Origin of the sequence: Nonomuraea turkmeniaca (genome assembly GCF_005889735.1) — a bacterium.
Classification (GTDB): Bacteria; Actinomycetota; Actinomycetes; order Streptosporangiales; family Streptosporangiaceae; genus Nonomuraea; species Nonomuraea turkmeniaca.
Genome location: NZ_VCKY01000067.1, coordinates 1 through 44,327 on the forward strand (window position 1 = coordinate 1; position 44,327 = coordinate 44,327).

The 44,327-nt window shown below is 71.4% G+C and carries 51 protein-coding genes and 1 pseudogene; 24 read left to right on the plus strand and 28 right to left on the minus strand.

Translation table 11 applies throughout. The features are described from left to right. The 5 genes from ETD86_RS20745 to ETD86_RS20765 all read left to right on the plus strand — a co-directional run. Window positions 1-524: helix-turn-helix transcriptional regulator (locus ETD86_RS20745; protein WP_138667810.1), on the plus strand; the 524-nt coding region annotated here is incomplete at its 5' end. Further along, window positions 478-1,224: a hypothetical protein gene (locus ETD86_RS20750; RefSeq protein ID WP_138667811.1), complete on the plus strand. Its 747-nt coding sequence runs from the start codon at window positions 478-480 to the stop codon at window positions 1,222-1,224. The genes ETD86_RS20745 and ETD86_RS20750, both read left to right, overlap by 47 nt. Further along, the gene (locus ETD86_RS20755; RefSeq protein ID WP_138667812.1) at window positions 1,221-1,445 is read left to right on the plus strand and encodes a hypothetical protein; all 225 of its coding nucleotides are present in this window, start codon (window positions 1,221-1,223) and stop codon (window positions 1,443-1,445) included. The genes ETD86_RS20750 and ETD86_RS20755 overlap by 4 nt, the downstream gene beginning before the upstream one ends. A gap of 237 nt (window positions 1,446-1,682) precedes the next feature. Next, a complete protein-coding gene (locus ETD86_RS20760) occupies window positions 1,683-2,276 on the plus strand; it encodes a GTP-binding protein (RefSeq protein WP_138667813.1) in 594 nt (197 codons plus the stop codon). Between the two features lie 23 nt (window positions 2,277-2,299). Then, complete coding sequence (locus tag ETD86_RS20765; protein ID WP_138667814.1) at window positions 2,300-2,776, plus strand: Lrp/AsnC family transcriptional regulator; 477 nt, start codon at window positions 2,300-2,302, stop codon at window positions 2,774-2,776. Window positions 2,777-2,805: 29 nt separating this feature from the next. Here the strand turns inward: ETD86_RS20765 and ETD86_RS20770 are convergent, their stop codons facing one another. Further along, the gene (locus tag ETD86_RS20770) at window positions 2,806-3,432 is read right to left on the minus strand and encodes a dihydrofolate reductase family protein (RefSeq protein WP_138667815.1); all 627 of its coding nucleotides are present in this window, start codon (window positions 3,430-3,432) and stop codon (window positions 2,806-2,808) included. 105 nt (window positions 3,433-3,537) lie between these two features. Between ETD86_RS20770 and ETD86_RS20775 the strand changes: the two genes are divergently transcribed. Beyond that, window positions 3,538-4,665: an L-talarate/galactarate dehydratase gene (locus ETD86_RS20775; protein WP_138667816.1), complete on the plus strand. Its 1,128-nt coding sequence runs from the start codon at window positions 3,538-3,540 to the stop codon at window positions 4,663-4,665. After that, window positions 4,662-5,342, plus strand: a complete 681-nt coding sequence (locus tag ETD86_RS20780; RefSeq protein ID WP_138667817.1) for a FadR/GntR family transcriptional regulator — start codon at window positions 4,662-4,664, stop codon at window positions 5,340-5,342. The genes ETD86_RS20775 and ETD86_RS20780 overlap by 4 nt, the downstream gene beginning before the upstream one ends. A gap of 121 nt (window positions 5,343-5,463) precedes the next feature. On the opposite strand, the gene ETD86_RS20785 is transcribed toward ETD86_RS20780, so the two are convergent. The 6 genes from ETD86_RS20785 to ETD86_RS20810 are packed head-to-tail and all read right to left on the minus strand — an operon-like array spanning window position 5,464 to window position 12,089. Then, window positions 5,464-6,438, minus strand: coding sequence for an N-acetylglucosamine kinase (locus ETD86_RS20785; RefSeq protein WP_246148042.1), 975 nt, complete (start codon window positions 6,436-6,438; stop codon window positions 5,464-5,466). Beyond that, window positions 6,438-7,697 carry a 6-phospho-beta-glucosidase gene (locus ETD86_RS20790; protein WP_138667819.1) on the minus strand — a complete coding sequence of 420 codons (1,260 nt, stop codon included), beginning with the start codon at window positions 7,695-7,697 and terminating at the stop codon, window positions 6,438-6,440. Before ETD86_RS20790 ends, ETD86_RS20785 begins: the two co-directional genes overlap by 1 nt. Next, window positions 7,694-8,590 (minus strand): carbohydrate ABC transporter permease, encoded by an 897-nt coding sequence (locus ETD86_RS20795; protein WP_138667820.1) that lies wholly within the window; start codon window positions 8,588-8,590, stop codon window positions 7,694-7,696. The genes ETD86_RS20790 and ETD86_RS20795 overlap by 4 nt, the downstream gene beginning before the upstream one ends. Then, the gene (locus ETD86_RS20800) at window positions 8,587-9,525 is read right to left on the minus strand and encodes a carbohydrate ABC transporter permease (RefSeq protein ID WP_138667821.1); all 939 of its coding nucleotides are present in this window, start codon (window positions 9,523-9,525) and stop codon (window positions 8,587-8,589) included. Before ETD86_RS20800 ends, ETD86_RS20795 begins: the two co-directional genes overlap by 4 nt. 1 nt (window position 9,526) lies before the next feature. Further along, a complete protein-coding gene (locus tag ETD86_RS20805; RefSeq protein WP_138667822.1) occupies window positions 9,527-10,870 on the minus strand; it encodes an ABC transporter substrate-binding protein in 1,344 nt (447 codons plus the stop codon). 22 nt (window positions 10,871-10,892) lie between these two features. Then, the gene (locus tag ETD86_RS20810; RefSeq protein WP_138667823.1) at window positions 10,893-12,089 is read right to left on the minus strand and encodes an ROK family transcriptional regulator; all 1,197 of its coding nucleotides are present in this window, start codon (window positions 12,087-12,089) and stop codon (window positions 10,893-10,895) included. A gap of 323 nt (window positions 12,090-12,412) precedes the next feature. On the opposite strand from ETD86_RS20810, the gene ETD86_RS20815 reads away from it, so the two are divergent. The 4 genes from ETD86_RS20815 (at window position 12,413) to ETD86_RS20830 (ending at window position 18,432) form a co-directional block, all read left to right on the plus strand. Continuing rightward, on the plus strand, window positions 12,413-14,605 hold the full coding sequence (locus tag ETD86_RS20815) for a HelD family protein (RefSeq protein WP_211370198.1): 2,193 nt from the start codon (window positions 12,413-12,415) through the stop codon (window positions 14,603-14,605). A 575-nt stretch (window positions 14,606-15,180) separates the two neighbouring features. Then, on the plus strand, window positions 15,181-17,127 hold the full coding sequence (lnt, locus tag ETD86_RS20820) for an apolipoprotein N-acyltransferase (RefSeq protein ID WP_246148043.1): 1,947 nt from the start codon (window positions 15,181-15,183) through the stop codon (window positions 17,125-17,127). A 2-nt stretch (window positions 17,128-17,129) separates the two neighbouring features. Then, a complete protein-coding gene (locus ETD86_RS20825; RefSeq protein ID WP_138667825.1) occupies window positions 17,130-17,879 on the plus strand; it encodes a polyprenol monophosphomannose synthase in 750 nt (249 codons plus the stop codon). A gap of 64 nt (window positions 17,880-17,943) precedes the next feature. Then, on the plus strand, window positions 17,944-18,432 hold the full coding sequence (locus tag ETD86_RS20830; protein ID WP_138667826.1) for an FxsA family protein: 489 nt from the start codon (window positions 17,944-17,946) through the stop codon (window positions 18,430-18,432). 80 nt (window positions 18,433-18,512) lie between these two features. Here ETD86_RS20830 and ETD86_RS20835 read toward each other — a convergent pair whose 3' ends face one another. From ETD86_RS20835 to ETD86_RS20845, 3 genes are all read right to left on the minus strand, one after another. Then, window positions 18,513-18,857 carry an RNA polymerase-binding protein RbpA gene (locus tag ETD86_RS20835; protein WP_125637410.1) on the minus strand — a complete coding sequence of 115 codons (345 nt, stop codon included), beginning with the start codon at window positions 18,855-18,857 and terminating at the stop codon, window positions 18,513-18,515. Between the two features lie 125 nt (window positions 18,858-18,982). Further along, window positions 18,983-19,600, minus strand: coding sequence for a hypothetical protein (locus ETD86_RS20840; RefSeq protein WP_138667827.1), 618 nt, complete (start codon window positions 19,598-19,600; stop codon window positions 18,983-18,985). A 169-nt stretch (window positions 19,601-19,769) separates the two neighbouring features. After that, window positions 19,770-20,279, minus strand: a complete 510-nt coding sequence (locus ETD86_RS20845; RefSeq protein ID WP_138667828.1) for a nuclear transport factor 2 family protein — start codon at window positions 20,277-20,279, stop codon at window positions 19,770-19,772. A 33-nt stretch (window positions 20,280-20,312) separates the two neighbouring features. Between ETD86_RS20845 and ETD86_RS20850 the strand changes: the two genes are divergently transcribed. Continuing rightward, window positions 20,313-20,792: a winged helix-turn-helix transcriptional regulator gene (locus ETD86_RS20850; protein ID WP_211370199.1), complete on the plus strand. Its 480-nt coding sequence runs from the start codon at window positions 20,313-20,315 to the stop codon at window positions 20,790-20,792. Between the two features lie 9 nt (window positions 20,793-20,801). Here the strand turns inward: ETD86_RS20850 and ETD86_RS59180 are convergent, their stop codons facing one another. From ETD86_RS59180 to ETD86_RS20865, 4 genes are all read right to left on the minus strand, one after another. Continuing rightward, window positions 20,802-20,930: a hypothetical protein gene (locus tag ETD86_RS59180; RefSeq protein ID WP_281286936.1), complete on the minus strand. Its 129-nt coding sequence runs from the start codon at window positions 20,928-20,930 to the stop codon at window positions 20,802-20,804. A gap of 17 nt (window positions 20,931-20,947) precedes the next feature. Further along, window positions 20,948-22,375, minus strand: a complete 1,428-nt coding sequence (locus ETD86_RS20855) for an MFS transporter (protein ID WP_138667829.1) — start codon at window positions 22,373-22,375, stop codon at window positions 20,948-20,950. Between the two features lie 343 nt (window positions 22,376-22,718). Next, window positions 22,719-24,041 carry an RNA polymerase sigma factor gene (locus ETD86_RS20860; protein WP_425465648.1) on the minus strand — a complete coding sequence of 441 codons (1,323 nt, stop codon included), beginning with the start codon at window positions 24,039-24,041 and terminating at the stop codon, window positions 22,719-22,721. Beyond that, window positions 24,019-24,390, minus strand: a complete 372-nt coding sequence (locus ETD86_RS20865) for a YciI family protein (protein ID WP_138667830.1) — start codon at window positions 24,388-24,390, stop codon at window positions 24,019-24,021. Before ETD86_RS20865 ends, ETD86_RS20860 begins: the two co-directional genes overlap by 23 nt. Window positions 24,391-24,504: 114 nt before the next feature. Here ETD86_RS20865 and ETD86_RS20870 point away from each other — a divergent pair, with 114 nt between their 5' ends. After that, window positions 24,505-25,533, plus strand: coding sequence for an MFS transporter (locus tag ETD86_RS20870; RefSeq protein WP_281286939.1), 1,029 nt, complete (start codon window positions 24,505-24,507; stop codon window positions 25,531-25,533). Window positions 25,534-25,577: 44 nt separating this feature from the next. On the opposite strand, the gene ETD86_RS20875 is transcribed toward ETD86_RS20870, so the two are convergent. The 6 genes from ETD86_RS20875 to ETD86_RS20900 form a co-directional block, all read right to left on the minus strand. After that, entirely contained in the window at window positions 25,578-26,378 is an 801-nt protein-coding gene (locus ETD86_RS20875) for a glycerophosphodiester phosphodiesterase family protein (RefSeq protein ID WP_138667831.1), read from the minus strand. Window positions 26,379-26,417: 39 nt separating this feature from the next. Continuing rightward, window positions 26,418-26,954, minus strand: a complete 537-nt coding sequence (locus ETD86_RS20880) for a TrmH family RNA methyltransferase (RefSeq protein ID WP_138667832.1) — start codon at window positions 26,952-26,954, stop codon at window positions 26,418-26,420. After that, entirely contained in the window at window positions 26,951-27,556 is a 606-nt protein-coding gene (locus tag ETD86_RS20885) for a class I SAM-dependent methyltransferase (RefSeq protein ID WP_138667833.1), read from the minus strand. Before ETD86_RS20885 ends, ETD86_RS20880 begins: the two co-directional genes overlap by 4 nt. An 11-nt stretch (window positions 27,557-27,567) precedes the next feature. Then, a complete protein-coding gene (locus ETD86_RS20890; RefSeq protein ID WP_138667834.1) occupies window positions 27,568-28,515 on the minus strand; it encodes a VWA domain-containing protein in 948 nt (315 codons plus the stop codon). Between the two features lies 1 nt (window position 28,516). Continuing rightward, the gene (locus ETD86_RS20895) at window positions 28,517-29,464 is read right to left on the minus strand and encodes a DUF58 domain-containing protein (protein WP_138667835.1); all 948 of its coding nucleotides are present in this window, start codon (window positions 29,462-29,464) and stop codon (window positions 28,517-28,519) included. 115 nt (window positions 29,465-29,579) lie between these two features. Beyond that, window positions 29,580-30,581 (minus strand): AAA family ATPase, encoded by a 1,002-nt coding sequence (locus tag ETD86_RS20900; protein WP_138667836.1) that lies wholly within the window; start codon window positions 30,579-30,581, stop codon window positions 29,580-29,582. 55 nt (window positions 30,582-30,636) lie between these two features. On the opposite strand from ETD86_RS20900, the gene ETD86_RS20905 reads away from it, so the two are divergent. Then, the gene (locus ETD86_RS20905) at window positions 30,637-31,407 is read left to right on the plus strand and encodes a hypothetical protein (RefSeq protein WP_246148046.1); all 771 of its coding nucleotides are present in this window, start codon (window positions 30,637-30,639) and stop codon (window positions 31,405-31,407) included. A gap of 44 nt (window positions 31,408-31,451) precedes the next feature. After that, window positions 31,452-32,312, plus strand: a complete 861-nt coding sequence (locus ETD86_RS20910) for a DUF2268 domain-containing putative Zn-dependent protease (RefSeq protein WP_138667837.1) — start codon at window positions 31,452-31,454, stop codon at window positions 32,310-32,312. A gap of 132 nt (window positions 32,313-32,444) precedes the next feature. Here the strand turns inward: ETD86_RS20910 and ETD86_RS58270 are convergent, their stop codons facing one another. Continuing rightward, window positions 32,445-33,044, minus strand: coding sequence for a histidine kinase dimerization/phosphoacceptor domain-containing protein (locus ETD86_RS58270; protein WP_246148047.1), 600 nt, complete (start codon window positions 33,042-33,044; stop codon window positions 32,445-32,447). 8 nt (window positions 33,045-33,052) lie between these two features. Between ETD86_RS58270 and ETD86_RS20920 the strand changes: the two are divergent. From ETD86_RS20920 to ETD86_RS20930, 3 genes and pseudogenes are all read left to right on the plus strand, one after another. Next, window positions 33,053-33,448 (plus strand): annotated as a pseudogene (locus ETD86_RS20920) (ATP-dependent Clp protease proteolytic subunit); the annotation flags it as partial. 518 nt (window positions 33,449-33,966) lie between these two features. Continuing rightward, complete coding sequence (locus tag ETD86_RS20925; RefSeq protein WP_138667838.1) at window positions 33,967-35,172, plus strand: M20 family metallopeptidase; 1,206 nt, start codon at window positions 33,967-33,969, stop codon at window positions 35,170-35,172. A gap of 301 nt (window positions 35,173-35,473) precedes the next feature. Beyond that, on the plus strand, window positions 35,474-36,235 hold the full coding sequence (locus ETD86_RS20930) for a TSUP family transporter (RefSeq protein ID WP_138667839.1): 762 nt from the start codon (window positions 35,474-35,476) through the stop codon (window positions 36,233-36,235). 96 nt (window positions 36,236-36,331) lie between these two features. On the opposite strand, the gene ETD86_RS20935 is transcribed toward ETD86_RS20930, so the two are convergent. Both ETD86_RS20935 and ETD86_RS20940 read right to left on the minus strand, forming a co-directional pair. Continuing rightward, window positions 36,332-37,498, minus strand: a complete 1,167-nt coding sequence (locus ETD86_RS20935; protein WP_246148048.1) for an MFS transporter — start codon at window positions 37,496-37,498, stop codon at window positions 36,332-36,334. Then, entirely contained in the window at window positions 37,495-38,265 is a 771-nt protein-coding gene (locus tag ETD86_RS20940; protein WP_342779291.1) for a DeoR/GlpR family DNA-binding transcription regulator, read from the minus strand. The genes ETD86_RS20935 and ETD86_RS20940 overlap by 4 nt, the downstream gene beginning before the upstream one ends. A 43-nt stretch (window positions 38,266-38,308) precedes the next feature. Here ETD86_RS20940 and ETD86_RS20945 point away from each other — a divergent pair, with 43 nt between their 5' ends. Genes ETD86_RS20945 through ETD86_RS20955 form a run of 3 tightly spaced genes read left to right on the plus strand, consistent with a single transcriptional unit; the run spans window position 38,309 to window position 40,170 of the window. Then, window positions 38,309-39,280, plus strand: a complete 972-nt coding sequence (locus ETD86_RS20945; protein WP_138667841.1) for a helix-turn-helix transcriptional regulator — start codon at window positions 38,309-38,311, stop codon at window positions 39,278-39,280. A gap of 43 nt (window positions 39,281-39,323) precedes the next feature. Then, window positions 39,324-39,935: a LysE family translocator gene (locus ETD86_RS20950; protein WP_138667842.1), complete on the plus strand. Its 612-nt coding sequence runs from the start codon at window positions 39,324-39,326 to the stop codon at window positions 39,933-39,935. 22 nt (window positions 39,936-39,957) lie between these two features. Further along, complete coding sequence (locus ETD86_RS20955) at window positions 39,958-40,170, plus strand: hypothetical protein (protein WP_138667843.1); 213 nt, start codon at window positions 39,958-39,960, stop codon at window positions 40,168-40,170. Here the strand turns inward: ETD86_RS20955 and ETD86_RS20960 are convergent. Next, window positions 40,167-40,589: an SRPBCC domain-containing protein gene (locus ETD86_RS20960; RefSeq protein WP_170223181.1), complete on the minus strand. Its 423-nt coding sequence runs from the start codon at window positions 40,587-40,589 to the stop codon at window positions 40,167-40,169. The two genes, ETD86_RS20955 and ETD86_RS20960, sit on opposite strands and share 4 nt — an antisense overlap. Then, window positions 40,586-40,921: an ArsR/SmtB family transcription factor gene (locus ETD86_RS20965; protein ID WP_138667845.1), complete on the minus strand. Its 336-nt coding sequence runs from the start codon at window positions 40,919-40,921 to the stop codon at window positions 40,586-40,588. Before ETD86_RS20965 ends, ETD86_RS20960 begins: the two co-directional genes overlap by 4 nt. 86 nt (window positions 40,922-41,007) lie before the next feature. Between ETD86_RS20965 and ETD86_RS20970 the strand changes: the two genes are divergently transcribed. Beyond that, the gene (locus ETD86_RS20970) at window positions 41,008-41,349 is read left to right on the plus strand and encodes a VOC family protein (protein WP_170223182.1); all 342 of its coding nucleotides are present in this window, start codon (window positions 41,008-41,010) and stop codon (window positions 41,347-41,349) included. 107 nt (window positions 41,350-41,456) lie between these two features. On the opposite strand, the gene ETD86_RS20975 is transcribed toward ETD86_RS20970, so the two are convergent. Beyond that, entirely contained in the window at window positions 41,457-41,822 is a 366-nt protein-coding gene (locus ETD86_RS20975; protein WP_138667847.1) for a cupin domain-containing protein, read from the minus strand. A 73-nt stretch (window positions 41,823-41,895) separates the two neighbouring features. After that, window positions 41,896-42,444 carry a dihydrofolate reductase family protein gene (locus tag ETD86_RS20980; protein ID WP_138667848.1) on the minus strand — a complete coding sequence of 183 codons (549 nt, stop codon included), beginning with the start codon at window positions 42,442-42,444 and terminating at the stop codon, window positions 41,896-41,898. A gap of 120 nt (window positions 42,445-42,564) precedes the next feature. On the opposite strand from ETD86_RS20980, the gene ETD86_RS20985 reads away from it, so the two are divergent. Then, complete coding sequence (locus ETD86_RS20985) at window positions 42,565-43,035, plus strand: pyridoxamine 5'-phosphate oxidase family protein (protein ID WP_138667849.1); 471 nt, start codon at window positions 42,565-42,567, stop codon at window positions 43,033-43,035. Between the two features lie 18 nt (window positions 43,036-43,053). Here the strand turns inward: ETD86_RS20985 and ETD86_RS20990 are convergent, their stop codons facing one another. After that, window positions 43,054-43,815, minus strand: a complete 762-nt coding sequence (locus ETD86_RS20990) for an SDR family NAD(P)-dependent oxidoreductase (RefSeq protein ID WP_211370200.1) — start codon at window positions 43,813-43,815, stop codon at window positions 43,054-43,056. Between the two features lie 108 nt (window positions 43,816-43,923). Between ETD86_RS20990 and ETD86_RS20995 the strand changes: the two genes are divergently transcribed. Next, window positions 43,924-44,327 (plus strand): LacI family DNA-binding transcriptional regulator (locus tag ETD86_RS20995; RefSeq protein WP_138667850.1); only part of this gene is annotated, 404 nt, incomplete at its 3' end.

Sequence of the window (44,327 nt, forward strand, 5' to 3'; positions counted from 1 at the left end):
GTGCGGGGCGGAAGGCGGGGCTGCGCCGGTGGGCCGAGCGGATCAGGCTGGAGGCGCTGCTGCTGGCTGCCAGGAACGTTCCAGCACAGGCCGAGGCGAGCTTCGTCCGTGCGCTGGCGCTGGTCGAGCGCGGCGTCTGCCCGCTGGAGGAGGCGCGGGTGCTGCTGGACCTCGGACGGCTGCTGCGCCGCACGGGCAGGCGCAGGGCGGCCGCGGAACGGCTCGCCGCCGCCCGCGCGATCTTCGAACGCCTGGGCGCCCGCCCGCTCGCGGACCGCTGCGTCCAGGAGGTGGAGGCGTGCGGGCTCGAACCACAGGCCACGGTACGGCTCGGGCTGACACCCCAGGAGCTCAGCACCGCCACGCTGGTGGCCCACGGCCTGACCAACCGCCAGATCGCCACGGAGCTGCTGATCAGCGTCAAGACCGTCGAGTACCACATCGGCAAGATCTACACCAAGCTCGGCATCAGCTCCCGTGTCGCGCTCGCCGCCAAGGTGGCGACGGACGCCCGGCCGGCGTGAACCCGCTCGCACCGGATCCGGCTCGCCGGCCGCGACGTCGGACGGCGAGCCGGGCGAGGCGTACGCGCTCGGCAGGACGTGCGCGCTGGCCGCCGAGTGCGGCAGGGACCTGCGACGCTGCGCCCAGATGTACGGCGTGCTGTTCCCGCCCGCGGCCTTCGACGCCGCGCTGTACAACACCCTGACCCTCGGCACCGCCTTCAGCGCCCCCTGGGCAACCGCCGACCGCCTGAAGGTCGTCAACCGGGCCTCCCTATGGGTCCTGGCCGTCGACCGGCTCGTGGACCACACCGCGACCACCCGCGAGCAGGTGAACCGCCTGACCCGCGAGTGCCTGTCCGTCGCCGAGGGCGCCGTGCCCCGCTCGGCGGTCACCCGGTTCCTGGCCGACCTGCGCGACGAGCGGGCCACCGTCAAGGAGTTCGACGGCCTGCGGTGGCTCTGGCGCGACCAGCTCACCAGGATGCTGGCGGGCATGGCCCAGGCGTGGGTGTGGCGCGACACGCACGCCGGGCCCACACTGGACCGCTATCTCGACAATGCCGACAGCCGCGGCTCGTGCTTCGTGGACCTGTCACACTGGATTTACACGGGCGACGACTGGACAAAGGCCCACCTCAACAATTACGCGCCGTCAGCCGGCATGCACAGCGCTATCTGCATCTGCTCGGTGACGTGGCGTCGTATCGGAGAGACATGAGCTGCGGCGATCTCAATATCCTGGGCCTCGGCGTCAGCCGAGCCGAGGTGACGGAGGCCACGGCCGGGCTCGCGCGCGAGGCGGCGCAGCTGCTCGGCCCGGTACGCGAACGCAGCCCCCGTGCCGCCGCCTACCTGCGCCGACAGCTCGGATTCCACTCCGGCTTCCATGGCATCCCCGACCCTGGCCACCCAGCGTTCAGCAGGTGTCGGAGCTCATGACAAACGGGCTTGACTCTGCCCAGACCGATCGGGCGAATAACAGGGCCCCGAACGACAAACTGTGACATTTTGATTCTTGCAACAAATTGCGGCTTGAGTGGAAAATGTGGCGTTGCTAGGGTGTCTCGATGCCAGGCATGTGGATCGGCCTTCTCAACACACCTTGACAGGTACCACTGACCACGGCACCTCAGGGTCGGGGCCGCGCATGCGCGGGAGATGTACGGGCGGTGCTGGATGGAATTCGGTCGCTCTGACCATTGGCGACTTCCGACGGCGATCAAGATCTTGATCGCCGGGGGATTCGGCGCGGGCAAGACCACCATGGTCGGCGCCGTCTCCGAGACCCGGCCCCTCCGCACGGAGGAGGCGCTCACTCATCTCGGCACGCACATCGACGACCTGTCCGGCGTCGAGCGGAAGCTCACCACCACCGTGGCCATGGACTTCGGCCGCATCACCATCCGCGACGACTACATGCTCTACTTGTTCGGCACCCCGGGCCAGGAGCGGTTCTGGTTCGTGTGGGACGAGCTCGCGATGGGCGCGCTGGGCGCCGTGGTCCTGGCCGACACCCGCCGGTTGGACGACTGCTTCCCGTCCGTCGACTACTTCGAAAAGCGCGAGCAGCCGTTCGTCGTGGCGCTCAACTGCTTCGACGGCACGCAGCCCTTCACCGTCGGCGAGGTGCGAGACGCGCTCGGCCTGGAGCCCGACATCCCCATCGTGCGCTGCGACGCCCGCAGGCGCGACTCGGGCAGGGAGGTCCTCGTCGCGCTGATGGAGCACGCGATGCGCCGGGGCGTCACTCCGGTCGGGACCATGTCGTGACCATGACCGGCTACCTTTGACCGATGGAGGAGATCGACCGCCGGATCGTCACGCTGCTGGCCCGCGACGGCCGCATGAGCTTCACCGACCTGGCCAGGGAGACCGGGCTGTCGGTCTCAGCGGTGCATCAGCGCGTACGCCGCCTGGAAAAGCGCGGTGTCCTGCGCGGATACGCCGCGATCATCGACCATGACGCGATCGGGCTGCCGCTGACCGCGTTCGTGTCGATCAAGCCGATCGACCCCGCCGCGCCCGACGACGCCCCCGAGCGGCTGGCCCACCTGGCGGCCATCGAGGCGTGCCACAGCGTGGCGGGCGACGAGAGCTACATCCTCAAGGTGCGCGTCGCCTCCCCGGTGGCGCTGGAGGACCTGCTGCAGCAGATCCGCGCCGCCGCCAACGTCTCCACCCGCACGACGGTGGTGCTGAGCACGCCGTACGAGCACCGCGCCCCCGACGCGACCGCCGAACCCGACCCCGCCCACAACGGCTCCGCCTAGTCACCGCTACGGGCGGGTGTGACCACCTGTCAATCCGCCTGGCTCTCCTCGGTGAAGTCCCCGTACGCCGGCTTGCCCGCCGGTTGGTAGACACTGAGCACGCAGCCGCTGCCGGTCGTCTTCGACTCGATCAGGCGCAGTGCCGTCGCCACGCGACCCGGCTCGAGCAGCCGCTTGCCGCTGCCCAGGATGACCGGGTAGGTCCACAGTCGCAGCTCGTCGATCAGGCCGTGATCCAGCAGCGACCGCGCGAGAGCACCGCTGCCGTGGATCTGAAGCTCCCGGCCGGGACGGCTCTTCAGCCGGGCCACCTCATCGAGGACGTCGGACCTGATCAGCGTCGCGTTGTTCCATGCGACCTTGTCCAGGGTCGTCGACACGACGTACTTGGGGAGGGCGTTGAGGCGTGCCGCGATCAGGTTGTCCTCGTCGGTGACGGTCGGCCAGTAGGCCGCGAAGATCTCATAGGTCTTCCGGCCCAGAAGGAAGGCGTCCGCCTCGGCGAACCACTTGGCGGTGTCCTTCCCTAGCTCCTCATCGGCATAGGGGAACTGCCAGCCGCCGTGTTCGAACCCGCCGCTGGTGTCCTCCTGGGGCATCCCCGGCGCCTGCATGACCCCGTCCAGCGACAGGTACGTCGCCAAGGTGATCCTCATGATCCTGCTCCTTTCTCTCCGCACCGATGGAGACCTGCCGCGCGCCGGGAACTCATCGTTCGCCGCCGCTGGCCGCCAAGTTGTACGACGACATAGGATGTTGTCATGATGACTTCTGCGGATCGTATTGCCTGGGTACGCCTGTCCTCCGTTTACCTCCCCCTCGACACGCCGATCAGCGACGCCAAGGTGCTGACCGGGCGGCAGCGGCCGATGACCGAGATCGCGTTCCTGTTCGCCGAGATCGGCACCGAGCAGGGGCACGAGGGCATCGGGTTCGGCTACTCCAAGCGCGCCGGCGGCCCGGGTCAGTACGCGCACGCGAAGGAGATCGCCAACGATCTGGTGGGCGAGGACCCCAACGACATCGCCCGGTTGTGGGACAAGCTGTGCTGGGCGGGCGCGTCGGTGGGTCGCAGCGGGCTGGCGGTGCAGGCCATCGCCGCGCTCGACGTGGCGCTGTGGGACATGAAGGCCAAGCGCGCGGGCCTGCCGCTGGCCAAGCTGCTCGGCGCCCACCGCGACTCCGTGCGCTGCTACAACACCTCGGGCGGATTCCTGCACGCGCCGATCGAGCAGGTGATGGAGAACGCCACGGCGGCGCTGGAGCGCGGCATCGCCGGCATCAAGATCAAAGTCGGCCAGCCGGACACCCGGACGGACCTGGCCAGGCTCAAGGCCGTACGCGGGCACCTCGGCGACCAGGTGCCCCTCATGGTGGACGCCAACCAGCAGTGGGACCGGCCGACGGCCGCGCGGATGGGCCGGGCGATGGAGGAGTACGGCCTGGTCTGGATCGAGGAGCCGCTGGACGCCTACGACCACGCCGGACACGCGGCCCTGGCCGCCGCGCTGGACACCCCGATCGCCACCGGCGAGATGCTGACCAGCGTCGGCGAGCACGCCGAGCTGATCAGGGCCCGCGGCGCGGACGTCATCCAGCCGGACGCGCCCCGCATCGGCGGCGTCACCCCGTTCCTGCGGCTGGCCGCGCTGGCCGAGCACGAGCGGCTCCAGCTCGCCCCGCACTTCGCCATGGAGATCCACCTGCACCTGGCCGCCGCGTACGCGCTGGAGCCGTGGGTGGAGCACTTCGAGTGGCTGGAGCCGCTGTTCAACGAGCGGCTGGAGATCCGCGACGGGCGCATGCTGGTGCCGGACCGGCCGGGAATCGGCGTCACGCTGAGCGAGCAGGCGGTCAAGTGGACCGCCGAGCGGTACGAGACGACGTGACCAGCCGCACGCAGCAGCTCGTCGACACCCTGACCGCGCGCATCCAGGAAGGCGTGATCAGGCCCGGCGAGCGGCTGCCGACGGAGAGCGACCTGGTGGAGACGTACGGCGTGAGCAGGACCGTCGTACGCGAGGCCATCGCGCGGCTGAAGGCGGCCGGGCTGATCGAGACCCAGCACGGGCGGGGCAGCTTCGTGCTGGCCCGGCCCAGCACGACCGGCTTCGACCCCGCGCCGGCCCAGACCCGGCAGGAGGTCCTCGACCTGCTCGACTTCCGCATGGGGGTCGAGGTCGAGGCGGCCGGGCTGGCCGCGGCCCGCCGCACCGACGCCGGGCTGGCCGGGCTGCGGGAGGCGCTGGAGAGCTTCGAGTCGGCGGCCGGGCACCCGAGCGCGGCGGTCAACGCCGACTATCGGTTCCACCTGCGGATCGCGCTGGTCACCGGGAACCGGTACTTCGCCGATCTGCTCGCCTCGCTCGGCCCGTCGATGATCATCATGCCGCGGGAACGCCTCCGTCCCGATCGGCCGGACTTCGCCAGGATCGTCGCCGAACACGACCACATCTACGCCGCGATCCGGCGGCAGGACGCCGAGGGCGCCCGCGCCGCCGTCCGCGTGCACCTGGCCAACAGCCGGGCGCGCCTGCTGCAGGACGAGGACGCCGCCCGCGCCTGACGGGCCGATCCAGGGCCGCCCGAGGGCCCGGACGGGCCGGACGGGCCGGACGGGGCCGGGTCTGGAGGCCCGGACGGGGGCCCGGACAGCGGGCAGGGCGTCCTTGGGCGGCGGAAGCGGCTCAGGCCGTGCGAGAGGGCTCGAAGTGGGCGCGCAGCCGGGTCCTGGCCGCCTCGGAGGCGCCGAGGTGGTCCAGGCCGAGCAGAGCCGCGCCCATGACCGGCGCCACGTCGGCCACCACCAGCTCCGCCCTCGGCGCCCGCACGGCGAACTCGGTGTCCAGCAGCGACGTCAACAGCGGGTCCCCGGCGGTCAGCAGGCCGCCGCCCAGCACCACCTCCGCGGGCGTCTCCAGCAGCCCGAGCCGGCGCAGGCAGACCTCGGCCATGACCGCCACCTCCTCGGCCTGCCGTTCCACCAGCGACCTGGCCACCGCGTCCCCGGCCGCCGCCAGCGCGAACACGCCGGGCGCGAGCTCGTGCAGCCGCCCCCCGTCCAGGCGGCCGAAGTGGATCTCCAGCACCAGCTCCTCGACGGTTCGTGTCCCGAAGTGGGACGTGACCAGCCCGGCCAGGGCGGTCGGCGCACCCCGGCCGTCCTCGGCCCTGGCGGCGTGCCACAGGGCCTGCTCGCCCAGGCCATGGCCGCCGCCCCAGTCCCCGCTGATCGGCCCGAGCGCCGGGAAGCGGACCACCACGCCGTCAGGCGAGACCCCGACCGCGTTGATGCCGGCCCCGCACACGACCGCCACGCCCCACGAGGCCGACGCGCCGGCCCGGAGCAGCGCGAACGTGTCGTTGCGCACCACGACACCGGCTCCGAACCCCCGGGCCGTGAACTCCCGTGCGAGCGCCTCCTCCTCCACGGGCAGATCCGCCCCGGCCAAGCAGGCCGACACGTGGTCGAAACCACCCAAAGGCGCCAGCGCCGCGACCGCCGCCTCGACGACGCTCACGGCCGCCGCGACACCGTCCCGCTGCGGCACGAACGGCCCCGAGCGGCTCCTCCCGAGCACCTCGCCGTCCTCGGAGAGCAACGCCACGTCGGTCTTGCTGTTGCCGCCGTCCACGGCCAGAACGAGCCTGGGAGGCGCCACTAGCCCACCGTCCACGGCAGGTGCTCGCGACCCGCCTCGAGCAGCAGACCGGTCAGCTCCTCGGCGAGCTCGTCCTGCCCGATCAGCGGATGGGCGAGCAGCGCGTCCCGCACCCGGTCCGCGCCGCCGTGCAGGGCCGCCTCCAGGGCGAGCGTCTCGTACGCGGACACGTTCGCGATCAGCCCGGCGTACAGCGGCTCGACGGGAGCGACCGGCAACGGCACGGCCCCGCCGGCGCCGACGGCCGCCGGCACCTCGATCACCGCCTCGTCGCCGAGGAACGGCAGCGTGCCCGCGTTGCGCACGTTCACCACCTGCGTGTCGCCCCGGTCGCCGAGCAACGACGCGATCAGCGCCACCGCCGCCTCCGAATAGAACGCCCCGCCCCGCTGGGACAGCAGCTCCGGTTTCTCGACCACGGACGGGTCGGCGTACAGCTCCAGCAGCCGTGCCTCCATCTCCGCCACCTCCGCGGCCCGCGACGGCTTCGAGCGCTGCTCGCGCACTACCGCGTCATGTGCATAGAAATACCGCAAATAGTAGGACGGGACGACGCCGAGCCGCCGCAGCAGGCCCGGCCGCAGGCCGAGGCTGCCGGCGATCTCCTGCCCGTGCTCGGCCAGCAGGTCCGGCAGCACGTCCTGCCCGTCGAGGTGGACGGCCCGCTCCCAGGTCAGATGGTTGAGCCCGACGTGGCCGAGCGAGACCCGCGCCGGGTCGGCGCCGAGCCAGGCCGCGAAGCGGCGCTGGAAGCCGATCGCCACGTTGCACAGCCCGATCGCCCGGTGCCCGGCGTCCAGCAAGGCCCGGGTGACGATCCCGACCGGGTTGGTGAAGTCCACGATCCAGGCGTCCGGGGCGTGCTCGCGTACCGTCTCGGCGATGCGCAGCACGACCGGGACCGTGCGCAGCGCCTTGGCCAGGCCCCCCGCGCCCGTCGTCTCCTGCCCCACGCAGCCGCACCGCAGCGGCCACGTCTCGTCCAGCTCGCGGGCCGCCTGCCCGCCCACGCGCAGCTGGAACAGCACCACCTGAGCCCCCGAGACGCCCTCGGCGACCGAGGAGGTGGCCAGCACCCGCGCCGGGTGCCCGGCGTGCGCCAGCATCCGCCGCGACACCCCCGCGACCAGCTCCAGCCGGGCGGCGTCAGGGTCTATCAGGGCGATCTCCGACACCGGCAACTCGTCGCGCAGTCGCGCGAACCCGTCGATGAGCTCAGGCGTGTACGTCGAGCCGCCCCCGACCACGGCCAGTTTCAACCCTTCACTCCCGTCAAGGTGACGCCCTCGATGAACACTCTCTGGGCGAGGAAGAACACGATGATCACCGGTGCCGTCACCATCAGCGTGGCGGCCATGGTGAGATTCCACTGCACGCTGTGGAACGCCTTGAACGTCGCCAGGCCCAGCGACAAGGTCAGCTTCTCCTGCTCGACGCCGGCGTACAACAGCGGCCCGTAGTAGTCGTTCCAGCAGTAGAAGAACTGGAACAGGGCCACCGCCGCGATCGCCGGCCGCGCCATCGGCAGCACCACCCGCAGCAGCGTCCTGAGATCCGAGCAGCCGTCCACCTTGGCCGCGTCGGTGTAGTCGCGCGGGATCGTGACCAGGAACTGGCGCAGCAGGAAGATGGAGAACGCGTCGCCGAGCACCATCGGCAGGATCAGCGGCCACAGGCTGTCGGTCAGCCCCAGCCGCGCCCACACCAGATAGATCGGCACGGCCACGACCTGCGGCGGCAACATCATCGTGGTGATCACCACGAGGAACGCCAGCCGCCGCCCCCGGAACCGGAACCTGGCCAGCGCGTACGCCACCGGCACCGACGACACCACGGTGAAGACCGTGCCGAGCGCCGCGTACATCAGCGTGTTGCCCGCCCACCGCAGCAGCAGCGACTTCTCGAACACCACCGCGAAGTTGTCCCAGTTCCAGCTCTGCGGCCACAACTCGCTGGTCAGCGCCTGCTCGTCGGTCATCAGCGCGGTCAGCCCGATGAACACCACAGGGGCCAGGAACATCAGCGCCAGCGCGATGGCAACACAATGGGTGGCGATCCACATCAGCACCCGCCGCCGGCGCGCCCTGCCTCCGTCGTGCCGCGCGCCGCGGGCGACCGCCGCCCGCGGCGGCGCGGTGATCGTGGCGCTCATGAGACCTCCTCGGCCCGGCGGAACTGCCGCAGCAGGATCAAGGTGAAGATCATGGAGGTGCCGAACAGCAGCAGCGCCAGCACGCACGCGTAGCCCATGGAGTAGTCGCGGAAGCCGACGTGGAACAGCCACTGCGGCAGTGTGAGCAGCGACTCGTCCGGGTAGCCGGGCGAGAAGGAGCTGCCGGCCGAGTCGGTCACGCCCGAGGCCACGCGGGAGGCGATCATCGCCTGCGAGAAGTACTGCAGGGCGTAGATGACGTTCGTGACCAGGGCGAACAGCAGCACCGGCGCGATCATCGGCAGGGTCACGCTGCGGAACTGCCGCCACGGGCCCGCGCCGTCGATGGCGGCGGCCTCGTACAGGTGCCTGGGCACGTCCAGCAGGGCCGCCATGAAGATCACCGTGAGCTGGCCGCAGCCCCACAGCGACAACATCGTCAGGCTGGGCTTGGACCAGGCCGGGTCGCCGAACCAGTCGGGCCCCTCGATCCCGAACCAGGCGAGCACCTGGTTGACCGGGCCGGTGCCCGGGTTCAGCAGGAACACGAACGTGATCGTGCCCGCCGTCATCGGCACCAGCGACGGCAGATAGAAGATCGTCCGCAGCAGGCCGACGCCGGCCTTGAGCCTGATCACCAGCTGCGCGAGCGCCAGCGAGAACAGCACGGTCGCCGGGACCATGACGGCCACCAGCCACAACGTGTTCCGCGCCGAGGTCGCGACCCTGGCGTCCTGCAGCAGGTAGCGGTAGTTGTCCAGGCCGATGAACTCGAGGGTGTACATGTCGTAGCGGTGGAAGGAGAAGTACACCGTGGACAGCAGCGGGTAGACGAAGAAGATCGACACTCCGGCGATCCACGGCGACAACCAGACGAGGGCACGCAGGCCCTCGCCGCGCCACCGGCGTGGCGGCGCGGCGTGGACGGCGGTCACATCAGCCTCCGGACAACTTCAGCTTGTCGTTGATCTGCTTGTCCACGTCCTTCAGCCCGGCGTCCAGGTCCGGTACGGAGCCCTTCTCCCACTTGGTGATGAACGAGGCGAAGACCTCCTGGTTGAAGACGCTGTTCACGCTGGCGGGCAGCGTCGAGGTCTTCGGGTGGGCGAAGATGTCGAGGAACGTCTTGAAGTTGGCGTCCTTGGCCAGGTCGGGGGAGTCCATGGAGGCCTTCGTGGTGGGGACGTTGCGCAACGCGTTCGACAGCGTCACCAGCGAACCCGTGTCGGTCGTCAAGTGCTTGATCAACTCCCAGGCCTGCTGCGGGTTCTTGGCGCCCTTCGGCACGCCGATGACGGTGCCGGCGGTGAAGCCGCTGCCGTACAGGCCGGGCTTGTCGTCGGCGACCGGCAGGGGAGCGGTGCCGTAGTCCAGGTCCTTGGCGTCATTGGCGAGCATGGCGTTGCGCCACTCGCCGTCCAGGATCATGGCGACCTTGCCCTTGTAGAACGGGTGCTCGGCGCTCCACTCGTCGCCCAGGCTCTTGCGGAACTTCTCCAGCTTGTCGTAGCCGTACCAGTCGACCAGCTCCTTCTGCCAGGTCAGCAGCTGCTTCCAGGCCGGGTCGGAGCCGATGGCCGAGGTGCCGTCGTCGTTGTACCACTTGGCGCCCACCATGGGGCCGATGTGGCTGGGGCTGTTCTCGTAGTACTGGACGCTCGGGATGAAGCCGGCCACCTTGATGTCGCCGTTCGCGTCGCGGACGGTGAGCTTCTTGGTCAGCTCGGTCAGCTCGCTCAGCGTCTTGGGCGGCTCGTCGCCCTTCATCAGGGCCTTGTTGTAGTAGAGGCCGTAGGCATCGGCCAGCAGCGGCAGCGTGCACTGCTTGCCGTCGAAGGCCGTATAGGAACGTGCCACCGCCGGAAGCACCGTCAGATCGATGCCATCCTGCCGGATCACCGGAGTGAGATCTTGGAACGCTCCCGACTTGCACCACTGGGCGACGTTGTCGGTCGTGAACGAGGCCGCGACGTCGGGCGCCTTGCCGCCGCGGATGGCCTGGGTGATCTGGTCGTCCTGGACGCCCTTGGTGGCCTTGACGGTGATCTGCGGGAACTTCTTGTTGAACCCGGCTATGGCGTCCTCGAAAGCCTTGACCTCGGCGTCGGTGGAGAAGCCGTGCCACAGCTCGATCGTGGCGGCCGGAACAGCCTGGGAAGCGGATCCTGAGGGTTTGGGCTGGGCGCCGAGCGACGGCCCGGCCTCCTTGCCGGCGGTGCAGGCGGTCAGCGCTGCCGAGCTCAAAAGGGCCGCGGCGACCGCGAGGGGGACGAAGCGCACGGGGGGTGCCTCCTGCCAGAATTCATGATGGAACGGTTGAGCTGAAGACCTCTTCACGCACGGTGTCGAGGGCCAGGTCGAGGGCGCCGGCCAGGACCGGGTTGCCCTCCACGCTCGACAGCCGCACGCGAGGCCGGGGGATGGTGAGCGCGTGCAGCTCGTGCTCGACGAGCTCGCGCAGGGTCTCGCCGCCGGACAGCACCACGCCGCCGGTCAGCACGATCAGGCCGGGGTCGATGACCGAGGTGATGGCGGCCAGGCCGACGGCCAGGCGGGCGGCGATGTCACGCAGACCGGCTCTGGCGTCGTCGGCCTTCTGCCCGGAGCCTTCGGCCGCGCGTACGGCGTTCGCGACGGCCTGGCGGAAGTCGGCGCCGCGCACGCCGTACGAGCGCAGCAGCTTGAGCACGGCCGGGCCGCCGGTGAGCGCCTGGTATCCGTGGTCGGCGAGGCGACCGGCTTCGCGGGCCGTCGGCGCGCCGGGGGTGGGCATGTAGCCCACCTCGCCCGCGCCGCCCGTCGCACCCCGGTGCATGCGCCCGCCCATGACGATGGCCGAGCCGATGCCCGAGTCCGCCCACAGCAGCACGAAGTCCTGGCTGTCCTGGGCGGCGCCGTGCGCCTGCTCGGCGAGCGCGACGAGGTTGACGTTGTTCTCGACGTCCACCGGCATGCCCAGCCCGGCGCTGAGCGTGGGCACCAGGTCCGGGATCTGCCAGCCGGGCACGTCCTTGGTGACGGCGTACCCGAGTCTGCCGGTGGTGGGGTCGATCGCGGCCTGGACGCCGATCACGACGCGGCGCAGCTTGTCGGGCGGGTTCGCGCCGAGCAGCGCCGCGTTGAGCCGGTCGACCAGCTCGCCGTGGGGCCGGCGCGGCGTCGGCAGGGTGTGCTCGCCCACGATCGCGCCGGTGATGTCGGCCACCTTGACCTCGATCCGGTCGGGAGTGACGTCGAGCGCCCCCACGTACGCCGCTGCCGGGTTGATCCGGTAGACCTCCGCCGTACGGCCCGGCAGGCCCTCCCTGATGCCGTCGAGCACCACCAGCCCCGCCTCCTGCAGCCGGGCGAGAAGCTGGGATGCCGTGGGCTTGGACAGCCCGGTGAGCGCGCCGATCTCGGGGCGGGTCAGCGGGCCGCGTTCGAGGAGCGCCTGCAAGGCTGCGCGATCGTTGATGGCGCGTAGCAGACTGGGTGTCCCCGGCACGGGACCGCTCACGGCGGCTCCTTCCGCTGAAGTTAGGAAACTTTCCTAACTTCGGATGAAGGTAAGGCGGACCTGCCGGAATGGTCAAGAGGTGAAACGAAGACGTAACCGAACGCCGGTGACGGAAGAAAAGAGGGGCAGAGTACCTCGACAGGCATGCTAATGTCGTCGTTTGTCGTAACAACAAGCAGAATGGCCCGGAGTGTCCCATTAACCACATTAATGGTCAGGCGGCAACTCGTCAAACGGAGCTCGCCAGAGAGCAAGCGTACGTCACCCGCCTCTATGACCGGCTCGACACGCTGCGCGAGCGTACCCAGCACCAGCTGAAGGAGGTGCTGGCCGCGGGCGCCGTCGGCACGATGCAGAACCGGTCGGAGCGCGACACGTTCGCCGACATGTACGCCTCCAGACTCGCGCGGCTGTGGGCGGTCGAGCGCGGCCTGGTTTTCGGACGGCTGGATCACGTCGAGGAGGGCCGGCTCTACATCGGCAAGCTCGGCCTCAGCGACGACGACCAGCGCCGGTTGCTCATCGACTGGCGAGCGCCGGTCGCGCAGCCGTTCTACCGCGCCACCCCGGCCGCCCCGATGGGCGTGACCAGGCGCCGCCATCTGCAGACCAAGGGCCGCGCGGTCGTCGGCGTGGACGACGACCTGCTCGACCTCGACTCGCTCAGCGACGCCGACCGCGCCACGCTCAACGGCGAGGCCGCGCTGCTGGCCGCGCTCGACGAGCGGCGCACCGGCCGCATGCGCGACATCGTCGCCACCATCCAGGCCGAGCAGGACCGCGTCATCCGCAGCGACCTCAACGGTGTGCTGGTCGTGCAGGGCGGCCCGGGCACCGGCAAGACCGTCGTGGCCCTGCACCGCGCCGCCTACCTCCTCTACACCCACAGGGAACGCCTGGAGCGCCGCGGCGTGCTCATCCTCGGCCCCAACCTCACGTTCCTGCGCTACATCGAGCAGGTGCTGCCCTCGCTCGGCGAAACCGACGTGCTGCTGTCCACGGTGGGGGAGCTGTACCCCGGGGTGACCGCCACCGCCAGGGAACGGCCCGAAGTGGCCGCGGTCAAGGGCGACCTGCGCATGGCCGAGGTCATCGCCAAGGCCGTGCGCGACCGGCAGAAGGTGCCGCGCAAGCCCATCGAGCTCGCCGTCGGGCGCATCACGCTCACCATCGACCGTTCCATGCTGGAGGCGGCCAGGAACAAGGCCACCCGGACGCGCCGCCCGCACAACCAGGCCCGAGCCGTGTTCGTCAGGTCACTGCTCAACGCGCTGGCCAGGCAGCAGGCCCGCAAGATCGGCAAGGGGCTGATCGACGAGGAGGAGCTGGCCGACCTGCGCGAGGAGCTGCGTACCGAGCCGGTGGTCAAGTCGGCGCTCAACCGGCTGTGGCCGTACCTGACGCCGCAGCGGCTGCTGCTCGGCCTGTACGGCTCCGCCGAGCGGCTCGGCTACGCGGCCTCGGCGCTGACCCCGGAGGAGCGGGCGCTGCTGCGCCGCGACGGCGGGGAGTGGACCGAGTCCGACGTGCCGCTGCTGGACGAGGCGGCCGACCTGCTCGGCGAGATCGACGAGCAGGTGCTGCGCGCCACCGCCCTGCAGGCGGAAGAGGAGCTGGCCGCCGCCCGGCAGGCCGAGGAACACCAGCGCGAGGCCGAGCTCGCCTACGCCCGCGAGGTCCTGGAGCTGACGGGCCTGTCCGACGTGATGGAGGCCGAGCGGCTGGCCGAACGCCAGCGCGGCGAGGGCCCGTACCTCACCACCGCCGAGCGCGCCGCCGCCGACCGCACCTGGGCCTACGGGCACGTGATCGTGGACGAGGCACAGGAGTTGTCGCCGATGGCGTGGCGGTCGGTCATGCGCCGCTGCCCGACGCGGTCGATGACGATCGTCGGGGACATCGCCCAGACCGGCTCGGCGGCCGGGGCGCGGTCGTGGTCGTCGGTCCTGGATGTGTATGTGGCCGGGCGCTGGCGCCAGGAGCGGCTCACCGTCAACTATCGCACGCCGGTCGAGCTGATGGCCGTGGCCGCCCGCGTCCTGGCCACCATCGACCCCGCTCTCGAGGCGCCCACGTCGGTGCGCGAGCTGGGCGTCGAGCCCTGGGCGGCGCCGCTGCCGGCGCTGCCCGAGCTGGCCAAGGCCGAGGTCGGCGAGGGCGGCAAGGTCGCGGTGGTGGTGCCGGACGCGCTGGTCGAGTCGCTGGGCGCCGAGGTCGCGGCGACCGTCGCCGGAACCGTGGTGGTCACGCCCGGGGCCGGGCGGGCCAGGGGAGCGGAGGCCCTCGACGCGCCGGTGGCCGTCATGGGGGTGGCCGACGCCAAGGGGCTGGAGTTCGACTCGGTGATCGTGGCCGAACCGGACCTCATCGCCGCTCAGTCGCCACGAGGACCCAGCGACCTGTATGTTGCTCTCACTCGCGCCACGCAGCGGCTGGGCGTCGTCCACGAACGGCCGCTGTCGCAGGCCCTGCAGGGCTTGCCGAGCCGCTCGCCCGCACCGGCAAATGGGCTTTGATCTGCATTGCGGCGGCAGGTCATACATGTCCTACCTGCGGAAACTTGATGTTTCTGCTGATCGGGACACGGTTGACATCTGAGGTGGAGTCGGTAGTTTGCTGCGCAGTCCAGCACGGGACTTGGCCGGTTGGCCGTCTCTGACATCGCCGGATCCTGCGTCCGTGACGGAGTGTGACTTCGTCCACACAGCCAGGTGCAGGGCCGTCGGTCCGTCGAGTCGGGGCACCCCAACCGGGCGGGGGGTTGGACCCGGGACGGGTCCGGGAGCCCAGTAGACAACGGAATTCCGAGCTCGCCGCCGACGAGACGGGTCCGGTCCGAAGGGTTCCCGGGCCCTCTTCCCGCTCCCGTGTCGCAGGGCTCGCCAGTGCGCCGGGTGGTCCCGTGGGTCGCGGGATCACCCTGTCGCCACCTCATCTTTTCGATCTTTCTTGCGCGCGTGCTGGCATGAGCGCGGCCGTGGGGCGGTAGCGTTTTCCCAAGCAGGCGTTCGCATGGTGGCGAGGAGATCCCGGAGTGGTTCAGGACAGAGCGAGCCTACCGCCCACAACCGGGCACGGCTCACCTCCGGCCATGGAGGCCGCCCCGGACGCCCCGGACGCGCCGGACGCGCCGCCGAGCGGGCCCACCAGGGACGCCGGCCCCGTTGCGCTGCCGGCCGAGCCGGACATGTCCGCCCCCGACCTGATCAGCACTCCCGAGACACGCCCGGAGCGCGCTGCCGCACCGGCACAGGCCACCGACGCCGCGCTCGCGCCCGAGGCTCCCCAGGCCGGCGACGGAGCGGACGGAGCGAGCGGCGACCCCGCGACGGCGGCCGGTGGGCGGCCGGTGGCGGGCGACGCGCCGCGGGAAACGAGCGTAGCGGGGGGCGGGGACGCGGTCCCGGCGGCCGTGGCCGACGGGAGTGACGTGCCGCCTGCGGCAGAGCAGGGCGCGGTGGCAGGGACGCTGACCGGCCGAGGCGGCGGAGGCGACGCACCGCCTGTGGCCGAGGCAGGGGAGGCCAGGGAGTCCCGGAAGGTGCTGGCGGCCCGGGTCGTGGCGGCCGTGGCCGGCGGGATCGCGCTGTTCGTCGCCTTTCCGCCGCTCGGCTGGTGGCTCTGCGCCCCCCTCGGCATCGGACTGATCACCGGGTCGCTCTACGGCGCGCGTCCCAGGCGGGCCGCCTGGGTGGGCTACCTGGGCGCGGCGGTGTTCCTGTTCCCCGCCCTCGCCTGGGTGCGCACCATCGGCGACGACGTCTGGCTCATGCTGGTCGGCACCGAGAGCCTGTTCTACGCCGCCATGGCCGCCCTGGCCGCGCTGGTGTTCAGGCTGCCGGGGTGGCCGGTGTGGTTCGGCGGGTTGTGGGTGGGCATGGAGTGGGCCCGCGGCTTGGTGCCCATCGGCGGCTTCCCGTGGGCGCGGGTGGCCTTCAGCCAGGGGGAGTCGTTGTTCACCCCCTACGCCGCGCTGGGCGGCGCGCCGCTGGTGTCGTTCGCCGTCACCGTGTGCGGCGCCCTCCTGGCCCACGCCGTCCTGGTACGAAGCCGGGCGTGGCGCAGGGCGATCCCGGTGGCGCTGGCGCTGGCCGTGCCGGTGCTCACTCTGGCGCTCCCGCGGCCGGGCGACGAGGGCCGCAGCGTCAACGTCGGCATCGTGCAGGGCAACGTCCCGGGCCGCGGCATGTACGCCCTCGGCGACGAACCCGCCGTTGTCCTGAAAAATCATGCCAACGAGACGAAACGCCTCGCCCAGGCCGTACGGGATGGGAAACTCCCCAAGCCCGACATCGTCATCCTGCCGGAGAACTCCACCGACATCGACCCCTACCAGGATGAGTTCGCCCGCCAGATCATTCAGGACTCGGTACGGGACGTCGGAGTGCCGACGCTCGTCGGCGCCGTCGTCGCGATCGGCGACGAGCACCGCGCCACCCGCAGCCTGGTGTGGGACCCGGTGAGCGGGGCCGGCGCCTACTACGACAAGCAGAACCTCGTGCCGTTCGGCGAGTACACGCCGTTCAAGGACATCGTGCTGGCGTTGTGGGATCGGGCCGGTCTCGTCGGCAGGCAGTCGGTTCCCGGCGGCAAGCCAGGCGATCTGAAGATGGGCCCGGTCACGGTCGGCGCGGTCAACTGCTACGAGGTGGCCTACGACGGCACCGTCCGCGACACCGTACGCGCCGGCGGCACGCCGATCGTGGTGCAGACCAACAACGCCAGCTACGCCCTGTCCAACCTGCCCGCGCAGCAGCTGGCGATGTCGCAGCTGCGCGCCGTCGAGCACAACAGGGCCGTGGTGACCGCCGCCACGACGGGGATCTCCGCTTACGTCACGCCTGACGGTAAGGTCTCCTGGCAGACCCGCGAGCTGGTCGCGGACATGAACGTGGTCAAGGTGCCCGTACGCACTCAGGAAACGCTCGCCACCAAGGTGGGGGCGCTTCCTGAGTGGGCATTGATGATGGGAGCGGCGGCCGCCGTGGTCGCCGCGTGGCGTGCCAGGCGGCGAGGCGACCAGGTGAGGAACGACTGAACATGGAGACTCTCGGCCGGGTGCTCGTCGTCGTCCCGACCTACAACGAGCGCGACAACCTGTCCATGATCGTCGAGCGGGTACGCGCGGCCGTGCCGGACGCCCACGTGCTCGTGGCCGACGACAACAGCCCCGACGGCACCGGCGAGGTCGCCGACGAGCTCGCCGCCGCCGACGACCACGTGCACGTCCTGCACCGGCCGGGCAAGCAGGGCCTCGGCGCGGCCTACATCGCCGGCTTCCGCTGGGGGCTGGGCGAGGGCTACGACGTGCTGGTGGAGATGGACGCCGACGGCTCGCACCAGCCGGAGCAGCTGCCGAAGCTGCTCGGGGCGCTGGCGGACGGCGCCGACCTGGCGATCGGCTCCCGCTACGTGCCCGGCGGCAAGGTGGTCAACTGGCCGCACCGCCGCGAGCTGCTGTCCAAGGGCGCCAACGTCTACACGCGCGTCATGCTGGGCCTGCCGGTACGCGACGCGACCGCCGGGTTCCGCGCCTACCGCGCCGCCACCCTGGAGAAGGTGGGCCTGTCGGGCGTGGAGTCACAGGGCTACTGCTTCCAGGTCGACCTGACACTGCGCACGTCCAGGCACGGGCTGCGGGTGGTGGAGGTGCCCATCACGTTCGTGGAGCGCACGGTGGGCAAGAGCAAGATGAGCGGCAAGGTCATGTCCGAGGCGTTGTGGCGGATCGGCATGTGGGGCGTCACCGGCCTGCCCAGGCGGTTGCGCCGCAAAGGCGAGCGAGGATAGGAACGCATCCGGTGCGCCGGGCGTTGTTCCTGTCGTACGCGCGTGTGCGGAATCGAGGAAAACGATGCGGCTGCTGCTCTTCCTGGCCTTTCTGGTCGTCCCCGTTCTGGAGATCTGGCTGCTGATCCAGATCGGATCCGTGATCGGTGGCCCCGCGACCGTGGCCCTGCTGATCGCCGACAGCCTGCTCGGCGCGTGGATCGTACGCCGTGAGGGGCGACGGGCGTGGCAGGCGCTGCAGGAGGCGTTGCAGTCCGGCCGGATGCCCAACCGCGAGCTGGCCGACGGCGGCCTGGTGCTGGTGGGCGGCGCGTTGCTGCTGACGCCGGGGTTCTTCACCGACGTGTTCGGGTTCCTGTGTGTGCTGCCGTTCACCCGGCCGATGATGCGCCGCCTGGGCGCGTGGTTCTTCGAGCGCCGGGTCAAGCGCATGGCGGCCGCGTCGCCGTACGCGAACATCTTCCCGCCGCGCCCCGACGCCGGCGCCCCGCACGGCGCCTCGCCCGGCGGCCCGGTGGTGCACGGCGAGATCATCCGGGAGGACCGGGACTGAGAGCCGTCCCTCGAGCCGGGACAGTGCGGGCATGAAGAACCCCCGGGCCGTCGGCCCGGGGGTTTCACCGTGAGAGTAGGTCAGGCGCTCTTACGACGCTGCGCCCGCAGAACCGCGAGCCGCTCGTTGAGCACCTCCTCAAGGTCTTCGATGGAGCGCCGCTCCAGGAGCATGTCCCAGTGCGTCCGTGGGGGCTTCGTCTTCTTGGACTCCGGTTGCTCGCCGTCCACGCGCACCGCGGTCACGCCGCACATGCGGCACTCCCAGGTCGCGGGGATTTCGGCCTCGGCGGCAAGCGGAACCTCGAAACGATGGCCCTTCGGACAGGTGTAGGACACCTCCTGGCGCGGAGCCAGATCCGTGTTACGGTCGTTCTCGTAGCTGGTTGCCCCGAGCCGGGTGCCACGAAGCGCGCGCTCGCCCATGTCTCAATGCCTCCTACAGGGCCCCCATGCAGTGGGGGGTCTGTCTCCCACGGTGTCTAACGCTTGGTACCGTGATGGGATTCCCACCTGCGGGGTGATCCAATCGCGGATGGGGCGTCGGTTCTTCAGATGATTGCCGATTCGGCTCGTGTCCGAGCCGTCCCCAGGGCCGTGGCCAGCCAAAGGCCGCCGATCATGATGAGCGCGCCGTGCGCGATTCGCAGCGGGTACGGGCCGAAGAACTGCGGGATGAACAGCACGAAACCCAACGCCAGGGCCGTCCCGCTCCACCGGGGCAGCGTGCCGGAGCGCCACACCGAGACCGCCGCCATGACCATGCTGGCGCCGAGGGACACCAGGCCGGCCGCGAACATGGTGAGCGCGACCGGCCCGTACCTGAATTCCTGGGCCAGCTCCATGAGCGCGGGCGCCTGGTCGCGCAGCGAGCGCTGGGCGATCACGTTCAGTCCGAAGTCCTCGGCGCCGTAGTACGGCAGCGTCAGGCCCGCGCCGATCCACGTCACCACCGCCGCCCGCAGCGACAGCCGGTCGCCGAGCGCCTTGTGGAGTCCGAGCACCGCCAGCCCGAGCAGGATGAAGCCGAGCATCGCGGCTGCGTGCCCGGCGACCCATTCGACGGAGGCCATCGCGACGGCGTCGTCGCCGGACGGGCGGATCGCCGGGTAGATGAGGAAGAAGATGCCGCCGGCCGCGAAGGCGGCGGCGGTGAGTCGTGCGGACATGAATGCTCCTTGGCGAGGGCGTCGCTCTGTTATGAGAGCAATGCTCTCGTTCCGGTGTATCCATGTCAAGAGCGGTGCTCTCGATTCGGATCGATGGCCACTCCCGGGGAGCGCGGGTTCGGTCGCCCCCGGGCGTCCAGTCGGCCCGGGCCGCCGGAAGGCGGCGCTGCTATCGGGGGCGCTTGGTGGTCAGAAGGGGGACCAGTGTCCGGTCGCCGAGCCTGGTCATCGCCGCCAGCGGCTTGACCGCGGCGCCGACCAGGAGCGGCAGTCCGGGCCTGCCTGTCGCCCTGGCCAGCCCGGGGCCGAGTGCCGCCATCAGCGCCGTCAACGCCGGCAGCGGCCGGACCCACATCGTGATCTCCTCGACGAGACCGTCCTCGCCGAGCGAGAGAAGTGTCGCCTCGTGCAGCTCCTGCCGCCCCAGCCGCGCGGTGGCCGTCAGCATGCGCGTCCGCTCGTCCCCGAGGTCGCTCTGGTACCGCAGCTCGGACAGGGCGTCCAGAACGACGGCGAACAGCTCCCGCACCTGGGTCCTGCCCCGGAAGGAGGCGGTGGCGCTGAGTGGCGAGCGGAAGACCACGTCGTCGGCGAGCGTGGCCATGAGCGCGTCGAGGTCGTGCGCCTCGCCCGCCTCGCGGTAGGCCCGGGCAGGTGAGTCCTGAATGTGAACTGTCATGGGTTCACTTTATCAACCCACTATCCTGGGTCCATGAACAGGTTCGGTGAGATGCACTGCTCCATCGCCCAGGCCGTCGGCGTGGTCGCCGAGCCGTGGACCCCGCTGATCCTGCGGGACCTCTTCCTCGGCCTGCGCAGGTTCGACGATCTCGCGGAGGACCTGGGCATCTCCCGTAACCTGCTGACCCGCCGCCTGGAGCACCTGATCGCGGCCGGGGTGGTGGAGAAGCGCCCCTACCAGGAGCGGCCCGTCCGTCACGAGTACGTCCTCACCGACGCGGGCCGGGACATCGTGCCCGCGCTGATGACGCTGATGGCCTGGGGCGACCGCTGGTCCACGCCCCCCGGCGGCCCGCCCGCGCTCCTGGTGCACTCCTGCGGTGAGCGCTTCACCCCGGTCGTCACCTGCCCGCACTGCGGCGGCGAGGCCACCGCCGACACGGTGACGGCCGTCCGCGGCCCCGGCGCGGCCCAGGGGCCGGGCACCATGCTGCTCTCCGCGCCGTCCTAGGCGGCCCGGTCACGGGACACACGCCGCCAGGCCAGCACGCTGTCCCACGATGCGCCCGGACGCGGGGGTCGTGTACCGCTCGTACGGCTTGCTCGAGTCCGCTTCGCTGAAGGTGTTGGTGAGCAGCGGAAAGGCCATCCGGCACGTGATGTGCGTCAGATGCGGTCGGGCACCTCGTTGCCGGCCGCGCGGATGGCCTTGGGCAGGTTCGTCAGCGCCAGAAGCACGAACCCGATGATGAAGAACACGACGAGGGACACGATGGCGATGCGGTAGCTGTTGGTGAGCGTCAGGGCCAGGGTGATCGTCAGGTTGCCGATGAACGCCGAGCCCTTGTCGCTGATCTGCAGCAGGCTGAAGTACTCCGCCTCCCTGCCCTTCGGGATCACCTGGGAGAACAGGGAGCGCGACAGCGCCTGCGTGCCGCCCAGGACAATGGCGATGAGCAGGGCCATGAGCATGAACTGCAGCACCGCCTGCTCCTGCACGAACAGGGCCACGATGACGATCGCGGTCCACACCACCAGACTGCCCAGCACGGTGCGCTTGGTGCCGAAGACGCGGGCCAGCCGGCCCAGCAGCAGCGCGCCGAAGAACGCCACGAACTGCACCATCAGGATGGTGACGATCTGGATGGTCGTGTCGAGCTTCAGCGCCTGTGAGGCGAACGCGGCGCTGTGCCCGATGACGGTCTGGACGCCGTCGTTGTAGACCAGGTACGCCACCAGGAACAGCAACGTCAGCGGGTATCTGCGCAGTTCGGACAGGGTGCGGCCGAGCTGGCGGAAGCTGCCGCCCATCGAGCCGATCGCGGTGGTCTCGTGCGCGGGGACGGGCCGGTTGCGCAGCCGCAGCAGCGGGATGATCGTGAAGGCCGCCCACCACAGCCCCGACGAGACCAGGCTGATGCGCACCGACTCGCCGGTGCTCAGGCCGAGGGCCTCGTGATTGAGGTAGAGCGCCAGGTTGAGCGCGAGCAGCACGCCGCCGCCGATGTAGCCGATGGCCCAGCCCTGGGCGGAGACGCGGTCGCGTTCCTGCGCGGTGGAGATCTGCGGCAGGAACGAGTCGTAGACGACGATCGAGCAGCCGTAGGCGAGATTGGCCAGGACGAACAGCACCAGGCCCAGCATGTAGCGCTCGCCGTCGAGGAAGTACAGGCCCATCACGGCCAGCGCGCCGGCGAAGGCGAAGCCGCCCAGCAGCTCGCGCTTGCGGCCGGTGTGGTCGGCCAGCGCGCCCGCGATGGGCAGGAACACGATCTGCAGGAGCACCGCGACCGTCGTCGCGAGCCCCCAGATGGCCGCCGGCCGGATGTCGGCGCCCAGCACGCTGACGAAGCCGAGATCGTCGGTGATCAGCTTGTCGAAGTCGCGGGCGCAGACGTCGGCCGGTGTGGTGGGGAAGTCCTTGGCGCAGGCCGCGGTCGTGGCCACCGAGATCAGGTACGGGCCCAGGAAGACCGTGATGACGGTGGTGTAGAAGGCGGAGTTGGCCCAGTCGTAGACGTACCAGCCGCGCTGTTCGCGCCGGCGCGCTGGAGGGGAGTCGTCAAGGGCCGCGGGGGGTGCGGGTACGGGCATGGTGTCGAGTCGCTCCTATGGCGGCCAAGCGGCTGGCCGGTCGTGTCGCTGCGGATGCGGCCGGGCGGCCGGCAGGATTGTCAGGCGGCCGTCGTGCGGCCGGGCATCCTGGGATGCCACTGGTCGCGGCGTTCGGGCACCTCGCACGGGCCGGTGACGTTGTCGGCCCTCTTTGACGAAGTGCTCATTCTCGCAGGTAGCCGGTCAAATCTACGTGTCGTGTCCATGACCTTACAATGATCATCTTGTGAGGGAAAGGACTCGGCCCATGACCCAGAAGGGCCGTGGAACCATCAAGAAGGTACAGGGCAACGGCAAGCCCTGTCCCCACGCGGCAGGGACATCATGCTCGTGCACGTGGCACGCCCCGCTGGCGGAGACGGACCTTCAGCGCGGTCGTGTCGCGCCGGCTCCAGTCGTGCGATGGTTCCTGCAAGGTGCGCACCTGCCGTCGATGCCCGTGCCCGTCGACGTCGAGACCCGCAGGATGCACCTGCACGAGCCGTACGTTCCGCCCGCCGGCCGCGAGTCCACGTGGGGTTGCGGCGTTCTCGAGCAGATGCGCCCGCACGGACAGCAGCCGGTGATGCCCGGCCATCCGTCCGTCACTGTCCAGCGTGGCCAGCAGGGCCAGCCCGGCCTGCGGGCCCTCGGTCTCGGCGAGCGCGATCGCCCGGTTGAGCGTGACCATCGGGTTGGGCGCGATCCGTTCCAGGATCAGGTAAAGCGCGTGCACCTGCGGCCAGTCGGTCTCCTCGGCCGTGACCGCGTCGGCGTGCGTGGCGGCGATGGCGGCCTGCAGCTGGTAAGGGCCCAGCGCCGGGCCGGCCAGTGACGCCTTGACCAGCTCCATGCCCTCGTCGATCAGCCCCCGGTCCCACTTCTTACGGTCCTGCTCGTCCAGCGGCACCAGGTCGCCGGCCGCCGTCGTCCGTGCCGCCCGGCGGGCGTCGGTCAGCAGCATCAGCGCGAGCAGCCCGGTCACCTCGCCGTCCTCGGGCAGTTGCGCGTGCACCATCCTGGCCAGCCGGATCGCCTCGTGCGCGAGGTCGGCGCGGTGCAACTCGCTGCCCGAGGAGGCGGTGTAGCCCTGGTTGAAGATCAGGTAGAGCACGTGCAGGACGACCCGCAGCCGCTCCTCGCGCTCCGCGTCGTCCGGCAGGCCGAACGAGCTGCCGGCGGCCTTGATGCGCTGCTTGGCCCGGCTGATCCTGGCCGCCATCGTGGCCTCCGGCACCAGGAACGCGCGGGCGATCTCAGCGGTGGTCAGGCCGCCGACCGCCCGCAACGTCAGGGCGGTCTGGGAGGCCGCGGTCAGCGCCGGATGGCAGCACAGGAACAGCAGGACGAGCGTGTCGTCGGTGTCCGGCACGTCCTCGGGCATCACCTCGGTGGCCGTCGCCGACTCCCGCTCGCGGCGCGCGTGGTCGCTGCGCATCTGGTCGATGAGCCGTCGGGACCCGACAGCCACCAGCCAGCCGCGCGGGTTGTCCGGCACTCCCTCGGCCGGCCACTGCACGGTGGCGGCGAGTACGGCCTCCTGCACGGCGTCCTCGCAGCCCTCGAACTGGCCGTACCGGCGCACCAACGCGCCGAGGACCTGCGGCGTGAGCTCACGCAGCAGGCCCCGATGGGTGATGCCGTCATGCCTCCAATTGTCCGTCAGCGAACATCACCTGCCGCACCTCGACCCCCAGGCCCTCGATCGCGGTGTCCGGGATCCGCGCCGCCAGCTCGATCGCCCGCTCCTTGTTCTCGCAGTCGATCAGGTAGAAGCCGCCCAGATACTCCTTCGCCTCCAGGAAAGGGCCGTCGGTCACCGCGGGCTGGCCGTTGCGTACGGACACCACAGCGGCCTGTGACGGGTCGACCAGCGCCTGCGTGAGGATCAGTTCGCCGGACTTCTTCAGCTCCTCGAGGAACGCGCCGTGGCCGTTGCCGATCGCCGCCTTCTCCTCGTCGGTCAGCGCGTCCAGCACGGCCGGGTTGATGTACAGGCTGATCAGGAACTTCATCTCGCACTCCTCGTGATTGACGGGCCCCGCCTGGGCCCTTCGCCCCCTTGGTCGGAGCCGCCCCCGTCGTCTTGACATACCCTCGCCAGATTCTTCGCGCGAGTCGCCGGATTCCTGCTCCAGCACTTCTGGTGGGGATCGGTGTTCCTGGTCGCCGTGCCGGCGATGGCGTTGCTGCTGCTCACCGGGCCGGTCCTGCTGCCGGAGTTCCGCAGCGACCAGGCCGGCCGGCTGGACCCGGCCAGCGTCGGGCTGTCGCTCGCGGCGGTGCTTTTGATGGTCTACGGCCTCAAGCAGCTGACCGTCGAGAGCGTGCCGGTCGTGCCGGCGGTGGCTCTCGTCGTGGGCGCGGCCATCGGATCGTTGTTCGTACGCCGGCAGTTGCGGCTGGAGACGCCGCTGCTGGACCTGCGGCTGTTCCGCAACCGCCCGTTCACGGCCGTACTCGTCGCGCTCGTCTTCGCCGGCATCGCCATGGCCGGAACGGGCCTGCTGGTGACCCAGTACCTGCAGAGCGTGCTGGGCTTCTCGCCGGTCGCCTCGGCGGTGCTGTTCGCACCCATGGGCCTGGGCGTGGCGGTCGGCACCATAACCGCGCCGGCGCTGGCCCGGCGGGTGAAGCAGACGACCGCGATCGCCGGCGGATTGGTGGCGTCGGCGCTGGGCAGCCTGCTGCTGGTGGGCGTCGACGGCGCGAGCGCCCTGCCGCTGGTGATGATCGGCATCGCCGTACTGGCGCTGGGCACCGGCCCGCTGTTCGCGTTGGGCACCGGGCTGGTCGTCGGGTCCGTGCCGCCGGAGCGCGCCGGCTCGGCGGCGTCGATGTCGGAGACCGGTAACTACTTCGGCGGTTCGCTCGGCTTCGCGCTGCTCGGCGTGGTGGCCGCGGTGGTCTACCGCAGCCGGATGGACGGCACGTCCGACTCGCTGGCCGGCGCGATCGCCGCCGGCCGGAGCCTTCCCGCCGGCCAGGGCGCGGAACTGCTGCATGCCGCGCGGGAGGCGTTCACCGCCGGTCTGCACCTCACCGGCGTCATCGCCGCGGTCATCTTCGCCGGCCTCGCCGTACTGGTGCTGATCATGCGCCCGGCGACCCGGACCACCCCGGCCGCACTCCCCGAGTACGAGGCGACCCGCTCATAGAGCCCTGCGGCAACCTGGTGCCCGTCGGCGCGCCGCATGGCCTGTCACGCTGCCATCCCATGGGGATGCCATTGTCCCCGGCCGTCGAGCACCTGGCGCAGCCCGGTGATGTTGTCGGTCATGATGCCGTCCACGCCCAGGTCGAGCAGGTGCTCCATCCGGGCGGGCTCGTTGATGGTCCACACGTGCACCTGCATGCCGATGGCGTGCGCGGTGCGGACCAGGCGGCGGGTGGTGACGCGCAGGCCGCGGAACCCCACCGGCACCTGGGCGCAGGGGATCTGGGCGCGCGACAGGCGGGCCAGCAGCCGGCCGTAGCCGGAGGTGGTGGCGGCCGCTCGCAGCGCGGCCACGCCGCGCGGCCCGAGCGCCGAGCACACCTCCCTGCCCAGCGCCGCCCTGGCCAGTATCAGGCGCTCGTCGGAGAAGGAGGTCAGGCAGACGCGGTCGTAGGCGTTGGTGCGCCTGATCGCCTCGGCCAGCGGGGCGATCACCGCCGCCTCCTTCACGTCGATGTTGAAGCGGATCCCCGGCCAGGTGCCCAGGAGGTCCTCCAGCAGCGGGATCTCGTGGACGCCGCCGATGCGGGCCTGCCTGACCGCCCGGTAGGGCAGCTCGGAGATGCGGCCGCGCTGGTCGGTCACGCGGTCGAGCGTGTGGTCGTGGAAGGCGACCAGCACGCCGTCGGAGGTGGCGTGCGCGTCGGTCTCCAGATAGGTGTAGCCGAGCTCGACCGCGCGCTCGAAGGCGGCCGCGGAGTTCTCCGCTCCTTCCGCGGCGCCTCCGCGGTGGGCGAAGGCCAGCGGGCCCGGATGGTCGAGAAAGGCGAAGCGGCGGCTGAGCACGTCCTGAAGTATGCCCTTCCTGGGTGAAGCCTGCGGTTACTAATCAGGGAGATTCTGCCACTCCTGGCGGCGGGCCTCCGACAGCGCGATGGCGGCGGCCACCGCGACGTTGAACGACCCGACCCGGCCGACCTGCGGGATGTAGCAGACCCCGTCCACGGCGTCGAGCAGGGCGGGGGAGCAGCCGTGGTCCTCGCTGCCGACCACCAGGCACACGTCGCGGCCGAGGCCTGCCTTGTGCAGCGGCACGGCCTCGGCGGTCAGCTCGACGGCCAGCACGGTGTAGCCCTCTTCCCTGGCGGCCTTGACGGCGTCGGCGGCCGGCACCGGCTCGTGCCAGGTGACCAGCCGCTCGGTGCCGAGCGCGGTCTTGCCCGCCTTGGGGTTGGTGGGCGGGGTGGCGTTGCCGGCCAGCCAGATCTCGTCCACGCCGAACGCGGCGGCGCTGCGGAAGATCGAGCCGATGTTGAACGGGCCGGTGACCGACTCGATGATCAGCGCGAGGCGGTTCTCGGTGTTCCTGCGCCAGGTGCGGTTGAGCCGCTTGACGTCGGTGGGGCGCAGCTGCCTTCTCATCGGGTCACCTTCAATATGCGGTAGGCGGCCCGGCTGGCCTCGCGGGAGGCCTGCCAGCCCTGCTCGCCGAGCCAGCGCTGCAGGGAGTCCGAGCCGAGGTGTTTCTGGACGACCAGGTAGGCCACGCCGTCAGGGGTCAGCCTGGTCAGCCACCTGGTGAGCATGTCGTGCAGGGCCTGCTTCCCAATGCGGATCGCAGGATTGGACCAGATGGCCCGAAATTTCACGTCATCTGGGATTTCATCGACATGCACTGACCTTACTTTGTAAAGGCGGGCGGTCTGGGCGTTCCGCTCGGTCAGCTCCAGGCTCCGCCGGTTCACGTCGACGGCCCACACGGTGGCCTCGGGCGCGCGGGAGGCCATGGTCAGCGCGATCGGCCCGTAGCCGCAGCCCAGGTCGAGCAGGTCGCCCTCCTGCGGCGGCGGCGGGACGGTCTCCAGCAGCACACGGGTGCCGAGGTCGACCCGCTCCGGCGAGAACACGCCGCTGTCGGTCTCCAGCCGCAGGTGCAGGTCGGGCAGGACGAGATCGACCGAGCCCGGCCTGCTCGCGCTTCCCGGCCGCTCGGAGAAGTAGTGCGCCCCGTTACCTTTGGTCACGTCGCCAAACGTTACGGGATACGCGAGCCGAACATGACCGCCGCACCGGCCACCAGCAACCCGGCCAGGATCGCGGCCACGATGAACCACTGGGTGATCTCCTGGTTGACCAGCTTGTAGCCGAGCGAGGTGCCGATCTGCTCGTAGACCTCGCGCAGCTCGCTGCCGGACTCGGCGGCGTAGGCGCGGCCGCTGGTGCCGTCGGACAACGACTGCAGGGTCTGCTTGTTGACCGGCACGTTCACCGGACGGCCGTCGATGTTGACGGTGCCCTCCTGGGTGCCGTACGCGATCGTGGAGACCGGGACGCGGGCCTGCTGGGCCGCCTCGATGGCCTCGTTGACGGACCTGCCGGAGGTGTTGTCGCCGTCGGAGAGCAGCACGATCGCGGCGGGCGGCGGGTCGGTGGCGGCCTGCTGGTCGAACGAGCGCAGCGAGTCGAGCGCGTTGAAGACGGCCTCGCCGATCGCGGTGCCCGGGCGGGTGGTGAGGTTGCCGATCGCGGTGATGACCGCCTGGTGGTCGGTGGTGGGGGAGATGACGACGTTGGCCGAGCGGGCGAAGGACACCACGCCGACGTTGAAGCGGTCGGGCAGCTCGCGGGCGAACGCCTGGGCGGCGGCCTTGGCGGCGGCGATCCTGTTGGGCTGGACGTCGTCGGCGTCCATGGACAGCGACACGTCGAGGGCGATCATGATGGTGGCGCGGTCGCGGGGCACGCGCACCTGGTCGGCGGGTTTGGCGGCGCCGATGACCAGGAACGACATCATGACGAGGAACAGCATGGGGGCGACGTGGCGGCGCCAGCCGGGCCCGGCGGGGGCGACGAGGTTGAGCAGGGCCAGGTTGGTGAAGCGCACGGTGTAGCGGCGGCGGGCGAACATCGCCGCGATGTACCCGGCCACGAGCAGCGCGACCAGGACGAACAGCCACAGCCAGGAGGGGGCGAGGAACGTCATGTCACCTTCCTGTGGCACGGGTCGCGGTTCGATGGGCCAGGTGGCTCATGCGGCGCTGACGCAGCACGAACTGCGCGACGTCGAACACCCAGTCCCGGTCGGTGCGCAGCACCAGGTGGGCGATCCCGGCTCGGCGCAGCGCCAGGCGGGTGCCCTCGCGTTGCAGGGCGGCCGCTTCGGCGTACGCCTGCCGGACTTTGGGCGAAAGGTGCACTTCGCGTACCTTCCCGGTCTCGGGGTCGGCGAACGCGACCCGGCCCACGTCGGGCAGTTCGAGCTCGCGCGGGTCGATCACCTCGACGGCCAGGACCTGGTGGCGGGCGGCGAGACGGCGGATGGGGCGTTCCCAGGGGCGTTCGGCGTCGGGGTCGAGGTCGGGGTGGGCGTCGAGGAAGTCGGAGACGATCAGGCGCATGCCACGGCGCCGGCGGCTGGCCGACAGCACCTCGATGCCCTCGGCCAGGTCGGGCGCGTCCTCGACGATGCGGCCGCGGGGCGCGTCCATGAGGGAGTGCAGCAGCCCGTACAGGGCGGGACGGCCGGTGCGGGCGGGCATGCGGTGGACGTACTCGTCGTGCAGGACCAGTGCGCCGAACCGGTCGCCCATCCGGCTGGACAGGAACCCGATGGCGCCGACGGCGGCGATCACCAGGTCGCGTTTGTCGGTGTCGGCGGTGCCGAAGTCCATGCTGGGCGACAGGTCGGCCAGCGCCCAGGTCTCCAGCTCGCGGTCGGCGATGAGGTCGCGGACGTGGGGGACGGTGGTGCGGGCGGTGACGTTCCAGTCCATGCGGCGCACGTCGTCCTCGCCGGGCACGTACACGCGGCTGTCGCCGGCCTCGCTGCCGGTGCCGGGCAGCAGCCCCTGGTGGGCGCCGTGCAGCAACCCGTCCAGGCGCCGGGTGACGGTCAGCTCCAGCCGCCGGAGTGCCTGCTCGGCAGTGTTCATTGGTCGCTCCCCCTCCTCCTTCGCTGCGTGGAGTCCTTGTCGTGCCGAAGGCGTGCCGTCAGCACGTGTCGGGCCTCCACTTCGCCGGCTGCGTCGGGTTCGCTCCGTGCCGGGCTCAACGGTTCTGGTTCCAGACGACGAGGGGCGGGGGCACCGCGTGCAGGATCTGCTTGACGACCTGCTCGGGGTCGACGCCGTCGGCCAGGGCGTCGAAGGTGAGCATGAGCCGGTGGGCCATGACGTCCACGGCGACGTCGCGCACGTCATCGGGCAGCAGGTAGTCGCGGCCGCGCAGCAGGGCGAGGGCGCGTCCGGCGGCGACCAGGCCCAGGGTGGCGCGGGGGCTGACGCCGATCTCGATGGTCTCGGTGAGGTCGGCCAGTCCGTACTCGGCGGGGGCACGGGTGGACATGACCAGCCGGACCACGTAGTCGGCGACGAGCTGGTGGACCGAGATCTGCTCGGCCGCCTCCTGCAGGGCCAGCAGCTTGTCGGGGTCCAGGACCCGCTCGGGGACGGGCGGGGTGACGCTCATCCGGTGCAGGATCTCCAGCTCCTCGTGGGCGCTGGGGTGCGGCACGCGGACCCGGAACAGGAACCGGTCGCGCTGCACCTCCGGCAGCGGGTAGACGCCTTCGGACTCGATGGGGTTCTGGGTGGCCAGCACGATGAACGGCTTGGGCAGCGGGTGGGTGACGCCGGCGAGGGTGACCTGGCGCTCGGCCATGACCTCCAGCAGCGCGGACTGGACCTTGGCGGGGGCGCGGTTGATCTCGTCGGCCAGCAGGAAGTTGACGAACACGGGGCCGAGCTCGACGTCGAACTTCTCGTTGGAGGGGTGGTAGACGCGGGTGCCGACGATGTCGCTCGGCACGAGGTCGGGGGTGAACTGGATGCGGGCGAACGTGCCGCCCACGACGGTGGCCAGGGTGGAGGCGGCGAGGGTCTTGGCGACGCCTGGGACTCCTTCGAGCAGGCAGTGCCCGCGCGCCAGCAGGGCCACGATGAGCCTTTCGACCATGTGGTCCTGTCCGACGATGACCCGCCGGACCTCGTCGAGACTCTGACGCAGCAGGGCCGCGTCGTTTCCGCCTGGCAACTCTTCGGCGACGCTCATGACGCCATTCCACCAAACACGCCGCAAACGTGCACGACGCCACGTCTGTGCTTTCATGGCAAACGTGGCAAGTCCGCTGCAGTACGGTGATCCGCCCCGGTTGGGGCGGTATGTGGTTCAGGCGCGCCTGCATCAGGCGCCGGCTGGTTTCGTGTACCTGGGCCAGGGGCCCGACGGCCGCGCGGTGTCGCTGGCCGTGCTGACTCGGGGGGCCGCGTTCGACGCGGCGGCCCGGGAGCGGTTCGTGACGGCGATCAGGGAGGCGTCCGGCGGGCGGTCCGGGGTGCGCGGCTGGCTGGGCCGGGGGCCCAGGCAGCGGGGCGCGGTGCTGGACGGCATGCCCGTGGTGCTGGACAGCGACCTGGGACACGCGCCGTGGGTGGCCGTGCCGTACACGCCCGGCCAGCAGGGGGCCGAGCGGTTCCTGGAGCCGGTCATGGTGGGCGGCACGCTGATCGGGCAGGCGCACGGGCCGGACTTCGTCCCGTACTGGCTGACCGACCGCGCGCCCGCGCTGCCGGGGCCGACCAGGCAGCGCCGCCCGCTGACCGAGACGCGGCGGCGGGTGCTCATGGCCGCGCTGGCGCTGGCGCTGCTGTTGCTGCTGGTGACGGCGATCGTGTTGCTGCTGCTGTTCGGCAGGCAGGACAGCGAGCCGCAGCCCAGGCAGCTGCCGCCGACGGTGTTCGTGCCGACGCCGCCGCCGACCCCGGAGACGCCGGAGCCGCGGCCCTCGCCGTCACCGTCGCCCTCGGCGACCGAGAGCGGGCAGGTCACGCCGGGCCGCACGCCCGGGGACGATCCCGGCGAGGAATCTCCGCTGTAAAGGGCGTTGAGCCTCACGCCGCGTGAGGCTTTAGCGTCCAGGCCATGGAATTCGTGATTCACGACACGCTCACGGCGATGGCCGAGCTGCTCGAGGGGCCGCTGGAGGACCGGCCCGGCGCGCTGCGGGAGATGCTGGCGCCCATGCGCGCGGCGATCCCCGTGCCGGGCGACATCGTCGACATCCACCACCAGGGTGGCGGCTTCCGCGTCGACGCCGACGACCCGCGGTACCTGCCCGCCGTGCGGCGCATGATCGAGGCCGACGTGCTCGGGCAGGTGCGGCACGAGCTGGAACGTGCCTCGGAAGCGCTGCGGGAGGCCAAGCAGGCCGACTCGCTGCAGGTCATGTTCGTCATGGGCAACCCCGGCAACGAGCACCTGATGAACGTCGCCGGCGGCTACTACGGCATGGGCGGCTCACCCGGCTGGCTGTACCTGCTGGCCTGGCCGTCGGAGGAGGTGATCGGCAGGATCGCGCACTGCGCCGTGCACGAGTTCCACCACAACGTGCGTTTCAGCAACGTGGAGTGGAACCCGGTCACGGTGACGGTGGGCGAGCACGTGGTGGCCGAGGGGCTGGCCGAGGCGTTCGTGCGGGAGCTGTCGGGGCCCTCGGCCATGGGGCCGTGGTCGTCGATGGTGACGGGGGAGGAGTTCGACCGGGCGTACGAGCTGATCATGGCGGACTTCGACCTGGCGGGGATGCAGAACACGCCGGCGTACGTGCTGGGGGACAGCGCCGTGCGGAACTTCGGGCAGGAGCCTCGCGGCATTCCCGACATGGCGGGATACGCGGTGGGGCTGCGGCTCGTCGACCGCGCTCTGGCCGCCACCGGCCTGACCGCCGCCGAGGCCACCCTGTTGCCGGCGGCGGAGATCCTGCGCCGGGCCGGCATCCGCTGACCAGCGCGCGAGTCCGGCCGCCTCCCCTTCCCAAGGGACCTGTGCCGGAGCACGGCGTGGTGGAGGACCGCGGGCAGGTCGTGGTGACGTGCGGCTATCGGGGTGAGACGAAGCCCGACTCGTAGGCCGCGATCACGGCCTGGGTGCGGTCGCGCGCATGGCGGCCAGGGCGCTCCTGGCAGTGGCGGGGTCGTGGTCGAGTACCTGGCCGGCGGCCGCGGCCCGCAGGGTGACGACGCTCAGCGCGTGCCCCACCGAGTCGTGCAGCTCGCGGGCCAGCCGGTTGCGTTCGGCGAGCGTACGGGCGTGCTCCTCGGCGGCGGCCAGCCGCTCGGACGGGGTGGGGCCGAGCAGGACGGGCGCGAGCCGGGCCAGCAGCGCGCCCGCCCCCGCCGCCATCGCGACCAGCGCCGCCAGCAGCGCGAGCCCGCCCACTGCCCACAGGGCCGCCACCCACCCGGGCGTGACCATGAACCCGAGCACCACCACCGGCCCGCCGATGAACGGCAACACGAGCGTGTAGACCGTGAACGGCACGATCGCCAGCGTGAACCCGCTGACCACACCGCCCACGGCCAGCTGCAGCGTGAACCAGGCGGCCGTGCGCCGCCGTTCCTGCCAGGACCGGCGGTCCGGCTGCCGTGGCGGCGCCTCCACGCGCGCCCCCAGCAGGCCCTGCGCCGCGTTCACCTCCAGTCCGCGCACCGGCAGGAACAGCCCGGTCACGGCCACGACGGGCAACCGCGATGGCCGCCATGTACGACACGATGCAGTTCGTCCGGCCGGAGATCCACACGGTCTGCATCGGTGAGGCGGCCTCGGCGGCCGCCGTGCTGCTGGCGGCGGGCACGCCGGGCAAGCGGGGCGCGCTCCCGCACGCCCGGGTGCTGCTGCACGAGCCGTACGCCGAGGGCGGGCGCGGGCAGGGCAGCGACCTGGAGATCCACGCCAGGGAGATCCTGCGGATGCGTGACCAGCAGGAGGAGATCTTGTCCCGGCACACGGGACGGTCGCCGTTGGAGATCAGGAAGGACATCCAACGGGATCGCATCTTCACGGCGGAGCAGGCGCGATCCTACGGGCTGGTGGACGACATCTACGCCTCGAGGAAGCGCGCTCTCGCCCCGGCCCACTGATCCCGTTCCTCCGCTGAAAGGCGGCGCGCCTCTCCCGGCCGCGCCGCCTTTCCCCGTGCCGCCAGGGGTGGGAGCCCGGTAGCCGGCGCCGTCGTTGCCGGCCGGTGGCTCGGTGAGCCGCTGTCGTGGCACGGGACGAATGGCCGGCGAGCTGCATGGGGCGCGCCCAGCTCCTTGCCCGATCGTCGTCGGGTGAGATGTCCGGCGTGGTGGCGCGGCCGTTCGGTGTTCGATCCCGCGGCCGATCTACTCAGGGGTCCGGAGCGGGTATGACAGGGGCGACGGATCGTTCGACGGCGTGGGTGCGTACCCTGCCGGAGGATCCCAGCGGTATCTGGCGTGACATTGTCGTCCGCCGCCGTCCCGTTCACGTCCACCACTACCGTGACCGTCTTCGCCGAGGCCTAGGCCGCCGGGGCCGGCATGCCGCCGTTGCGCGGCGGGCTCCGCCTGGCCGACGTCCAGGCTGCGCGCGGGCCGATGAGCGAGGACCACCTCGCCGAGCAGGAGGTCGCCTGATGACCGTGGAGAACGAGGCAGGGGCCGGGGAACTGCGTGCCTGGATCGGCGGGCACCGCGCCGACCTGCTCGCCGATCTGGCCGCGTACGTCTCGCTGGAGACGCCCAGTAACGACAAGGCGCTGCTCGACGCGGGCCTGGACTGGCTCGACGGCTACCTGGAGGCCCGGCTGGGCGCGCCCGCGGCCACCCGGCGGATCGACGGCGGGGTGCTCGGCGACATCGGCGGTCGTGGGGACGGCGGCGTGTACGGGGACGTCCGCATCAACGACTACCCGGGCCGGGGCGACGCCCCGATCCTGGTCCTGGCCCACTACGACACGGTCTGGCCGGCCGGGACGCTGCGCGCCTGGCCGTTCACCCTCGACGGAGACCGGGCCACCGGGCCCGGCGTCTTCGACATGAAGGCGGGCCTGGTCCAGCTCGTATGGGCGCTGCGCGCGCTGGAGGCCGCCGGGCTGCCGCGCCCGCCGCTGCGGCTGCTGCTCAACGGCGACGAGGAGATCGGCAGCCCCGCCTCGCGGCCGCTGATCGAGGAGGCCGCTCGTGATGTGGCCGCCGTGCTGGTGTTCGAGGCCAGCGCGGACGGGGCGTTGAAGACCGCGCGCAAAGGGGTGGGCATCTTCCACCTGACCTTCACCGGGGTGGAGGCGCACGCCGGGCTCGAGCCCACCAAGGGAGCCAGCGCGATCGACGAGCTGGCCCGGGCCGTGCGGTGGCTGCACGACCTGGCCGACCCGGGCGCGGGCACGACCGTCAACGTGGGCGTCGTCTCGGGCGGCACCGGCTCCAACGTGGTCGCCGGCGCGGCGCGGGCCGAGGCGGACGTGCGCGTCGCCAGCCGGGCCGAAGCCGAGCGGGTCGACGCCGCTCTGGCAGGCCTGCGACCCCATGATCCCCGGGCGTCCATCGAGGTGCGTGGCGGATGGAACCGTCCTGTCATGGAACGCGGGCCGGGCACGGCCCGCCTGTTCGCCCTGGCCCGTTCGGTTGCGCTCGACATGGGCCTGGACCTGCGCGAATGCTCGGTCGGCGGGGCCAGCGACGGCAACTTCACCGCCGCCCTGGGCGTGCCCGTCCTCGACGGCCTGGGCGCCGTCGGCGCCGGGGCGCATGCGCGGCACGAGCACATCAGCGTCGAGGGCATGATCGAACGTGCCGCGTTGACGGCGGGCATCCTCCGGCTCCTGGCCCTCGAGGGCTGACCGGCCCATCCCCACCGCCCGCCCTACCGTCGTGTGCGACCCCGCGGCGGGCCACGGCAGGGTCGTGCGCGGTCGTCGCCTCTCTGGATGACGCCCACGCGCTCTCAGGAGGGCGGAGCGCCGCCAGATGCCTCGCCGGTGGGACGTGCGCCGGCGTACTGGGACGTGCCCGCCGATGGGCCCGGCGGCGGGCCGATCGGCGTGCGGCCAAGCTTCGGCGCGATGCCGCCCCTGGTGCCGGGGCGGCGAATGTGACACTTGTACACTCTTGGGGTTTCTTGGGGGAAATCGGGGGAGTGGCGTGCCGCTGGAGCAGGTCCTGGTGTTGCTGGTCGCAGCGGCAGGCGCCGGGTGGGTCGATGCCGTCGTGGGCGGTGGCGGGCTGTTGCAGCTGCCCGCCATCATGATCACGGGGATGCCGACCGTCGAGGCGATGGCCACCAACAAGCTGTCGTCCGTCTTCGGCACCACGTCGGCCGCCGTCGCCTACGCCCGCTCCACCAAGGTCGACCGCCAGGTGGCGATCCCGGGCGCGGGAATGGCCGTGCTGAGCGCGGGCCTGGGGGCGTGGGCCGCGGCGGCGATCTCGGCCGAGGTGCTGCGGCCCGCCGTCATGGTGGTGCTGCTGGCGGTGGCGGCGTTCGTGACGTTGCGCCCGTCCTTCGGGTCGGTGCCGCAGCCGCACCTGCGCACCGGCGCCAGGGTGGTGGCCGCGGTGGCGGTCGCCGGAGTGGGGATCGCCTTCTACGACGGCATCATGGGACCGGGCACGGGAACGTTCCTGATCATCGCCTTCACCACCATCCTCGGGCTGGACTTCGTCTCGGCGTCGGCCTCCGCGAAGATCATCAACATCGGGACGAACGTGGGCGCGCTGGTGGTGTTCGGGTTGCAGGGGCACGTGCAGTGGGCGCTGGGCCTCGGGATGGCGGTGTGCAATGTGGCCGGCGCCCAGGTCGGCGCGCGGATGGCGCTCAAGCGGGGCACCGCCTTCGTACGGATCGTGCTGCTGTGCGTCGTGGCGGCGATGGTGGTCAGGCTCGGCTGGCAACAATTCGCCTGAGGCGCATCTGGGCGGCCGATTGTTGCTCGAGCGCGCCGCGGTGGTCGACAGCCCTCACGCCACCCACCTGCGATTCAGGGTGATCCGTTGAGGAGGTCAGCCCACGGGCTCGGCCGCGCGCGTCCGCAGAGCGGTGGCGGTCAAGGCCACGAAGGCGGCCAGCAGCGCCGGGATGGCCAGCGCCCGTGGCAGCCCGGCCACCTCGCCGGCGGCCCCGATGAACACGGGCCCCGACAGGAACCCCAGGTAGCCGATGGACGCCACCCGTGCCAGCGCCCGCCCGGCGAACGCCGGGTCCCGATGCCCCGCGGCCGAGAACACCTGTGGCACGATGCACGACAGTCCCGCCCCGAAGCAGCCGAACCCGGCCACACCCGCCAGCGGATGCCCGCCGAGCAGCGCCACCCCCAGCCCGGCGGCGGCCAGCAGCCCGCAGCAGCGCACCAGCGGCACCGGCCCGAACCTGGCCGCCAGCCGGTCTCCCGCCAGCCGGCCCGCGGTCATCATGAGGGCGAACGCGGCGTACCCGGCGGCGGCGAACCCCGGCGAGGCGCCCAGGTCCTCGTGCAGGTAGACCGAGCTCCAGTCGGCCGCCGCCCCCTCGCCCACCAGGCAGCAGAACGCCAGCACGCCCAGGAACAGGGTCCCCTTGGGCAGCCCCGCCCGGCCCGCCGAGGTCGCGGCGCCAGAGGGGGCCGGCCGCAGCGCCCACCGCGCCGCCCACCACGCGAGCGCCGCGATGACCAGCCCCACGGTCCAGAACGTGGCCGCGGGCGTCAGCGCGAGATGCGCGAACAGGCCGCCGGTGGTGGCCCCGGCGAACCCGCCGATGCTGAAGACGGCGTGGAACGACGACATGACCGGCCGCCCGCAGGCCCGCTCGACCTCGACGGCGTTGGCGTTCATGGCCACGTCCAGCACCCCGTGCGCGATCCCGAACAGCAGCAGTGTCGCGGCCAGCACGCCGAGGTCCGGCGCGTACGCGGCCGGGACCAGCGCCAGCCCCTGCACCAGGGCCGCGGGGATCATCACGCGGTGGCTGCCGTGCCGGTCCACCAGGCGGCCGACCGCCGTCATGCCGATCATCGCGCCGGCGGCGATGGCCAGCAGGGCGAGGCTGAACTGGCCTTCGCCGAGCCCGAGCCGTTCCTTGACGGCGGGGATGCGCGCGGTCCACGTGCCGATGGCCGCGCCCGCCAGGAAGAACAGCAGGGAGACGGCCGTGCGCTCGCGCCCCATCGGGCCTTCCCCTAAGCGTCTCACCCGGCCTCCCCGCCGACGGCCACTTCCCTGACGGTCACGCCCGCCGCCACCAGCGCGTCACGTTGCTCGCGCGGGATGCCGGAGTCGGTCACCACCACGTCCAGCCGCGAGATCGGGCAGACCGCGCCGAAGGCCGTACGGGAGAACTTGCCGGAGTCGCACACCACGATCACCCGCCGGGCCGCGGCGATGGCCGCCTGTTTGACCGCGACCTCGGGCAGGTCGTGCGCCGTCAGTCCCTGCTCGGCCGACAGCCCGCAGCAGCCGATCACCGCCGTGTCGAACCGCAGCGCCTTGATGGAGCTCTCGGTCAGCGGCCCCATGACGTTCAGCTCGCCTTTGCGCACCTCGCCGCCGGGCAGCACCAGCCGCACCCGCGGCGCGGCGGCCAGCAGCGACACCGGCTGCAGGGCCAGTGGCAGCACGGTCAGCCGGCGATCGGCCAGCGCGCGGGCCACCTCCAGGGCGGTCGTGCCGCCGTCCAGCACCACCGCCTCCCCGTCGGCGAGCAGGGCGGCCACCTCGACGCCGATGCGCCGCTTGGCCTCCACCGCCTCGCGCTCGCGCACGCCGAACGGCGGCTCCTCGCCGCGCAGCAGCAGCGACAGCGCGCCGCCCCTGACCCGGCGCACCACGCCCTGCTGGGCGAGCTCGTCCAGGTCACGCCTGATCGTCATCTCCGACACGCCGTGTTCGGCGGCAAGCTCGGCGACCGTGACGCTGTCCTGGGCGCGCAACGCGTTCATGATAGAGCGCAAACGTTCCACGTGTTCATACAAACACAATCCATGTGCGCAATACAATGACCATATGCGCGCCAGCCGCTTGCTCTCCCTCCTCCTGTTGCTGCAGACGCGCGGCCGCATGACCGCGCCCGAGCTGTCCGCCGAGCTGGAGGTGTCGGTCCGTACGGTCTACCGCGACGTGGAGGCGCTGTCGGCGGCCGGTGTGCCGGTCTACGCCGATCGCGGGCCCACGGGCGGATACCAGCTGCTGGACGGCTACCGCACCAGGCTCACCGGGCTGACCGCCGAGGAGGCGTCGTCGTTGTTCCTGGCGGGGCTGCCGGGGCCGGCGGCCGAGCTGGGGCTGGCCGAGGTGGCGGCCACCGCTGAGCTGAAGCTGCTGGCCGCGCTGCCGCCCGAGCCGCGCTCGCACGCCTCGCGCATCCGGGAGCGCTTCCTGCTGGACGTGCCCAGCTGGTACCGCTCGGGCGACGACGTGCCGCATCTGAGCGAGGTGGCCGAGGCGGTGTGGGAGCAGCGGCCGCTGCACATGACCTACCGGCGCTGGGGGCAGCAGGAGGTCGACCGGGTGATCCACCCGTACGGGCTGGTGCTCAAGGCCGGCTCCTGGTATCTGGTGGCCGCGCCGCCGGGGGCCTCGCCGCGCACGTACCGGGTGGCGCGCATCCTGACGCTGGAGACGCTGCCGGGGCGTTTCCCGCGGCCGGAGGGGTTCGAGCTGACGGCGTTCTGGAGTGCGTACGCCAAGGAGTTCCGCGAGCGGATGTACACCGCCGAGGCCGTCGTCAAGCTCGCCCCGGGGCGGGAGGAGCTGCTGGCGTACACGATGGGCCGCGATGTCGTCGACGCCGCGCTGGCCGCGGCCGGCGAGCCCGACCCGGAGGGCTGGGTGACGCTCACCGTGCCGGTCGAGTCGATCACGCACGCGCGCTGGCTGCTGCTGCGCATGGGGGCCGACGTCGAGGTGCTGGAGCCGCCCGAGCTGCGGGCGCTGATGCGCGAGGCGGTCGCCGAGCTGGGCAAGCTCTACGGCTGAAAATCGAGCGAGATTCCCGCGCCGCTCTGACAGGATCTGCGGCATGTATCTTCTGGCGTTCGCGGGCGCGTGCGTCCTGGTGGCCATGGTGCCCGGGGTGAGCACGGCCATCATCCTGCGTCAGACCCTGCGGGCCGGCCGCGGCAGCGGCATGGCGGCCACGCTGGGCAACGAGACGGGGATCTTGCTGTGGGGCCTGGCGGCCGCGTTCGGGTTGTCGGCGCTGCTGGTGGCCTCCCAGCTGGCCTACGACGTGATGCGCGTGGCCGGCGCCGTGGTGCTGGTCGTGATGGGCGCGCAGGCGTTGTGGCAGGCCCGTAAGGGTGCCCCGGCTCCCGAGGTGGCGACGGCGCCGGGGTGGCGCGGGGCCTACCTGGCGGGGGTCGGGACATGCCTGGCCAATCCGAAGGCGGCGGTGTTCGCGATGTCGTTCCTGCCGCAGTTCGTCCCGCCCGGCCAGAACGTGCCGGTCACGCTGGTGACGCTGGCCGTGGTGTGGGTGCTGATCGACCTGCTGTGGTACGGGCTGCTCATCTGGGCGGTCGCCAAGGCCAAGGACTGGCTGGGCCGCCCGGCGGTGCGGCGCCGGCTGGAGCAGATCTCCGGCGTGGTGCTGATCGGGCTGGGTGTGCGGCTGGTGGTCGAATCCAGGTGACGATCCGGATTACCGTGGGGGCATGACGAACGACCTGGCCACCCTGATGCGACAGGCGCAGGACGACGATCCGCTGCTGGCGCTGCACGCCACGACCGCGCTGCGCCGCGAGATCGAGCGCCTGGAGGCGGTCCAGGTGCGGCGGGCCCGCGTGGCGGGGCTGGCCTGGGCGCAGATCGCCGACGCGGTCGGCGTGAGCAAGCAGGCCGTGCACAAGAAGTACGGCCGCCGCTAGGCCTTCCACTGGTCGGCGTACCAGCGCAGGGCGATGTTCCAGGACAGGCCGCGCCGGATGCGGTCGGCCACGTCGGAGGGCAGTGTGTCCAGGCCGCGGTGTTCGAGCACGACCTCGGTGCCGCCGTCGACCGGGCTGAAGGCCACCTCGATCTCCATCCGGCCGGTCTTGTTGATCAGGTCGGCCCAGACGAGGCGGTGCGGCGGCTCCCAGGCGACGATCTTGCCGGTGTCGACGTGGCCGCCGTCGGACCACAGCTCGCGCAGGCAGCCGTCCTCGAACCGGATGCCGACGGCGCGGGCGGGGTCGATCCAGCTGTAGCGGCCGCGCACGTACCAGCGGTCGATCTCGTCGGTGAAGATCTGGAACGCGGTCGCCGGGTCGACCGGGACGGTGACGCTGGCCTGGACCGCGTTCACGTGGGGTCCTTGCGCGTGCGCTCGACGTGGTCCTTGAACGAGCCCAGTTGCTCGGTCCAGAACGCCTGCACCTGGTCCAGCCATGCCTGCAGCGCCGTGAACGGCTCCTGGCGCAACGTGTAGAGGCGCAGCCGGGCGTCCGCTCCGCCGCTCTCGGCCTGGACGAGCCCGCCGGCCCGCAGCACGCGCAGGTGCCTGCTGAGGGCGGGCGGGCTCATCCGCACGGCCTGGGCCAGCTCGCCGGCTGGGCGCGGGCCCTCGCGCAGCACGTCGATCACCTTGCGCCGGGTCGGGTCGGCGAGCGCCGCCAGCGTGGCGTCGAGCTCCGCCACATCATTAACGTTACTGTTAATATTTGCCTGCTTCCGTTAGGCTGTCGATGTTTAACGATAGCGGCAATTATTGCGGAGGACCGTACATGAGTGTCCAGCTCGGCTACTACACCCTGTCCGTCGCGGACCTGGACCGGGCGGCCGCCTTCTACGGGACGTTGTTCGGCTGGGAGTTCAGCCGCGAGCACGAGACGCACCTGCACGTCACCAACACGGCCGTGCCGATGGGCTTGGTCTCCGCCGGGCCGTCCGCGCAGCCGAACCTGTACTACCACGTGAGCGACATCGACGCGGCCGTCGAGCAGGTGCGCAAGCTGGGCGGCAGCACCGGCGAGGTGTTCGACAGCACGTCGGGCCGCGGTTGCACCTGCACCGACGACCAGGGCACACAGATCAGCATCTGGCAGCCCACCCCCGGCTTCGGGTAGCGGGCTCGGCCGGGGGCCTTGCCGGCGCCTGCCGGGCCCGCCGCCGCACCTGACGTGGCGTGACCGGAGTGCCGATCACGCCACGCGGACCACCTGGGGCCGGTGGGCTAGCCGCTGGTCGGCGGCTTGGCGTACTCCGTGGCGCCGCCCGCGAAGTCGTAGACGACGCACTGCTCGTCGCCCACCACCCAGGCGTCGTGCCCCGGCCGGCAGACGAACACGTCTCCCGGGCCGACCTCGGCTTCGGTGCCGTCGTTCATCCGAAGGCGCAGCCGTCCCTGGGCCACGAACCCGTTGTGGTGGACCTCGCAGGAATCCGTGCCGACGATCGGTCTGACCGATTCCGACCAGCGCCAGCCGGGGTCGAACGTGGCCACGCCGAAGCTGAGCCCGCTGAGGTTGCACACCTCCAGGTGGCCCCGCGGGAAGTCGCGGCGTTCGTCCGGCTTGTCGATGCTCTTGACCTCGATCATGACGTCCCCCTTCCGTCAGATCCAGTCTTCCACCGGGCATCGGCCGCTACAAGGAGCTGACCTGCGCAACTCCCTACGCGGGAGGGTGTTCGACCCGGTAGGCGGACTGGACGACACCCGCGCCGAACACCTCGGTCGACACGTGCGTGAGCGGCACGTCGCCGCCGAGTTCGCCGAACAGCGGCACCCCGGTCCCGATCAGCACGGGCACCGTCGTGATGACGACCTGGTCGATCATCCCGGCGCGCAGGAAAGCGCGGATGACCTGGCCGCCGTCGACGTAGACGCTCTTGGTGCCGCGTTCGGCCAGGCCGCGGACGAGCCCGTCGAGGTCGCGGAAGACGGTGACGCGCGGATCGGCGCCGGGCTCCAGCGTGCTGCTGAGCACGGCGACGTACCTGCCCTCGTGCGGCCACGGGTCGAAGGAGAGCCCGGCCTCGTAGGTGCCGCGGCCCGTGACGACGGCGTCGATGCCGTCGATGAACTCCTGATAGCCCAGATCGCCGCCGGCCGCCTCGCCCCGGCTGGTGAGCCACCCGAGGTCGCCGTCCTGACGGGCGATGAACCCGTCGAGGCTCGTGCCGATGAACACCGAGCACGTGAACGGGCGATCGGAAGCCATGCATGCCCTCCCATTAGTAAACGTCGATTCGTTTACAAACCTAGCGAGGGCCGGCCGGATTTGTAAACCGGGATTCACAAACGGCTTGATCTGTCGGTGGCGGAGGCCATGATGGGGGTCATGGCTTCATGGCAGGAGTTCGAGCGGCAGGCGCCGGAGCTGGCGGCCGTGGCGCGGCGGCTGATGGACGGCTACCGGCACAAGGTGCTGGCGACGCTGCGCAAGGACGGATCGCCGCGGGTCAGCGGCATCGAGACGAGCTTCAGGGACGGCGAGTTGTGGACGGGGTCGATGGCGGGCGCGGTCAAGGCGGCCGACCTGCGACGGGATCCGCGGATGGCGCTGCAGGTCACCTCCCGCGCGCCGGAGGGTGCCGATCCGTCGGGGTGGGAGGGCGACCTGAAGCTGGCCGGGCGGGCGGTGGAGATCACCGACGCGGACGTGCTGGCGTCGTTCGAGATGCCGGGCACGGATTCGCACCTGTTCCGGGTCGAGCTGACGGAGGTGGTGTGGACCCGGGTCGAGGGCAACGAGATCGTCATGGACGCCTGGCGCGAGGGGGTGGGGGCCCGCCAGTTCCGCCGCGAGTGATCTACAACGTAAAGGCGGTCAGTGGACGGAGAAGCCGCCGTCGACGAAGAGCATCTGGCCGGTGACGAATCCGCAGGCGTCGCCGGCGAGGAACACCGCCGCGCCCGCGAAGTCCTGGGGGAGGCCGTTGCGGTCGGCCATGTGGCGGGCGGCGAGTGCTTCGACGCGGCCCGGGATGGCCTGGGCGGGCTCGGTCAGCGGGGTCAGCACGAAGCCGGGGATGATCGTGTTGACGCACACGCCGCTCGTCGACCACGCCTCGGCCTGGGAGCGGGTCAGCCCGGCGATGCCGGCCTTGGCGGCGCCGTACGCTCCGCTGTCGCCGAAGGCGCTGATGGACTGCTGGGAGCCGACGTTGATGATGCGGCCCCAGCCGCGGGCGGCCATCGCGGGCCCGAAGTGCTGGCCGAGCAGGTAGGGGGCGGTGAGGTTGACGGCGATGGTGCGCTCGTAGTCGTCGGCGGTGAGCTCGGCCATCGGCTTGCGGATGTTGTTGCCGGCGTCGTTGACCAGGATGTCGATGTCGCCGGCGGTGTCGCAGACGTGCTGGACGTCGTCACGCGCGCCGAGGTCGGCGCTGATGCGGGTGGCGGTGACGCCGTGCTCGCGCAGCCGCTCGACGGCCTGGTCGAGCTGGTGCGGTCTGCGGGCGACCAGCACGACCTCGGCGCCTGCGCGGCCGATCGCCTCGGCCATGGCGTAGCCGATGCCGGAGCTGCCGCCGGTGACGAGGGCGCGGCGGCCGTGGAGGGAGAACAGCTCCCGCAGGTAGTCAGACACGATCGGACAAGCTAGCACCCCGCCGTGGCCCGGCCGCGGTGGGGCGGCGTGTGCCGCGGGGCGGGCGGTCGCTCGTACAATCGGCACGTCCGAGGGAGAGGCAGGAAGATGGCCAGGCGCGAGCGGCCGCGGCGGGTGACGATCGCCGATGTGGCGCGCCACGCCGGGGTGTCGACGACGGCGGTGTCGAAGGTGCTGCGCAGCGCCTATGGGGTCAGTCCGGCCATGCGCGACCGGGTCAAGGCCGCGATCGACGAGCTCGGCTACCGGCCGCATGCGGCGGCGCGGGCCATGCGGGGGCGGACGTTCACGATCGGGGTGCTGCTGCCAGATCTGCGCAACCCGTTCTTCCCGGACATCTTGGATGGGTTGTCGGAGCAGCTGGACGGCACCGACTATCAAGTGATCATGGTGCAGGGCGGCCCGGACGTCAAAGCGGAGACGCGGGCCATCGACGCGCTGGTGGACCGGCAGGTGGACGGCACCCTCATGATCGCGCCGCGGGTGGGGCG

Bases quoted from the DNA above. Each gene is read 5' to 3' on its own strand.
- ETD86_RS20945 (WP_138667841.1), top strand. From the start codon at position 38,309: ATGCGCGCCAGCCGCTTGCTCTCCCTCCTCCTGTTGCTGCAGACGCGC.
- ETD86_RS20895 (WP_138667835.1), bottom strand. From the start codon at position 29,464: ATGAACACTGCCGAGCAGGCACTCCGGCGGCTGGAGCTGACCGTCACC.
- ETD86_RS20865 (WP_138667830.1), bottom strand. From the start codon at position 24,390: ATGAAGTTCCTGATCAGCCTGTACATCAACCCGGCCGTGCTGGACGCG.
- ETD86_RS20985 (WP_138667849.1), top strand. From the start codon at position 42,565: ATGGCTTCATGGCAGGAGTTCGAGCGGCAGGCGCCGGAGCTGGCGGCC.
- ETD86_RS20830 (WP_138667826.1), top strand. From the start codon at position 17,944: ATGCGGCTGCTGCTCTTCCTGGCCTTTCTGGTCGTCCCCGTTCTGGAG.
- ETD86_RS20840 (WP_138667827.1), bottom strand. From the start codon at position 19,600: ATGTCCGCACGACTCACCGCCGCCGCCTTCGCGGCCGGCGGCATCTTC.
- ETD86_RS20950 (WP_138667842.1), top strand. From the start codon at position 39,324: ATGTATCTTCTGGCGTTCGCGGGCGCGTGCGTCCTGGTGGCCATGGTG.
- ETD86_RS20765 (WP_138667814.1), top strand. From the start codon at position 2,300: ATGGAGGAGATCGACCGCCGGATCGTCACGCTGCTGGCCCGCGACGGC.
- ETD86_RS20880 (WP_138667832.1), bottom strand. From the start codon at position 26,954: ATGAGAAGGCAGCTGCGCCCCACCGACGTCAAGCGGCTCAACCGCACC.
- ETD86_RS20835 (WP_125637410.1), bottom strand. From the start codon at position 18,857: ATGGGCGAGCGCGCGCTTCGTGGCACCCGGCTCGGGGCAACCAGCTAC.
- ETD86_RS20980 (WP_138667848.1), bottom strand. From the start codon at position 42,444: ATGGCTTCCGATCGCCCGTTCACGTGCTCGGTGTTCATCGGCACGAGC.
- ETD86_RS20900 (WP_138667836.1), bottom strand. From the start codon at position 30,581: ATGAGCGTCGCCGAAGAGTTGCCAGGCGGAAACGACGCGGCCCTGCTG.
- ETD86_RS20910 (WP_138667837.1), top strand. From the start codon at position 31,452: ATGGAATTCGTGATTCACGACACGCTCACGGCGATGGCCGAGCTGCTC.
- ETD86_RS20775 (WP_138667816.1), top strand. From the start codon at position 3,538: ATGATGACTTCTGCGGATCGTATTGCCTGGGTACGCCTGTCCTCCGTT.
- ETD86_RS20795 (WP_138667820.1), bottom strand. From the start codon at position 8,590: ATGAGCGCCACGATCACCGCGCCGCCGCGGGCGGCGGTCGCCCGCGGC.
- ETD86_RS20925 (WP_138667838.1), top strand. From the start codon at position 33,967: ATGACCGTGGAGAACGAGGCAGGGGCCGGGGAACTGCGTGCCTGGATC.
- ETD86_RS20770 (WP_138667815.1), bottom strand. From the start codon at position 3,432: ATGAGGATCACCTTGGCGACGTACCTGTCGCTGGACGGGGTCATGCAG.
- ETD86_RS20955 (WP_138667843.1), top strand. From the start codon at position 39,958: ATGACGAACGACCTGGCCACCCTGATGCGACAGGCGCAGGACGACGAT.
- ETD86_RS20890 (WP_138667834.1), bottom strand. From the start codon at position 28,515: ATGACGTTCCTCGCCCCCTCCTGGCTGTGGCTGTTCGTCCTGGTCGCG.
- ETD86_RS20845 (WP_138667828.1), bottom strand. From the start codon at position 20,279: ATGACAGTTCACATTCAGGACTCACCTGCCCGGGCCTACCGCGAGGCG.
- ETD86_RS20905 (WP_246148046.1), top strand. From the start codon at position 30,637: ATGGCAAACGTGGCAAGTCCGCTGCAGTACGGTGATCCGCCCCGGTTG.
- ETD86_RS20760 (WP_138667813.1), top strand. From the start codon at position 1,683: ATGGAATTCGGTCGCTCTGACCATTGGCGACTTCCGACGGCGATCAAG.
- ETD86_RS20975 (WP_138667847.1), bottom strand. From the start codon at position 41,822: ATGATCGAGGTCAAGAGCATCGACAAGCCGGACGAACGCCGCGACTTC.
- ETD86_RS20825 (WP_138667825.1), top strand. From the start codon at position 17,130: ATGGAGACTCTCGGCCGGGTGCTCGTCGTCGTCCCGACCTACAACGAG.
- ETD86_RS59180 (WP_281286936.1), bottom strand. From the start codon at position 20,930: ATGGCCTTTCCGCTGCTCACCAACACCTTCAGCGAAGCGGACTCGAGC.
- lnt (WP_246148043.1), top strand. From the start codon at position 15,181: ATGGAGGCCGCCCCGGACGCCCCGGACGCGCCGGACGCGCCGCCGAGC.
- ETD86_RS20855 (WP_138667829.1), bottom strand. From the start codon at position 22,375: ATGCCCGTACCCGCACCCCCCGCGGCCCTTGACGACTCCCCTCCAGCG.
- ETD86_RS20850 (WP_211370199.1), top strand. From the start codon at position 20,313: ATGAACAGGTTCGGTGAGATGCACTGCTCCATCGCCCAGGCCGTCGGC.
- ETD86_RS20755 (WP_138667812.1), top strand. From the start codon at position 1,221: ATGAGCTGCGGCGATCTCAATATCCTGGGCCTCGGCGTCAGCCGAGCC.
- ETD86_RS20970 (WP_170223182.1), top strand. From the start codon at position 41,008: ATGAGTGTCCAGCTCGGCTACTACACCCTGTCCGTCGCGGACCTGGAC.